Annotated in this window: 46 protein-coding genes and 6 pseudogenes; 38 read left to right on the forward strand and 14 right to left on the reverse strand. The window is 39.2% G+C overall.

All coding sequences use genetic code 11. The features are described from left to right. The first annotated feature begins 344 nt into the window (after window positions 1-344). The 4 genes from JCM21531_RS21195 to JCM21531_RS23625 all read left to right on the forward strand — a co-directional run bounded on the left by JCM21531_RS21195 (window position 345) and on the right by JCM21531_RS23625 (window position 14,206). Window positions 345-974: a hypothetical protein gene (locus tag JCM21531_RS21195; RefSeq protein WP_243467367.1), complete on the forward strand. Its 630-nt coding sequence runs from the start codon at window positions 345-347 to the stop codon at window positions 972-974. A 35-nt stretch (window positions 975-1,009) separates the two neighbouring features. Further along, the gene (locus JCM21531_RS21200) at window positions 1,010-7,006 is read left to right on the forward strand and encodes a hypothetical protein (protein WP_243467368.1); all 5,997 of its coding nucleotides are present in this window, start codon (window positions 1,010-1,012) and stop codon (window positions 7,004-7,006) included. A gap of 1,231 nt (window positions 7,007-8,237) precedes the next feature. Continuing rightward, the gene (locus JCM21531_RS21205) at window positions 8,238-11,873 is read left to right on the forward strand and encodes an Ig-like domain-containing protein (protein ID WP_243467369.1); all 3,636 of its coding nucleotides are present in this window, start codon (window positions 8,238-8,240) and stop codon (window positions 11,871-11,873) included. After that, the gene (locus tag JCM21531_RS23625) at window positions 11,792-14,206 is read left to right on the forward strand and encodes an Ig-like domain-containing protein (protein ID WP_279379001.1); all 2,415 of its coding nucleotides are present in this window, start codon (window positions 11,792-11,794) and stop codon (window positions 14,204-14,206) included. Before JCM21531_RS21205 ends, JCM21531_RS23625 begins: the two co-directional genes overlap by 82 nt. A 77-nt stretch (window positions 14,207-14,283) precedes the next feature. Here JCM21531_RS23625 and JCM21531_RS25065 read toward each other — a convergent pair. Further along, a pseudogene (locus JCM21531_RS25065) lies at window positions 14,284-14,915 on the reverse strand (DUF3298 and DUF4163 domain-containing protein). Between the two features lie 219 nt (window positions 14,916-15,134). Between JCM21531_RS25065 and sigI the strand changes: the two are divergent. The 4 genes from sigI to JCM21531_RS07240 all read left to right on the forward strand — a co-directional run bounded on the left by sigI (window position 15,135) and on the right by JCM21531_RS07240 (window position 18,293). After that, on the forward strand, window positions 15,135-15,893 hold the full coding sequence (sigI, locus tag JCM21531_RS07225) for an RNA polymerase sigma-I factor (protein ID WP_038288696.1): 759 nt from the start codon (window positions 15,135-15,137) through the stop codon (window positions 15,891-15,893). A gap of 6 nt (window positions 15,894-15,899) precedes the next feature. Beyond that, the gene (locus JCM21531_RS07230) at window positions 15,900-17,336 is read left to right on the forward strand and encodes a cellulose binding domain-containing protein (RefSeq protein WP_038288698.1); all 1,437 of its coding nucleotides are present in this window, start codon (window positions 15,900-15,902) and stop codon (window positions 17,334-17,336) included. A gap of 108 nt (window positions 17,337-17,444) precedes the next feature. Beyond that, the gene (locus JCM21531_RS07235; protein WP_094184756.1) at window positions 17,445-17,948 is read left to right on the forward strand and encodes an SEC-C metal-binding domain-containing protein; all 504 of its coding nucleotides are present in this window, start codon (window positions 17,445-17,447) and stop codon (window positions 17,946-17,948) included. A gap of 54 nt (window positions 17,949-18,002) precedes the next feature. Next, window positions 18,003-18,293 (forward strand): hypothetical protein, encoded by a 291-nt coding sequence (locus tag JCM21531_RS07240; RefSeq protein WP_038288702.1) that lies wholly within the window; start codon window positions 18,003-18,005, stop codon window positions 18,291-18,293. A 1-nt stretch (window position 18,294) separates the two neighbouring features. Here the strand turns inward: JCM21531_RS07240 and JCM21531_RS07245 are convergent, their stop codons facing one another. The 4 genes from JCM21531_RS07245 to JCM21531_RS21240 form a co-directional block, all read right to left on the reverse strand. Beyond that, the gene (locus tag JCM21531_RS07245; RefSeq protein WP_038288704.1) at window positions 18,295-18,858 is read right to left on the reverse strand and encodes a biotin transporter BioY; all 564 of its coding nucleotides are present in this window, start codon (window positions 18,856-18,858) and stop codon (window positions 18,295-18,297) included. Window positions 18,859-19,027: 169 nt separating this feature from the next. After that, the gene (locus JCM21531_RS21230; RefSeq protein WP_243467371.1) at window positions 19,028-19,981 is read right to left on the reverse strand and encodes an LTA synthase family protein; all 954 of its coding nucleotides are present in this window, start codon (window positions 19,979-19,981) and stop codon (window positions 19,028-19,030) included. Further along, window positions 19,978-20,127 carry a hypothetical protein gene (locus JCM21531_RS21235; RefSeq protein ID WP_243467372.1) on the reverse strand — a complete coding sequence of 50 codons (150 nt, stop codon included), beginning with the start codon at window positions 20,125-20,127 and terminating at the stop codon, window positions 19,978-19,980. The genes JCM21531_RS21230 and JCM21531_RS21235 overlap by 4 nt, the downstream gene beginning before the upstream one ends. Before the next feature lie 149 nt (window positions 20,128-20,276). Further along, window positions 20,277-20,915, reverse strand: coding sequence for an LTA synthase family protein (locus tag JCM21531_RS21240; RefSeq protein WP_243467373.1), 639 nt, complete (start codon window positions 20,913-20,915; stop codon window positions 20,277-20,279). A 277-nt stretch (window positions 20,916-21,192) separates the two neighbouring features. On the opposite strand from JCM21531_RS21240, the gene JCM21531_RS07255 reads away from it, so the two are divergent. After that, complete coding sequence (locus JCM21531_RS07255; RefSeq protein ID WP_038288707.1) at window positions 21,193-21,528, forward strand: rubredoxin-like domain-containing protein; 336 nt, start codon at window positions 21,193-21,195, stop codon at window positions 21,526-21,528. 20 nt (window positions 21,529-21,548) lie between these two features. Here the strand turns inward: JCM21531_RS07255 and JCM21531_RS07260 are convergent, their stop codons facing one another. Then, the gene (locus JCM21531_RS07260; protein ID WP_038288710.1) at window positions 21,549-22,505 is read right to left on the reverse strand and encodes a Na/Pi cotransporter family protein; all 957 of its coding nucleotides are present in this window, start codon (window positions 22,503-22,505) and stop codon (window positions 21,549-21,551) included. Window positions 22,506-22,695: 190 nt separating this feature from the next. On the opposite strand from JCM21531_RS07260, the gene JCM21531_RS07265 reads away from it, so the two are divergent. Genes JCM21531_RS07265 through JCM21531_RS07275 form a run of 3 tightly spaced genes read left to right on the forward strand, consistent with a single transcriptional unit; the run spans window position 22,696 to window position 24,289 of the window. Further along, window positions 22,696-23,034, forward strand: coding sequence for a YtrH family sporulation protein (locus tag JCM21531_RS07265; RefSeq protein WP_038288711.1), 339 nt, complete (start codon window positions 22,696-22,698; stop codon window positions 23,032-23,034). Then, window positions 23,031-23,507 (forward strand): sporulation membrane protein YtrI, encoded by a 477-nt coding sequence (locus JCM21531_RS07270; protein WP_038288714.1) that lies wholly within the window; start codon window positions 23,031-23,033, stop codon window positions 23,505-23,507. The genes JCM21531_RS07265 and JCM21531_RS07270 overlap by 4 nt, the downstream gene beginning before the upstream one ends. 56 nt (window positions 23,508-23,563) lie before the next feature. Beyond that, complete coding sequence (locus JCM21531_RS07275; protein WP_038288716.1) at window positions 23,564-24,289, forward strand: NAD-dependent protein deacylase; 726 nt, start codon at window positions 23,564-23,566, stop codon at window positions 24,287-24,289. 69 nt (window positions 24,290-24,358) lie between these two features. Here JCM21531_RS07275 and JCM21531_RS07280 read toward each other — a convergent pair whose 3' ends face one another. Then, window positions 24,359-24,970: a peptidylprolyl isomerase gene (locus tag JCM21531_RS07280; protein WP_038288719.1), complete on the reverse strand. Its 612-nt coding sequence runs from the start codon at window positions 24,968-24,970 to the stop codon at window positions 24,359-24,361. 193 nt (window positions 24,971-25,163) lie between these two features. Between JCM21531_RS07280 and asnA the strand changes: the two genes are divergently transcribed. Continuing rightward, window positions 25,164-26,186, forward strand: a complete 1,023-nt coding sequence (gene asnA, locus JCM21531_RS07285; protein WP_038288722.1) for an aspartate--ammonia ligase — start codon at window positions 25,164-25,166, stop codon at window positions 26,184-26,186. A gap of 56 nt (window positions 26,187-26,242) precedes the next feature. Continuing rightward, window positions 26,243-27,636, forward strand: a pseudogene (gene asnS, locus JCM21531_RS07290) (asparagine--tRNA ligase). Between the two features lie 112 nt (window positions 27,637-27,748). Here asnS and JCM21531_RS07295 read toward each other — a convergent pair. Further along, window positions 27,749-30,540, reverse strand: a pseudogene (locus tag JCM21531_RS07295) (glycoside hydrolase family 48 protein). Window positions 30,541-30,786: 246 nt separating this feature from the next. On the opposite strand from JCM21531_RS07295, the gene JCM21531_RS07300 reads away from it, so the two are divergent. The 7 genes from JCM21531_RS07300 (at window position 30,787) to JCM21531_RS07325 (ending at window position 34,989) form a co-directional block, all read left to right on the forward strand. Continuing rightward, a complete protein-coding gene (locus JCM21531_RS07300) occupies window positions 30,787-31,260 on the forward strand; it encodes a PspC domain-containing protein (RefSeq protein ID WP_038288723.1) in 474 nt (157 codons plus the stop codon). After that, on the forward strand, window positions 31,247-31,909 hold the full coding sequence (locus JCM21531_RS07305; protein WP_243467375.1) for a toast rack family protein: 663 nt from the start codon (window positions 31,247-31,249) through the stop codon (window positions 31,907-31,909). The genes JCM21531_RS07300 and JCM21531_RS07305 overlap by 14 nt, the downstream gene beginning before the upstream one ends. 16 nt (window positions 31,910-31,925) lie before the next feature. Then, window positions 31,926-32,207 (forward strand): LiaF domain-containing protein, encoded by a 282-nt coding sequence (locus JCM21531_RS21250; protein WP_243467376.1) that lies wholly within the window; start codon window positions 31,926-31,928, stop codon window positions 32,205-32,207. Window positions 32,208-32,354: 147 nt separating this feature from the next. Further along, window positions 32,355-32,882, forward strand: coding sequence for an RNA polymerase sigma factor (locus JCM21531_RS07310; protein WP_038288726.1), 528 nt, complete (start codon window positions 32,355-32,357; stop codon window positions 32,880-32,882). Continuing rightward, a complete protein-coding gene (locus tag JCM21531_RS18640; RefSeq protein WP_243467377.1) occupies window positions 32,879-33,739 on the forward strand; it encodes a zf-HC2 domain-containing protein in 861 nt (286 codons plus the stop codon). Before JCM21531_RS07310 ends, JCM21531_RS18640 begins: the two co-directional genes overlap by 4 nt. Window positions 33,740-33,933: 194 nt before the next feature. Continuing rightward, window positions 33,934-34,338: a YtxH domain-containing protein gene (locus JCM21531_RS07320; RefSeq protein ID WP_038288729.1), complete on the forward strand. Its 405-nt coding sequence runs from the start codon at window positions 33,934-33,936 to the stop codon at window positions 34,336-34,338. 267 nt (window positions 34,339-34,605) lie between these two features. Then, window positions 34,606-34,989, forward strand: a complete 384-nt coding sequence (locus JCM21531_RS07325) for a DUF948 domain-containing protein (protein ID WP_038288731.1) — start codon at window positions 34,606-34,608, stop codon at window positions 34,987-34,989. Between the two features lie 66 nt (window positions 34,990-35,055). Here the strand turns inward: JCM21531_RS07325 and JCM21531_RS07330 are convergent, their stop codons facing one another. Continuing rightward, window positions 35,056-35,262, reverse strand: a complete 207-nt coding sequence (locus JCM21531_RS07330; RefSeq protein ID WP_038288733.1) for a zinc-ribbon domain-containing protein — start codon at window positions 35,260-35,262, stop codon at window positions 35,056-35,058. A 274-nt stretch (window positions 35,263-35,536) separates the two neighbouring features. On the opposite strand from JCM21531_RS07330, the pseudogene JCM21531_RS07335 reads away from it, so the two are divergent. Then, window positions 35,537-36,045 (forward strand): annotated as a pseudogene (locus JCM21531_RS07335) (amidase domain-containing protein). Window positions 36,046-36,071: 26 nt separating this feature from the next. Here JCM21531_RS07335 and JCM21531_RS07340 read toward each other — a convergent pair. Together JCM21531_RS07340 and argJ are read right to left on the reverse strand one after the other, a co-directional pair. Then, on the reverse strand, window positions 36,072-36,503 hold the full coding sequence (locus tag JCM21531_RS07340) for a chemotaxis protein CheW (protein WP_038288735.1): 432 nt from the start codon (window positions 36,501-36,503) through the stop codon (window positions 36,072-36,074). Between the two features lie 269 nt (window positions 36,504-36,772). Next, window positions 36,773-37,978 carry a bifunctional glutamate N-acetyltransferase/amino-acid acetyltransferase ArgJ gene (argJ, locus tag JCM21531_RS07345; protein WP_038288738.1) on the reverse strand — a complete coding sequence of 402 codons (1,206 nt, stop codon included), beginning with the start codon at window positions 37,976-37,978 and terminating at the stop codon, window positions 36,773-36,775. A 629-nt stretch (window positions 37,979-38,607) separates the two neighbouring features. Here argJ and lon point away from each other — a divergent pair. Beyond that, window positions 38,608-41,054, forward strand: a pseudogene (gene lon / locus JCM21531_RS07350) (endopeptidase La). Window positions 41,055-41,285: 231 nt separating this feature from the next. Continuing rightward, window positions 41,286-42,881: an MASE3 domain-containing protein gene (locus JCM21531_RS07355; protein ID WP_243467378.1), complete on the forward strand. Its 1,596-nt coding sequence runs from the start codon at window positions 41,286-41,288 to the stop codon at window positions 42,879-42,881. A 97-nt stretch (window positions 42,882-42,978) separates the two neighbouring features. Here JCM21531_RS07355 and JCM21531_RS07360 read toward each other — a convergent pair whose 3' ends face one another. After that, window positions 42,979-43,524 (reverse strand): DUF6648 family protein, encoded by a 546-nt coding sequence (locus JCM21531_RS07360; RefSeq protein ID WP_038288741.1) that lies wholly within the window; start codon window positions 43,522-43,524, stop codon window positions 42,979-42,981. 197 nt (window positions 43,525-43,721) lie between these two features. Further along, window positions 43,722-44,351 carry an adaptor protein MecA gene (locus tag JCM21531_RS07365; protein WP_038288744.1) on the reverse strand — a complete coding sequence of 210 codons (630 nt, stop codon included), beginning with the start codon at window positions 44,349-44,351 and terminating at the stop codon, window positions 43,722-43,724. A 346-nt stretch (window positions 44,352-44,697) separates the two neighbouring features. On the opposite strand from JCM21531_RS07365, the gene JCM21531_RS07370 reads away from it, so the two are divergent. The 14 genes and pseudogenes from JCM21531_RS07370 to JCM21531_RS07415 all read left to right on the forward strand — a co-directional run bounded on the left by JCM21531_RS07370 (window position 44,698) and on the right by JCM21531_RS07415 (window position 53,648). After that, window positions 44,698-45,588: a hypothetical protein gene (locus tag JCM21531_RS07370; RefSeq protein WP_038288748.1), complete on the forward strand. Its 891-nt coding sequence runs from the start codon at window positions 44,698-44,700 to the stop codon at window positions 45,586-45,588. 256 nt (window positions 45,589-45,844) lie between these two features. Continuing rightward, on the forward strand, window positions 45,845-46,438 hold the full coding sequence (locus JCM21531_RS07375; RefSeq protein ID WP_038288750.1) for a Maf family protein: 594 nt from the start codon (window positions 45,845-45,847) through the stop codon (window positions 46,436-46,438). A gap of 71 nt (window positions 46,439-46,509) precedes the next feature. Continuing rightward, the gene (locus JCM21531_RS07380) at window positions 46,510-47,532 is read left to right on the forward strand and encodes a rod shape-determining protein (RefSeq protein ID WP_038288752.1); all 1,023 of its coding nucleotides are present in this window, start codon (window positions 46,510-46,512) and stop codon (window positions 47,530-47,532) included. 16 nt (window positions 47,533-47,548) lie between these two features. Beyond that, the gene (gene mreC, locus JCM21531_RS07385) at window positions 47,549-48,403 is read left to right on the forward strand and encodes a rod shape-determining protein MreC (RefSeq protein ID WP_038288754.1); all 855 of its coding nucleotides are present in this window, start codon (window positions 47,549-47,551) and stop codon (window positions 48,401-48,403) included. Next, window positions 48,400-48,735, forward strand: coding sequence for a rod shape-determining protein MreD (mreD, locus tag JCM21531_RS21255; protein ID WP_243467379.1), 336 nt, complete (start codon window positions 48,400-48,402; stop codon window positions 48,733-48,735). Before mreC ends, mreD begins: the two co-directional genes overlap by 4 nt. Before the next feature lie 22 nt (window positions 48,736-48,757). Further along, window positions 48,758-48,916, forward strand: coding sequence for a hypothetical protein (locus JCM21531_RS21260; protein WP_243467380.1), 159 nt, complete (start codon window positions 48,758-48,760; stop codon window positions 48,914-48,916). A gap of 157 nt (window positions 48,917-49,073) precedes the next feature. Continuing rightward, window positions 49,074-49,754, forward strand: a complete 681-nt coding sequence (locus JCM21531_RS24385; protein WP_369347593.1) for a hypothetical protein — start codon at window positions 49,074-49,076, stop codon at window positions 49,752-49,754. Continuing rightward, the gene (locus JCM21531_RS24390; RefSeq protein WP_369347594.1) at window positions 49,739-50,188 is read left to right on the forward strand and encodes a hypothetical protein; all 450 of its coding nucleotides are present in this window, start codon (window positions 49,739-49,741) and stop codon (window positions 50,186-50,188) included. Before JCM21531_RS24385 ends, JCM21531_RS24390 begins: the two co-directional genes overlap by 16 nt. Next, on the forward strand, window positions 50,149-50,898 hold the full coding sequence (locus JCM21531_RS21270) for a penicillin-binding transpeptidase domain-containing protein (protein ID WP_279379002.1): 750 nt from the start codon (window positions 50,149-50,151) through the stop codon (window positions 50,896-50,898). Before JCM21531_RS24390 ends, JCM21531_RS21270 begins: the two co-directional genes overlap by 40 nt. A gap of 37 nt (window positions 50,899-50,935) precedes the next feature. Further along, complete coding sequence (locus JCM21531_RS23630) at window positions 50,936-51,142, forward strand: penicillin-binding transpeptidase domain-containing protein (RefSeq protein WP_279379003.1); 207 nt, start codon at window positions 50,936-50,938, stop codon at window positions 51,140-51,142. A gap of 66 nt (window positions 51,143-51,208) precedes the next feature. Next, window positions 51,209-51,888: pseudogene (gene minC / locus JCM21531_RS07400) on the forward strand (septum site-determining protein MinC). Window positions 51,889-52,135: 247 nt separating this feature from the next. Beyond that, a complete protein-coding gene (minD, locus tag JCM21531_RS07405) occupies window positions 52,136-52,936 on the forward strand; it encodes a septum site-determining protein MinD (protein ID WP_038288757.1) in 801 nt (266 codons plus the stop codon). A gap of 13 nt (window positions 52,937-52,949) precedes the next feature. Further along, window positions 52,950-53,234, forward strand: coding sequence for a cell division topological specificity factor MinE (minE, locus tag JCM21531_RS07410; protein WP_038288760.1), 285 nt, complete (start codon window positions 52,950-52,952; stop codon window positions 53,232-53,234). An 18-nt stretch (window positions 53,235-53,252) separates the two neighbouring features. After that, complete coding sequence (locus JCM21531_RS07415; protein ID WP_038288763.1) at window positions 53,253-53,648, forward strand: methylglyoxal synthase; 396 nt, start codon at window positions 53,253-53,255, stop codon at window positions 53,646-53,648. 57 nt (window positions 53,649-53,705) lie between these two features. On the opposite strand, the gene JCM21531_RS07420 is transcribed toward JCM21531_RS07415, so the two are convergent. Beyond that, entirely contained in the window at window positions 53,706-53,969 is a 264-nt protein-coding gene (locus JCM21531_RS07420; protein ID WP_038288766.1) for a YkuS family protein, read from the reverse strand. Between the last annotated feature and the right edge of the window lie 116 nt (window positions 53,970-54,085).

Raw genomic sequence — 54,085 nt, forward strand, 5'->3', positions numbered from 1 at the left:
GTATAATATTGCTAGTTCAAAAAATGCATAATAAATGCAAATATTCTAAGATATTGACTTATTTATTTCTTTTGGGGGGCATGAGAAAAGAAAGGTATTTTTCTGTACTTTTATTCATTTTGAACAAGTAAATATTTCCGACATGTCTTAGTAATCCTCTATAAAATATTATTAATTATAATATTGACACCGGCTGCATCAGCTGTATTTTTTAATTTATGGATTAACTTATTGCAGGGTTGATATTTGTATGATTCTATAGCGAAAGGAAGTGTTGCAAGTTGGCAGGACCTGTTTAAAACCTGTGATACAAATAGAGAAAAATAATAATATGGGGGGTAAATATGAGAAAAAACTTTAAGGCATTTATTTCAATTCTACTGTGTTTTTTGATGCTTTTTGGGGAGATAGTACCTGCCGGATTAGCGTCTGCGGAAGTTCCGGCAGAAAATTATAGCATTCTTGAAGTTCAGAATTTATCTGACAGTCAAGAAGTCGATAATTTTTCACCCGAAAAGACTGTAACTGAAGACGTTTATGCCGGTCAAGAAGAATTGCTTCAAAGCCCGGATAATGAAATACCTGGGATAAAAGCTGTTTCTTACACCATGAGCGCGTCAAATGTATTTACCATATCCGGTAAAGTTCTATTGCCGGAGGGTAAGGTTGCTCCATCCGGAGGATTGACTGTAAGGGTATATGCTAAAAGCAGCTCAAAAACTACCAGTGTAACTGTTGTTGTTCCGGATGGAAAAAGCAGCGCCGATTACACAGCCATTGTTCCCGATGCAGCTATATATACCGTATATTACCAGACGTCAGATTCCGATTATGTGAACACCGGTTACTATAGTGAGGGTACTACTGTCAGAAGTTCTTCTGCAGCTGAGCAGATAAGTTTAACGGCAGATGAACCTGTGCAATCGGATATAAATCTTATTCTTATAGCCAAAAAACTATTTCAGGAACTATAACTCTTCCTGATAGCGGGATTGCCCCTGCTGGTGGAGTGTCCTTAACCGTAACGGCAGCAAGCGGATCCGACAAGGCTACAGCTAATGTAATCATTCCGGAAGGACTGAGTTCTGCAGATTATATACTGAAGGTTCCGCCCAGTACGTCCGGAAAGGGATACCTTGTCAGCTATCAAACTTCAAATAAGATTTATTTACAGACTGCATATTATAGTACAAGCGGTTCTGTAAGATATGACACTCTTGCGACTCTTGTAGATGTCAGCACCCAAGACAAAGAAGATATTAATTTGAACCTTATTGCAAAGAAAAGGATAACCGGTATCGTAGCTTTGCCTGAAGGCACAGCACCAAAAGATGGTGTTAAAGTTACTGTATGGGCAACCTATGGTTCGGATAAAGATTCTCAAACCGTGACAATACCTGAGGGAGCATCATCGGTTGAATATGTTTTGTATGTTCCCGATGGCTCGGGCTATACATTATACTATGAGACAAACGATATAGCATACCTTAGTAAAGGTTATTACAACGAAAACGGAACCGTAAAGGATAGTAAAGCGGCTACGCCGATTGACACTGTTTCGGGAGATGCAGAAGACAAAAATATAACTCTTATTGCCAAACGTATAATATCGGGAAAAGTGTCCTTGCCAAAAGGTGTTGCACCGGAAGGCGGCATAAAAGTAGATGTAATTGTGGCTTTGAATAACACAAAAATTGAAAGCAAATCAATTACTATACCGAACGGAGAGTCGGAAGCCACCTACTCCATGTATGTTCCGACAGGTTCAGGCTATAATGTTTCCTATAAGACATCCAATAACTTGTATGTCGAACAGGGATACTACAAAAAAGGTTCAACAGTCAGATATTTAAGTTCTGCAACTTTAATTACCGTTGAAAATGAGGACTTAAACAATATAGACTTGGAACTTATTGAAAAGAGAACCATTAGCGGAATTTTATCCATGCCGTCCGGTACGGCGCCAGTAGGAGGAATAAGCTTTGAAATTACAGCTTATAACAACTCTGAAGAAGCAAAAGTCACCGTTACAATCCCAGAAGGTGAAAGCTCGGTTCCATATTCAATAAATGTTCCGGCAGATGAAGGATACATAATTAAATGTAAATTATTATCGCTTCAGGCTATATATATGAATGAACAGTATTACAGCAGCGGCGGTACTGTATACAATGTTGCTTCAGCGTCAAAAATCAGCACCATAGGCGGTAATCAGCCGAATATAAACATAATGCTTCTTGAAAAAAGAACTGCAAGCGGAACATTATCTCTTCCTGAAGGATATTATGCACCTCCGGGCGGGATGATTTTTACCCATGAGACCGATGGAAGAATAACACTTATTGTTATTCCGGGCGGAGCAAGGTCAGGGTCATTTACAATTTACTACAACCCCGGAGTGTACAAACTTTATTATGAATGTGATGAAGACGATATATTTGTTTCGCCGGGATACTACAGCAAAGGCGGTACTGTTGTAGACAAAAACAGTGCCGACGATATTGACGTAAGGGAAGGAAATCAGGTAGGTATAAACCTGGTTCTGCTTCTTAAGAAAACCATATCGGGAAAAGTAGTTCTTTCTAATGGAGTAGCACCGAAAGGAGGCTATACGGTAAAAGTAAAGGCCTCAGGAAGCAAGGGAAGCGCAGAACAGACCGTTACGATTCCGGAAGGTGAAAAGTCTGCGGAGTATATCCTGTTTGTAAATCCCGGTGACAAATACAGGGTATGGTATGAATCCTCAAAAGAATATAATTTTGTAAGTCCGATGTATTATAATTTGGACGGAATGGTAAGAGACAGCAGCAATGCATCCCTTTTGGATTTAAGCAAGGAAAACAGGACCAATATAGACTTAACTCTTACCGAGATGCGTGCTGTCAGCGGTAATGTTGTTCTTCCTTCAGGTGTTGCACCGTCGGGAGGCATTCCGGTGGATGTTGTAGTCTCCAATGGAAAGGACAGCGGAAAAGTAACTGTCACTATTCCGGCAGGAGCGGGATTTGCAAGCTATACTGCATATGTACCTGCAGGCAAGGACTATAAGGTTAAATATACGGTTGATGCAAAGAGTGATTATGCTACCGACGGCTACTACGGGGTAAGCGGTACCACTCTAAACGCAAGTTCTGCTGCTTTGCTCGACCTTACTTCGGAAAACAAGACAGAAGTAAATATGACTTTGATACCGAAAAGGTTGATAAGCGGTACGGTATCCCTGCCTTCGGGAATGACTCTTAGCAGTGATACGAAAGTAACTGTTTATGCAGGAGACAGCTACAGCACAACTGTTACAATACCTAAAAACGGGTCTTCGATAGAATATGCTATCAAGGTTCCGCCAAATAGTGCGGGTTCAGGTTATAAGTTATATTACAAGCTCAGTTCCAGCACAATGTTTATTTCGCCCGGATACTATAGCAGCAACGGAATGACTGCTTCGGAGATTGGGGCAGAGCTTATAGATGTAAGCAGTACAGACTGCAGGGCAGACATTGTCTTGATACCGAAAAGCAGTATAAACGGTAAAGTAACGCTTCCGGAAGGAGTTGCTCCAAAAGACGGTTTGAAAGTAACCGTTACAGCTTCAAATAATAAAAACAAAGGGTCTGTTACTGTTACAATACCGGAGGGAAAGAGCTCGGCAGAATATTCTGTTTATGTTCCGTCAGGAACCGGATATCTTGTGGAGTACTCAGTGACTTCCGAAGAATACATTAAAAAAGGTTATTACAGCACAGCAAGGACAGTTAAAGATTCAACTGCTGCAACTTTAATCGATCTGGACGGAGAGAGCAAACAGAATATAGACTTAAAACTGCTTAAAAACAATAGAATAACAGGTCGTGTTGCCCTTCCGAAGGGAGTGGCTCCTTCAGGGGGATTGAAGGTTACAATCGCTGCTTCCAACTCAACGGATACTGTAAAAACTACAGTAACGATACCCCAGGGTTACAATACCATAAACTATACTCTTTTTGTTCCGGAAGGAAAGAACTATACCGTATGGTATGAAGCTACGGACAGAAGAGTTATGCCGACAGGGTATTACAGCGACGGAGGCACAGCAGTTGATAAATCTAAAGCAAAGCCAATTGATGCAACTATCAATGTTTCATCAATTAATATTGATTTAATTGCGAAGATGGAAGTAAGCGGAAGTGTAAAACTTCTGTCAGCACCTGCGCCTGCAGGGGGAATCAGTGTGAAGCTTACCATAGACAACAAGATTTCCAGTGATTCCGTAGACGTAGTAATTCCTGAAGGATTTATGTCGACTCCTTATATGCTTTATGTTCCGGCAGGAGAGAAATATGTCCTTAAGTACACCACTTCAAGTGCCGGCTTTGTAAGCCCCGGATTTTATTCAGAATCCGGCTCGAAAGAGACTGAAATCGAAGCTTCATTGCTGAATATATTGGGTGACAGGACAGGTATCGATCTACCGCTTATCACAAAGAGAACCATTCGCGGTACGATACTGCTTCCGGAAGGATATGCCCCGGCGGGTGGTGTTAGTGTAAAAGTAACTGCAGAAAGTTCATCCGATAAAATAACAGCAAACTTTATCATTCCTGAAGGAGAAAATTCAGTACCTTACGCATTGTATGTTTCCTCCGGCAAGGAATATATTGTAAAGTATGAGACAACTGATCCAAAATATGTAGGTATCGGTTATTACAGTATTTCGAAAACCACACGGCTGGATTCGGAAGCAGATAAATTGGACACAACCGAAAGAGACCAGGTTGGTATCAACCTCAAGCTCATAAGCAATAGATATATAACCGGAACTATCTCTATTCCGACAGGAATAGCACCTTTTGGAGGCATAAAAGTAAGGCTCAAAGCTACAAACGGAAAAGATACAAAAACTGTTGACGTTGTTATACCTGAAGTCAGCAGCTCTACAACCTACAAAATTTATGTTCCGGAAGGTAAAGATTATGAGCTCAGTTATTCAATAACTAATCCCGACGGAAAATATTACCCTTCCGGCTATTACAATGGAGTTGCGGCAACCAGGGAAAAAGGAGAATGTGTGCTTCTTGACCTTTCGAGCGAAAGCAAGGAAGGAGTAAATATGACATTGATACCGAACAGACTTGTTACTGGAAGCCTTGTTTTGCCTTCGGGAGTAGCACCCGCAGGAGGTTTGAGGATTACCGTCACAGCTTTAAACAACAGAGATTCGGTAGAAACTCAAGTCAATATGCCTCAGGGCAGCAGCTCGATAGTGTACAGAATGTACTTGCCTGAAGGCAATGATTATACGATTGGATATTCTATAAGCAATGAGGACTATTTGAACGGTTACTACAACATTAACGAAACGGTTCTCAGCAAGTCTGAGGCTACGACTTTTAATGTCGGAAAGAATGACATATTGGGATTAAATATTGTTCTTATAGCGAAGAGAACTATAACCGGTATTGTAAGCCTGCCTAACGGTAAGACTGCACCGGCAGGAGGAATTGATGTTACGGTATCTGCCGGAAGTTACAGCACTAAAGTGACAATTCCTCAGAACAGAAGCTCGGTGTCGTACACATTGAAGGTGCCGCCAAATGCAATCGGTTCGGGATATGCTGTAAAATACACAATTACTTCGGCTACAGATTTTGTCCAAACCGGCTTCTTTGGTGTGGGTAAAACCGTGGCAAGGTTACAGGAAGCAGCTTTGGTTGATGTAAGCCTGGAAAGCAAAACCGGTATCAACCTGACTGTATTGGAAAAACGCACTATTGGCGGTGTGTTCAAGCTTGATTCCGGGGTTGCGCCCTCAGGAGGAATGAATGTCACAATATCTGCGACAGGAAGGACTGCAGAAGGTAAGAACGTGACATATCAACAGGTAATTAACCTGCCCTTTGGTCAGAGTCAGGCAGAGTTTGAGCTGAAGGTGGACCCAAGCTATTATGGTTCGGGTTACAAGCTTAAATATACCATGGATTCTGAGTATGGCTATGCTGAAAACGGCTACTATAATATAGAGGGAACGGTTCAAAACGAAAAAGAAGCTACATTAATTCATGTGGATACAGAAGACCAGTTTGGAAAAGAAATAACCGCCATCAGCAAAAATTATATAAGCGGTAGCGTTTCTCTTCCCGGAGGAGCAAAAGCTCCAAAAGGCGGAGTAAAGTTAAGTGTTAATGCTGAGGGCCCAAGCGGCAGCGGTTCTATAAATGTTACTATTGCCGAAGGCCAGTCTAGTGCAAGATATGTACTGATTGTTCCTCCGGGAACACAATACAAGCTGTATTACAGCATGGCACCAAACAACATGTATGTAACAAGCGGATACCTAAGTTCCGAAGGAACTGTGGCAGACTCTAAGAAAGCAGAACTTTTTGATGTAAAAGGAGATATAGAAGATAAGAATATTGTCCTAATATCAAAAAGAAAAGTGTCCGGTGTAGTGACGCTGCCAACAGGAGTATTTGCACCAAAAGGCGGTCTCAAAGTGGAAGTGACTGTTCAAAACACTCAATACAGCGATTCATTGACGGTTACCATACCGGAGAACGGTCAGACGCAAAGTTTTGAGTTGTACTTGCCGCCATATAACGGATATAAATTGTACTACACTTTATCATCCGGAACCGAGTATGTAAGTAAGGGATATTACGCGCAAAGCGGTACTGTCATAGATGAGAAGCTGGCATCGGAGATAGATTTGAGAGAAAAGGATATGACCGGTGCGAAACTTTCACTTGTTGAAAACAGTATCGTTAAAGGAAGTGTAGTTCTGCCTTATGGCATTGCTCCTGAAGGAGGCATTCAAGTAAGAATTACGGCCGACAACGGTAAATTCAAAAATTCAACGGATGTAACAATCCCTGAAAACGGCAGCAGGTTGATTATGTGTTGCCTGTTCCTCCGGCATCGGGTTATTCGGTGTCTTATCAAGTCTCAACAGGGCTTGATTTCATACCTAAGGGCTACTATAGCAATGAGGGAACGGTTACTTCCGTCACCGAAGCATCAAAACTTGATTTGACTTCGGGAGGAAAAGAAGGAATCAATCTTTCTCTTGTTTACTACAACTCTATAAGCGGAACAGTATCCTTGCCCGAAGGAATTGCACCAAAAGAAGGAGTGACATTTACAGTAATTGCAGCAAACTCCAAAAACAAGAGAGAGACAATTGTTACAATTCCGAGCGGAAAGAGTTCTGCAAGCTATAATATTTACATTCCTGACGGCTACGGATATAAAGTATATTATGTCATGGACCCGGATATAAAATATGTTGACAAGGGATTCTATGCAGGAACCGAGACGGCTGTGGATGAAAAAGAAGCTGCTACCGTGGATGTTAACGGAGGTTCGGTGACTGATATAAATCTTACCATTATTGCAAAGAGAGCAATAAGCGGAACCATATCGCTAAAAGGTGGCGAGAAAGCACCGCAGGAGGGTCTTGCTGTAAGGGTAACGGCTCTTGGAGGAGATGAACAGATAGTTGTAATTCCTTACGGTAAAAGTTCGGTTACATATACATTGAATGTAATTCCTAATGCTGCGGCAGAAGGCTACAAGGTTAAATTTGAAACCACGAAAAATTACGGTTATGTAGGCTACGGATATTTTACCAAGGACGGTTCGGTAAGAAGTGAAGCAAAGGCTGAATTTGTGGATGTAAGCAGAGGGGACAAAGACAATATAAACTTTGAATTGACACGTCTGCGCACTATAAAGGGTACAGTTAGGCTTCCGGAAGGTGCTTCTGCAAGCAGGGATGTAACTGTAACCATTATAGCATCCAACAGCATTGACAGTGCAGACACAGTTGCTTATATACCGAAAGGAGCAAAAGAGGCTTCTTATACTCTTTCTGTTCCGCCAAATGATGATAACGATGAATACAAGGTAAGATATGAAAACTGGTATGACAATAGTTTTGCCGATATTGGATATTACGGTTCGTCGGAAACTGTGAGAAGTGCTGATTTGGCAAAAGGAGTAAATGTAAGAAAAGAGAATGCCGGGGGTATTAATCTCACTCTTATTGCTAAAAAGACTGTTTCAGGAAAGATTTCACTTCCTTATGGAACAGCACCAAAGGGTGGACTTACTGTGACGGTTTACGCTGAGAATAATACCGATAAGCAGGTTTCTTACGTAACCATACCGGAAGGCAAGAGCAGCATGGATTATTCATTAAGTGTTCCTGTGGGCAAAGGATACAGAGTAGGCTATGAAATGTCCATTAAGAACGACTTTGTTCCATGGGGATATTACGGACCTACGGTACGGTCTTTATGCCCGATAACGCATATCTAATGGATGTGAGCACCGATATTGACGGCGTTGACTTGTCGCTGATAGTGAAGAAGACCATTAGCGGTAAAGTATATCTTCCTGAAGGAACAGCTCCTAAGGGAGGAATTAAAGTAGAAATCTATGCAGAAGATGCGGGGGACACTTGGGTTACAATTCCTGAGGGAGAAAGCTCGGCTGAGTATACAATGAAGGTTCTTCCGAATCTTCAGGGTGGCGGCTACAAAATTAAATACGTAGTTTCAGCAAATTATGACCTTGTAGGATACGGCTATTACAACAAAAACGGTACGGTCAGAAACAGCAAGCTGGCTCAACCGGTTGATGCAAACTATAAGGATGTTGAGAATATAGACATAGAATTAATGAGGCCCAGAAGGATAACCGGAAAGGTTTCATTGCCGGAGGGTGTTGCACCTTCAGGAGGTATTTTGATAAATATTGCCGTATTTAATGAAACAGACGGAAACTCCCAGATTATTATGATACCGGGAGGAAGTTCATCGGCAAGTTATTCCATAAGTCTGCCTCCGAATGACCCTGGCTATGAGTATATAGTCAGGTATGAAAACTGGTCGAATAATGTATATACAACATATGGATACTACAACAGCAAAGAAACGACTAATAATATGTCCCAGGCACAGCCTGTGGATGTAAATGAAAAGGATGCTTCAAACATCAACATGGTGCTTCTCAGAAAGGCAATGGTCAGCGGAATAATTGAAGTACCGGAAAATGGCATTATTCCGGAAGCAGGGCTTAATGTAAGGATATATGTATCCAATGATGTCGAGACCTATTCGACAAATGTAAGGATACCTTACGGAGCAGCATCAGTGCCGTATTCGGTGCATGTGGAAGCGGGCTCCGGCTACAGGCTCTTCTATGTACTGGACAGCAATGACAGCTTTATGGAGTACGGGTATTATGGTGACAGCGGAGTATATACAGACAAAATGAGAGCAAAAGTATTCAGCATAAATGATGAAAATATTAGCGGATTTAAGCTTAAGCTCCTGGAAAAGAGAAGAATTTCAGGTAAATTAATTCTTCCGGCTGGTGCTTTCGGAAATGAAAATTATTTTGAAGTCAGCATTAGCGCCGAAAACGGATTTGACACCGGTGCAGCCAAGATCTTTGTTCCTTATGGTAAAACAGAAGTAAATTATATTCTGAGTTTACCGTCGGGTGAAGGATATATACTTAAGTACGAAATTCTTCAGAAGACGAAAGGTCTTGCAGCTGTCGGATACTACAACACGGAAGGTACCGTAAGAAACAAGAACGAAGCAGAAGTCCTGGATCTAAGAGAAATGGATATGGCAAACGTAGATATTCCTCTGATTCAGGATATGACGATAAGCGGTACAATCAAGATTCCTCAAGGAGCTGCTCCGGCAGGAGGCATCCGGGTTGTTGTAACAGCGACCGATGAATCCGGAAACTCATCATCAGACATTGTAACCGTTCCTGAAGGTGAAAGTTCGGCGGATTATTATTTGAATGTGCCGCCAAACGCTTATAATTCAGGATACAAGGTAAGGTACGGTGTGACATCCGATGAATATGCAACCCTTGGCTATTACAGCGAAAACGGTACTAAAGTATTGTCGGATGAGGCAACGTTGGTGGATGTAAGCAGCACAAATGCAGAGAACATAAACCTTATGCTTATTGAAAAGAAGATAGTAAGCGGTATCGTATCCATTCCGGAAGGGGTTGCCGGAAAAGGCGGATTGTCCGTAACAATAATCGCGACAAGCAAGCTGTTTGGTGTGGATAATACGGTGATAGCATTCATACCTGAAGGAGAAAGCATGGCTCCGTATACCTTAAGGGTATCTCCGAATGTCGAGGGAGCGGACTATATACTTTCCTATCAGGTGGATAATAACGCTTACATAAACAACGGATATTATAATGAAGCAGGTACGGTAGTAGATATTAATATGGCGACTCCTGTGGACGTAAGCAACGGAGATTATACCAACGCCAATATTTCGCTGATAAGAAGCAGGAAGATCTCAGGAAAGGTAACACTTCCCGAAGGAGAAACTGCTCCTAAAGGCGGCCTTTTGGTGACTGTTTTTGCAGAGAAAACAGACTATACCGGATACAGGGTAACAAAGAGCGTAACAATACCTGAAAAGCAGAGTTCCGTAAACTACATCCTGTATGTTCCTGAAAGTACATCAAAAGTAGTAGGACTTAACCTTCAGGCTTCAACCGGAAACGGAACCGAAGACAAAGCCGATGATAATGTTCTGAATACGCAAGTCTTTGTTCCGGTAATTGACGGCAGCGGAAATTCCCAATACAAAGTGGGTTATTCCTATACGCAGGATGAACAGTACTTTAGAAGCGGATTCTATTCTAAAAACGGAACAGTGCCTGCAATAGATATGGCCGGTACAGTAGATGTAGCGAAAAATGATGTTCAGAATGTAGATTTCGTTCTGCTCAAAAAGAATAGAACAATAAAGGGAACTGTTAAGCTTCCGGACGGTAAGACAGCTTCCGGAAATATTGAGGTGGAAATAACGGCTGAAAACGATGCATTGGATTTTGCTCCTCAAAAAACAGTAACAATAAGCAAGGGCAAAGCATCTGTTGAATACGAGATTGCAGTTCCTTCGCTTGACAACTACCGCATAAAATATACAATCAAATCTACAAGTGACGGCTGTGTAACCAGCGGATATTACGCTAAAGCGGGAACTGTAGGAAAACGTGAACTTTCAACACCTATAAACACATCATCCGGAGATGTGAAAGAAATTAACTTGAACCTGATACCGGGCATGGAAATAAGAGGAAGGGTTTCTCTTCCGGCAGGCCGGCAGGTAGACCGCAATGACTTCTGGCTTTGGGTATCTGCATCGAATGAGAATTATGAATCTTCGGTATATGTCAGAATATCCAAGGGAAGCTCTTCGGCAAGCTATTCCTTGTATGTGCCCGAGGGTTCCGATTATATTGTGAGCTACTCGATTCTGCCTCTGTTTGGAGAGTATGTGGAAAAGGGTTATCACAATACAAGTGTAACTACAGCCAATAAGGACAGTGCGACGAAGTACAATGTAACAAAGAATATAAGCGGTATAAATCTTACACTTTTGCCTTTGGAGAGAGCTATATCGGGTACTGTATCTCTTCCTGACGGTACAGCTTCTGTGGGATACACAATCAATGTACCTGCCAATAACAGAGGTAATGGTTATCAGTTGGAGTATTCGGTTGTTTCGGGTAATACCGGCGGTATATACAATGACAAAGGATATTTTAGTATTTCGGGAACTTCGGCTGATAAAGAACAGGCATCAATTATTGATGTAAGTTCTAGAAATAGTACAGGAAATAGTTTGACCTTGCTGACTTACGCTATGGTACCTGTAAATGCAATTATGCTGGATAAATATCAGGTAACTGTGCAGAGCGGCAAAACAGTAAATCTCAAGGTGAAATATTTGCCGGAAAATGCGACAAACAAAACAGTTAAATGGACTACCAGCAACTCAAATGTTGCAGAGGTTTCGTCCGAGGGAGTTGTAAAGGCAAAAGCAACGGAACTGCAGTTATAACTGCCAGAACCCACAACTCGGTAATAACCGCATGTACCGTTAAGGTTGTTCCGGCTGATGGGGCAGACTTGAGTATTGATAAACTGTCTGTCAGCATAAACCCCGGGGAGAAAGAACAGCTTGTAGCAATATTCACTCCTCAGAGTGAAGACGACAAAGTAATATGGAAGTCCGACAACACCGAGGTGGCAGTAGTATCGGAGAATGGTCTCGTAACAGCCAAGAAATCCGGTACGGCAGTAATTACCGCTGTGAGTTCCAAAGATCCTTCGGTATATGCAAGTTGTGATGTTATTGTTATAACTCCTGTTACCGCTGTGGAAATTGACAAGAGCAAGCTGGAAATAAAAGCAGGATATACAGATAAACTTATAGCTAAAGTTCTGCCCGAAACTGCAAGTTATAAGGGAATTACATGGACATCAAGCGATGAGAGTGTTGTCAGGGTGTCTCAATCGGGAGAAGTTACTGCTGTAAATATTGGAACAGCGGTTATAACTGCAAGCAGCATATATAATCCTTCAATTAAGGCTGTATGCAGCGTGAAAGTAATACCGGTTCCGGTAGAGGGAATAAGCCTTGACAAGCAAACCGTTACATTGTATCCGGATGATTATGTTCTGATAAATGCGGAGGTTCTTCCTTCGAATGCTTCAGACAAGAGGGTTGCATGGAAATCGGAAAACACAAATATTGCAACTGTGACAGCGGAAGGTCTTGTAAAGGCAGTGAATATCGGAGAAACAAAAATAGTTGCAACCAGCCTGTACGATTCATCCAAAACGGCTGTGTGTGTTATAAAGGTAGTTGAAAGACCGGTTACAAAGGTGACATTTAAGAATTTACCTGAGTCCATACTGGTTGGCCAAAGCAAAGCATTGGAAGTGACTGTGACTCCGGCTAATGCCACAAACAAGACACTGGTTTGGACATCCAGCAACAAGAATGTTGCGACAGTAAGTGAAAATGGTATAGTGACAGGAGTGGGAGTCGGAACAGTTACAATTACTGCAGCATGGAAGAATGACCCGAGTGTAAAAGCAGTATGTACATTGAAAATTGAACCGGTAAAAGTTACAGCAATCAAATTGAAGCAGACCAACATATCTCTAGGAATAGGAAACGAAGTAAAACTTGCTGTCGAAGTGATACCGGAGAATGCTACCAATAAAGACATCGTATGGTCAACAAGCGACAGAAATATTGTAACGGTATCTTCCGATGGAGTGGTTAAAGCTGTTTCCATGGGAAGGGCGACAATAACTGCTACCAGCAAAGAATCTTCAAGTATTAAAGCTACATGCACAGTAACGGTAACAGGAATTGAAGTAAGCCAGGTAAGAATCAATAACAAACCGTCTACTTTGGCTGTGGGAAGTACTCACAAATTTTCGGTTACTATAAACCCTGCAAATGCTACAGATAAAACAGTGGAATGGAAATCCAGCGACACATCTATAGCAACAGTGAGCTCTGCAGGAGTTGTAACGGCAAAGAAGGCCGGTACTGTAACAATTACAGTAAATAGTAAATCAAAACCGTCCTGCAAGGATTCATGTACAATAAAAATTGTAGAGGCGGTAACACCATCACCGACACCTACGGAGATTGTCGATGAACCCATAGTATTTCCGGGCGGAGGCGGTGGAGGAGCTCCTATTGTGTCCATCGATGGAACACCTACACCATCACCGACAGCGACAGCAACACCATCGCCAACAGCAGGTAAGACTCCATCGGTGACCCCAAACCCAACACCAACGCAGACTGTTATCGATTCCGATAGTTTGGACTTCTTTACAGATATAAAGGGACATTGGGCTGCAGAGTTCTTTGCTGATTTGCTTAAGAAAAAAATTGTCAGCGGATATCCGGATAGAACCTTACGGCCAAACGCTCAGATAACCAGAGCCGAGGCAACGGTAATGGTAATGAAGGCAGCAGGATTTGAAATATCCGACAGCATTGAGCTGACATGTTCCGACAAAGATACAGTGCCGGCATGGGCAAAGGCATACATTGCGACGGCAATGCATAAAGGGGTAATTAAGGGATATGAAGACGGTTCCTTCCGGCCTTCGAACCGACTGACCCGTCAGGAGACAGTGGTTCTGGTACTGAGAGCCTTCGGAATAGAAGAAGCGCAGGATAATACCCTTACCTTTGCTGACGCAGATAAGATACCGGCATGGTCGAAAGGTTATGTAAAGAAAGCAGTAGAATTGGGAATAATCAAGGGTTACAACGATAATACTTTTGGACCGCAAAGAGAAATTACCCGCGCGGAAGTTGCTACGATAATATCAAAGTGTATGAAGCTTAAGGGTAAGTAACAAACCGGAAAAGCTTAAAGGCTGAAAATTAAAAACGGAGTTGGGATGAAATCTAATCCCACTCCGTTTTTTGTGTGTCAAAGCATAGCTGACAGGGGACTTCCTTCTCTTATGATGTCTTGTATCTCATACACCGATATTGGAAACATGGGAAAACCAAAAGCATAAGGAGTTATTTCATATAGCTGGAAATATATTACCAATGCCTTGTCGGCTATGTAGTAGTCCTGATTCCGCCTTATTCCCTTGAATTCACCGAGGATTGGAATCTCACGTTCCTTTATTTGCTTTTCAATTATTTTTGACAGTATGCCAACGTAATCGCTTCCCGGCTTAAAAAGTTCCTCCAGATTATATTCTTTGCCTGTGTCTATATCAAAGGTTAGTGATTTAATTATAGTCAATCCATGGGCTGCAGGATATGCAATGGTATAATTTCCAATGGAAAGGCTAAGTACCCCTTTTTCATTTGTCTTTATTTCATACCAGCCTGGATGGTCATTTGAGGGGCTTTATACCCTTGATCCAATAGCTTACCCGTCTGTTCGTATATAAGTTCGTTTACTGTGTTTATTATTCTGGAATTTATTGAATTCTGAACAGCAAGAGTCTTAAAACCTGTTACAAAGGGATAATCAATTATAAGGTCCTGGTGGGGAGAGACAATCCTTCTCGTAAATATATAAACGGGATTTTGAATATTATTCATTTTTTACTCACTTCTTTTAGATTTTACTGCTATAATTATATTCATGAGGTTTAAATTTGTTACTCGCTAAAGTAAAAACAAAGGTATATTTATTAATGTTAAAATTGGTGGCGGACGGAAGATATTTCATAGGATGAAGCAAGAGTAAATATTATTCGATAATATACATAAAAAAAGCAGGCTTGAACGAAGTAATCTACTGAAGGGAGAATGATCTAGTTGGAGGTCCGGAAAATCAATAATGTTATCAAAGAAAAAAAACTGGATGAGACAGTCTATGATGACTTTATTTCTACCCTTAAACAAATAAAAGAAGGTAACAAACAGCTCAGAGACGAGTTCATATCCGAATATAGACCATTCATTTTGAAAGTTACGTCAAATGCGACGGGAAAATATATTGATACCCGCAACAGTGACGAGTTTAGCATTGCTATGTCTGCATTCAATGAGGCAATCGATAAATTCGATATCAGCAAAGGTTATAACTTCTTTCTTTTTTCTGAACAGGTAATTAAAAGACGGCTGATTGATTATTCAAGAAGCAATAAGGATAATAAGGAGTATCCTTTTTCGTTTTTTGATGATGAATACTTTTATAATGATGAGAAACTTTTATCGAGATCTTATACTGGGTTTGAAGATATAGAGGCACGGGAGGATATCGAAGAATTAAAAAGCAAGCTAAAAGAATTTGGCATAACTTTCCTTGATTTAGTTCTAAATGTCCCAAAACACCGGGACTCAAGGCAGTTATGTATAAAGCTGGCCAAGATGCTGGCGGAGGATGAGCAAATGTATAGGGCGTTAATGAAGAATAAAAGCATACCCAGAAATGAGCTAAAGAAGAAAGCCAAAGTCCACGGAAGGACTATAGGAAATAATCGAAAGTATATTATAGCTCTTTGCTTAATTTTAAAAAGCAATCTATATCTCTCAAAGAGGTATCTGGAATATACTATGGAGGGGGGAAAGTGACATAATATGAATAAGATGGGGATAGTTTATGAAATTCAGGGTAAAAAGGCAATAGTATTCACAACCGATAGTGAATTTGTAATCATTCACAGACGCAAGGATATGTGCGTTGGGCAGCAAGTAAGCTTTGAAAATGAAGATATATATAATGTTAATAGAAGAAGATTCATATATACTGCCGCTGCTTTTTCGAGCGTTGCAGCAGTTTTTGTTGTAATGTTTTTATATTTTCAGTCTTCCTTTTTGAGAAGTACCGACAATATTTACGGATATATAGATATTGATATAAATCCGAGTGTTGAATTGGTAATTGATGAAAATTATAGGGTTTTAGAAGTTAAGCCGCTAAATAAAGATGGAGTCCGATTGACCGAAGGATTGAATTTGGAGAGCAAGAAAGTTGAAAGTGTTGTTGCCGAGCTTGTTAGAAAATCCATGGACATTGGTTTTATCAAAGCTGAGGATGACAGAAAAATTATTCTTATCAGCGGGGCTCTTAATGATAAGCGAAGCCAGTACAAATCGGGCAGAGAAGATGAGGAGGATAAGTTAAGCAGATTGCTTGACAATATAAAAAGCGAAGTAGACATGATGGATAATGTTGAAGGGCATATTATTATGGCAACTCCCGAGGAAAGAAAAGATGCATCGGAGTACGGACTTTCCATGGGAAGATACTGCTTGTATCTTGAAACACAAGAATTGGACAATAGCGTCACTGTTGATGAAATATATGAAATGAGCGTTACCGATATGATAGAGAAATTGGAGCAGATAAAGACGGCACCTGGAGATATGTCAAGTCCAAAGCCTCAGGTTGCTAAGACACCTGCCGAAGAAACCGTGCAAATGCCATCGGAACCTGTGCAACAGCCAACTATGTCTGAGCTGCCGGAAGTATCCCCGTATCCGTCGGAAACTCCAACCACGATTGATGAAAAGACCCCGCAGCCATCGAACGCGGTGGAAAGTCCAAAACACAGTGAAGGTGGATCAAAAGGACTTAAGATACAGCACTACAGCAATAAACCTTATGATTCTCAAGGTGTTGAATTCAGTTTCAGAATGTATAACACAGGAAATGAAGCTATCGACCTTAAAGATGTTAAAGTAAGGTATTATTTCAAGGAAGAGCTTTCGGTTGATGAAATGAACTGGGCAGTATACTTTTACAGTTTGGGTAGCGAGAAGGATGTTCAATGCAGATTTTATGATTTGCCGGGAAAAACAGAAGCAAACAAGTATCTAGAAATTACATTTAAGGCAGGGACTCTTCTTCCGAATGATGTAATGTATATTACGGGGGAATTCTATCAGAATGACTGGGGCAGATTTGAGCAACGGGACGATTATTCCTACAATCCGTCGAATTCCTATACGGATTGGAAAAAGATGACTGCATACATTTCGAATAGACTGGTATGGGGCTCTGAACCGAATTGATTATTATAAGTCAAATTCGTAAAATATATTGGTGTAGAGGTTATACTCCGACGCAGTATTGTGTTATAATATGAAAGAGTTATTAGTCATAATAAGCAAAGGAGAGATATGATACATATGAGTCTTTATAATGAATGGCAGGAGCTTTGTGAAAAAGAGAGGACAGAAGAAGAGTACAATAAATTCTGGAATACCTACCTTGAGAAAGAGATGAAAATATACGAGTTCATTCTTGATAACCATGAGGAAGTTGTGGAGGGAAAACTCGCTGAGCTTGCAGAGAAGTTTGATATGGAGCCTGTTGTATTTACCGGCTTTATGGACGGTATTAACACCAGCCTAAAGGAGTCTGTTAAACTTGAGGAACTCAGTGAAGAGTCAAACATCTGTCTAAAAGTTGATTTTGAAAAACTGTATTATAATATGCTGGATGCAAAAGCGTATTGGCTTTACAATCTTCCCCAGTGGGACAACATATTGAGCCAGGAAAGAAGAAACGAAATAACGAAAGAATATAATAGGGCTCATATTGCTGTAAGCAATAAGATTGGAAGAAATGAACCGTGTATTTGCGGCAGCGGCAAAAAATATAAAAAGTGCTGCGGTGCTTAAAATTGTACCCAACGAATTTTTTGAATTGATCATAGCCGGATGGAGGAAACAGGCATGGTAGAGTGTATCTGCAGCGGATGCAGAAATCTAAAAAGATTGATTGACGACGACGGGAAAGAGACATATGAATGCAGCTTTGGCTTTCCCTCTGACAAATGTGAAGATTGTCAGGAAGAAGAATGTGATATAGTCTGCAATAATTACGAAGAAGACAGCGTTGAAGCAGACTATATACTGGTAAGTTGCAAAAACTGCGGCAAGGAACTGAAAAAAATGTATAATGATAGCGATGACCCGGAAGGGGAAATATTTTGTGTTGAGTGCTATCTAAAAAGGCAGCTTTAGGTCAAACTATAAGTTTAGGCCGCCATCTGATATTCAAGCTTTTGCTTACCCGTACACCAATCATAGAGGCAATACATACTTTTATGATGTCTCCGGGAATAAAAGCCAGGGTTGATACTGCCTGAGGTAAAGAAAACAGACTTCCGGTCATTTCAAAGCAGAGCCACGGAATTCCTATGGCATATACCGCAAGTATGCCGCCGACAATACATGCAAGACCTGTTCTTAAGGGATTTTTTCCGTTTCCTTTGAGTAGGGAAATCACTATGGCACCTACGAGAAAACCGATAATAAATCCACCGGTAGGGCCTGTCAAATATGCTATTCCTGCTCCACCTTTTTGAAATACCGGAAGACCTGCGGCACCCAAGGCAATATAGGTTGCCATGCTAAGTCCGGCCTGCTTTGGGGTAAGAATGGCACCTGCCAGCATTACTCCCAAGGTCTGTCCTGTAATAGGCGCAGGCAGGATGGGAAGTGTGATGCTTATCCAGCCAAGGACTGCCATCAAACCTGTAAAGATAGCCGCATACATCATGTCTCTAAGATACTTGTTTCCAGTCATAATACTCCTCCAATGATTTAACATATAATTTATATCAATGAAGATATTATTACATTATTATGGGATTGTCAACACTTTTTCGATTTGAAGTTAACAATTAATCTAAAATTATTGCCCAGATCATGCCTAATATAAAATCAGGAGGCTCATATGGCCTCCTTTAAAAGTGTTATTTTTCAAAACCGTGTTTGAAAGCATCTTTGGTTATGATAATATCCGACACATTGAGTTCATTGATATATGAAGTAATCTTATCCTTATATAGATTTAAGTCCAACGGTTTTCCGTCAGTATAGCTGTATACTTCTCTTAAATCATTAAAGTATATAAAATCCTTTGTTATTACCGAACCGTCTCTTAGGATGGCATAACCTTTATCGGCATTATTGTTCAAAAGGTCTTTTCCTAAAGCATACCGTGCATCAAATCCCATCAGATTTGCAACGGTTGGGAGTATGTCTATTTGACCGCCTATGGTGCTTATAACTTCCGGTTTTGACTGATTGGGATAATGTATTATAAGGGGCACTTTTTGGAGCTTCATCCATTCGTGCTCGCTGTATTCCATGTCAAGAAGCTTCATAAGTCCATCGGCTTCGATTTTTTTCACGGCAGCGTGGTCACCGTAGAATACCAGAAGACTGTTGTCATATAGCCCTCGTTTTTTAAGCTCATCTACAAATTCACCTATACACTTATCAAGATAGTTGGCGGCCTTGAGGTAATTACCTATGTATGTCCCTTGAAACTCACCCACATCAAAATCAAAATTTTCAAAATAAGTGAATGGGTGATGGCTTGACAGCGTTATATAAAAGCTGTAAAAGGGCTTTGATGTATCAATTTTATCAAGGGATTGTCTGAAGAAGGATGAATCACTGAGAGCCTGACCTTCCCAGCCGGCGAAGTCGTCCAATGCAAAGTCTTCCTCGTTAAAGAATTTGTCAAAGCCAAGAGTCATATGCATTTTATCCCTGTTCCAGAAAGTTTTTTCAAATCCATGCAGTGAGTAAGTATTATACCCTTCTTTTTTCAGAATGTTGGCCAGAGAATGATAAGTATTCTCGGGATATAAGTGGTAAACTGCCCCCTCTTTTGCGGGATACAATGAATTATTGGTCAAAAATTCCGCATCGGAAGTATTGCCCCCTGAAACCTGATAGAATACATTATCAAAATAAAGCTGTCGGAGATAAGCTTGTTTAAGTTCGGTGTCACTTCTTTACCGTTGATTTTCATATTTATTACAAATTGCTGAAGGGCCTCCATCTGTACGACAATCAGGTTTTTATCCTTTGCAATTCCCTTTAGCCTGCTGCCAAAGTTGTCTTTTTCCCTTTCCTTGTTTTCATAGAATGCTATAATCGAGTTTTTATCCTCCTTAGTAAAGCTGTCGTCTTCCAGGAGGTTTTCTTCAATTAACAGCTTTGTATTGTAGTAATGGGAAAAATTACCCCAAGGCTTTTGGCCGAGTAATTGTTGCTATATGCAAAGGAATTCAGGTTTGAAGTATGGAAAACCGATAAAAAGGTAACCATACCGACTACCAAAAGTGCCGCACAGCGGTATGCTCTTCGGGAAATGTGTATCTTACGAACATTTTTACTAAGCAGAAAAACTCCCATCAGCATAAACGGCAAATCAATCAGATATATCAAGTCCTTAATCATAAATTGGCTCAGTATGCTCTCATTGACGGAGCTCATAAGTTTGATATCCAGTTGAAAAAGTACAGGTATGGTAATTAAATTGTAGTAATATCTAAAAAAGTTGGTATCTGCAATCAACAAAATCGTTAAAAGAAGATTTATTGTAAAAAGGGCAACAAATCTCAACTTATTAAAAGCAAGAGATATAAGGGCTGCTATAATCAATAGAATGGAAAAAGACGAAAGAAACATGGTTAAATTTACTGTAGATAAATAAGGGTCCGTATTCAGTTTTGTTGTAAATTGAAAATAAAGGCATTTTAGCATAAGAAACATAATAAACAGTACCCAGTAAAGGGTTTCTGCAAGATTAAAGCGTTGATTTATAATGCTTTTAAGTCGCTCCATTGCTATTTTACCTCTCTTTTTACTATCTAGAATTTGACTTACACTTTGCAATAATTTTTACAATTAAAGTATATAAATAACTGTTTAAAAATTTACCATTATATTATACACGATTTTATTTTATAATAAAAACGTTAAAAATAAATTAAACTATTTCTAAATTAATTATAAACAATTATTTTGATTATATATTGCTAATTTTGTTATGTTTAAAATAATTATCAAGTGGTATTAATAAATATATCATTAGTAAATATATGAATTGGAGGAATGGTAAATGAAAAAGCTTTGGAAATGTTCAGTGTGCGGGTATGTTCATGAAGGGGAAGAGGCACCGGAAAAGTGCCCTAAATGTGATGCCCCAAAGGATAAATTTGTCCAGCTTAGCGATGAAGATGCCAACAAGGTATATATTTCTGACAGGACAAACGATATTCATATGGAGCTTGTTAACCTTGCAGGCAGAATAATAGCACTCTGCGAAGAAGGTATAAATATAAATCTGGATCCACCTTGCGTAGAAGCATTTAAAAGATCTAAAGATGCAGCATGGGTTATAAAGCAAAGAGCAAAAGCCGAAATGGAAGGACATATGAAAAAGGGAAAATGGTAAGACGGTAGAAAAGGATCTATCTATTTGTTTTCCCTTATAAGCCACTCCAGAAATTTCACATAATATTTTGTTAACGGCAGGAAAATAACGGCGCTTAGAATATTAAAAATTGTGTGGGCATTGGCAATCAGGCGGGTTTTATCCTGGCCGATACCGTAAGTAATGGCTTGAACCATTGATGCAAAAGGCGCAAGCAAAATAAAGGCTATTATAACTCCAATGACATTATAGAGGGTATGTGCCCATGCAGTCCGCTTGGCCCAAATAGAGGCGCCGATACTTGAAAGTTGTGCAGTAATGCATGTTCCGATATTATCTCCCAGGGTAAGGCCCAGGGCAGACTCAAAGCCAATAAGGCCTGCATTGAAGAGAACAATGGTAAGGCCCACTGTTGCACTGCTGCTTTGAACAAGCATAGTTGTTACCATACCGATAAGAAGGCCGATTATGGGATTTTGTCCGTAAATCCTGAAAAGTTCATAGATATTTTGGTTTTCTTTTATGTATGGTACTCCCGAGTTTAGAATGTTTAACCCTGCAAACATGATGCCAAGGCCGGTTAGTGCCCAGCCCATGTTTGCAAGGGATTTTCTTTTGGAGAAAAAAGCAATCAAAATGCCCAGCACGATTATTACGAATGCGCCGTTGGTGAGTTTAAAAGACATAAGTTGGGCTGTTATTGTGGTACCAATGTTTGCTCCGTATATGATGCCTACCGCCTGAGTCAGTTTCAGCATTCCGGAGTTTACCAGTCCAACGGTTATAACAGTTATGGCTGTACTGCTTTGAACCAGTGCTGTGAGGACAGTTCCGGTAAGAGTGGCCAGCGGTACTTTGGCTGTGAAGAGGGAGAGGTATTTTTTCATCCTGCGGATGTTTGCCTTCTCAAGACTTGTGCTCATCAGTTTTACACCATATACAATGCAGATTGTGCCGATTATTATATTTACAATAAGTATAACAAGTCTATAATTCATTCTTTTCTAATTCCGTTCCTTAAAAATTTATAAGCCCCGTTCCTATAATTAAAGATAAGCTTGATAAAGCAAAATTAGAACAAAAACTTTGGACAATAAAAAAGTTTGATTAAACTTTGAAACTTCAGTATAAAGTAAAAAAAAGAAACATAGTTTATAGGAGAAAAACTAACAGGAAAAGGGTGGTTTCTTGTCTACTTTTCCAAGTAATATAATATATAATTTCTTAATAGCCTTCGGGGTAATTGTAGGTGCAAGCCTTTTTGCAGGATTGGGAGCATTGATAAACGATCATCCTCCCTTAAAAAGCATGTTTCAAATAGCAAGCTCCATTAAAATTTGGGCGGTAGCCGTTGCCCTGGGAGGTACGTTTTCTACTTTCGAAATACTGGAGAAAGGCATATTCAAAGGGGAAATAAGATCAATAATCAAACAGGCGGTTTACGTTGTAGTAGCTGTGATTGGAGCAAATGTCGGATATGGGTTTATAAGGCTTATCCAAAGGTGCGGGGAGTTAATGTTCAAATGAGAAGAATTGCTTACAGGTTTCTTATCTGCCTTGCAACGGGGCTCATAGGAGGAATTCTGATAGGATGCACTTTAATGAGTACATTGGTAAGTTACAGGATAGACAAATACCATGAGGAAATAATGCTCTTAAAAACCCGTATCGAGGAAAGTGAAGCAAAATACAACAAGCTTAAGGAATCCTTTGACAGTATGAACAAGAAAAAGTTTCTGGTCTCCGATATAGAAGTATTCCTGATTTTTAAAGACAAAGAAGAAGACGATTTTGATAAAATGCAGCTTGAAAAGTATATAAAAGACAGGTATCAAGACCTTTTGTGGAAGGAAGTAAAGAATATAGATATGGATTTGGTGGTAAAGCTTGTGGATGAGGATATTTACAGAATTGAGAATAAAAATTACAAGCTGGGGGTAAATAAGGTTTTAATTTCTGATGTATTTAAAATATGGGTAACAGTTAAGAAAATTGACTAGAATTTATGGTATAATTATATAAACCAATAATTTTGCTATAAGATAGAGGCGATAATATGGAAATTGATACTCTCAAAGAAATGATCGAAAAAAGCAGTAGTATTGTGTTCTTTGGCGGTGCAGGAGTATCTACGGAAAGCGGCATTCCCGATTTTAGAACCGATACCGGAATCTATAATCAAAAAAGCAAGTATTCCTATCCGCCGGAGGTTATGCTCAGCCATAGCTTTTTTATGGAGCATACCGCGGAGTTCTTCGAATTTTACAAAGATAAAATGATATACAAGCATTCAAAGCCGAATGCTGCCCATTTTGCGCTGGCAGAATTGGAGAAACGGGGAAAACTGAAAGCAGTTATAACCCAGAATATTGACGGACTGCATCAGGCGGCCGGATCTAAAAATGTTATTGAGCTACACGGAAGCGTTCATAGGAATAATTGCATGAACTGCAGCGAAAGCTATGATTTGGAGTATGTATTAAATAGTCCTAAGATTGTGCCGCAGTGCAGAAAATGCAATGGAATTGTAAAGCCCTGTGTGGTTTTGTATGAGGAGCCTTTAGATACCGATAGTATAAATAAGGCGGTGGATTGCATAGAGACGGCAGATATGTTGATTGTAGGAGGAACTTCCCTTGCGGTATATCCTGCGGCAGGGCTTATACGGTATTACCGTGGGGACAGGCTTGTTCTTATCAACAAGTCGGAGACGCCGTATGACGGCAAGGCGGACCTTATTATAAGGGATAGCATAGGTAAAGTGCTAAGCAGCGTGATTTAGGATGTTTTAAGGTGAAATAAACGGATTGGCTCATTTGAAAATGAGGCAATCCGTTTAAAATATGATTATTTACTTTTCAAGCACTGTTATTGTTTTGATCTTAACTTCTTCCAGAGGAACGGATTTTTCACTAGGCATGGATGGATTTTGAGCAACAGGGGTATCTGCGATTTTATCCAGTACATCCTCACCCTCTATAAGCTTTCCAAAGGCTGCATAGTCTCCGTCAAGGCCAGGTGCATCTGCATGCATGATAAAGAATTGGGAGGTTGCAGAGTTTGGATCATTGGACTTACGAGCCATGGATATTACTCCTCTGGTGTGGGATAGTGTGTTTTTCTCAAAACCGTTGTTGACAAACTCACCTTTTATGGTTTTTCCTGAGCCGCCGGTACCGTCACCGTTTGGGTCACCACCCTGTATCATAAAGCCTTTTATTATCCTGTGGAAAGTGAGGCCGTCATAGAAGCCTTCTTCCGCAAGGTTTATAAAATTCTCCACAGTTTCGGGTGCGTATTCCGGATACAGTTCTAAGACCATTTTGCCCCCGTCTTCCATTTCAATCTGCACTTTCGGGTGTTTGACATTGGTGTTTGAATCCTTGCAGCCAACGGTGAAGACCGCGGTCATTAAGCAAACCAAAACAATGGCAAGGAATTTGACATTAATTCTTCCAAGCATTTTAAAACCTCCATATCCTAAAAGTTCTAAACAAATGATACAACATTTTTTTGGCATGTCTACATAATAATATAAAGCTTTTTTTGACGGATTGATAAACTGTATCAAATATAACTATTGGATTTGAGACTATTAAATGGTATAATGTGAGTTGACTCTATTGTGTTGTTGTGATTATAGGAGGGAAAATATTGTGATTGAGAAAATAGATAGGCTTATAATTCCGCCGGATTATAATCCGGCTTTATCGGTTAGAGAAACAGAAACTGCAATAAAAAAGATAAAGGACTTTTTTGAGGCGGCTTTGGCGGCAGAATTGAATTTGAGTAGGGTTTCGGCGCCTCTTTTTGTAAGACCCGAGACGGGAATGAACGATAATTTGAACGGTGTGGAAAGACCTGTATCTTTTGATGTGAAGGCTATTGACGGAAATACTGTTGAGATTGTGCATTCCCTTGCAAAGTGGAAGCGTATGGCTTTGGCAAAGTACGGATTTAATGTTGGAGAAGGGCTTTACACGGATATGAATGCCATAAGAAGAGACGAGGATTTGGACAACCTTCATTCCATATATGTGGATCAATGGGACTGGGAATTGGTAATCAATAAACAGGATAGAAATGAAGAAACTTTGAAAGCAATAGTGAAAAAAATATTCCATGCATTGAAGAAGACCGAAGACTATGTTGCTGAGCAGTATCCTCAAATACCGAGAATATTGCCGGAGGAGATATTCTTTATTACAACGCAGGAACTGGAGGACATGTATCCTACGCTTTCTCCAAAGGAGAGGGAGGATGCTATTGCAAAGGAGAAAAAAGCAGTATTTGTTATGCAAATCGGTGGTGTCTTAAAATCAGGAAAGAAGCATGACGGAAGAGCACCGGATTACGATGACTGGGCATTAAACGGGGACATCATTTTATGGTATCCGTTACTGGAAAGAGCCTTTGAAATATCCTCCATGGGAATAAGGGTGGATGAGGATTCACTGATAAGCCAGCTTAAAGAAGCAGGCTGCGAAGAAAGAAAAGAAATGAAATTCCACAAAGATTTATTGGAAGGAAAGCTTCCTTATACCGTAGGAGGAGGCATCGGTCAATCGAGAATCTGCATGTATTTTCTGAAAAAGGCTCATATAGGAGAGGTTCAATCTTCAGTATGGCCGGATTCAATGATTGAAATTTGTGAAAATGCAAATATTTATTTATTATAGATTATATTCATTCTGGAAAAACTAAAACATCACTTTACAAGAAGGGGTTAGTGGAAATGAAAACTACATTGGTAAAAAGTCTTTATAGAGAGACAAAAGATTATGTAGGAAAAGAAATAGTTGTTGCGGGATGGGTTCGCACCATAAGGGATTCAAAGTCTTTCGGGTTTATTGAATTAAATGACGGTTCGTTTTTCAAAAATCTTCAAATTGTGTTTGAAGAGGCTAATATTCAGAATTTTAAAGAGATAGCAAAGCTTCCGGTGGGCTCTGCAATTATTGTGCATGGAGATTTGATTGAGACTCCCAATGCGAAGCAGCCTTTTGAGTTAAAGGCATCTAAAATTGAGATAGAGGGGGCATCGATTCCCGAGTATCCTCTGCAAAAGAAGAAGCACTCTTTTGAGTTTTTAAGGACAATTGCACACTTAAGGCCCAGGACAAATACATTTTCGGCAGTATTCAGAGTAAGGTCCCTTGTAGCATATGCTATACACAAATTTTTCCAGGAGAGAGGCTTTGTATATGTTCACACTCCAATTATCACAGGAAGTGATGCAGAAGGTGCTGGCCAGATGTTCAGAGTTACAACCCTTGATATGAACAACCTGCCGAAGAATGAAGAGGGAAAAGTGGACTTTACAAAGGACTTTTTCGACAGGGAAACAAACCTCACCGTCAGCGGGCAGCTTGAGGGTGAGACATACAGTATGGCCTTCAGAAACATATACACCTTTGGGCCGACTTTTAGGGCCGAAAATTCCAATACGGCAAGACATGCGGCAGAATTTTGGATGGTGGAGCCGGAGATAGCTTTTGCCGACCTTAAGGATGATATGGAGCTTGCAGAGGACATGCTCAAATATATCATAAATTACTGCCTGGAAAATGCTCCTGAGGAAATGGAATTCTTTAATAAGTTTATTGACAATACACTGCTTGAGAGGTTGAACAATATTGTAAATTCCGAGTTTGCTCATGTTACATATACCGAAGCTATTGATATTTTGTTAAAATCCGATCAAAAATTTGAATATCCCGTAAAGTGGGGAAATGACCTGCAGACCGAACATGAGAGATATCTTACGGAGCAAGTATTTAAAAAGCCTGTATTTGTTACTGACTATCCGAAGGAAATAAAAGCTTTTTACATGAGGATGAATGACGATAATAAAACTGTTGCGGCAATGGACCTTCTTGTACCGGGGTTGGTGAGATAATCGGCGGAAGTCAGAGAGAGGAAAGATTGGACCTTTTAGAAAAGAGAATGCAGGAGCTTGGACTTAATATGGAGGACTACTGGTGGTATCTGGATCTTCGCAGATATGGCACCACCAGGCATGCAGGCTTTGGATTGGGATTTGAGAGAGCAATAATGTATATTACAGGTATGACAAACATTAGAGACGTAATACCTTTCCCGAGGACTGTACATTCAGCGGAATTCTAATAGAAATGCCAATACGAAAAAGAAAGGGACGGTTTTTAAGGCATGGCCTGTTAAAAACTGTCCCTTGTTTTAATATTTTTTATTTACTATTCTATAGAATCTGTATTATCTATCATGGTTCGCTTCCCGACACGAGTCTTCCGCCTACATAGAGAGTTATGCGGTTTGAATTTCCGTAGTCGTTTGCGGATGAAGAGAAAGAATAATCGTTTGATTGGCTGTAATTTGACCAATCGTCTTTTGAAAATCTTGCCTGAACTTCTATACTCATACCTGGCTCAATACTTCCTGCTCCTTCGGTAAAGCCTATTTCCAGGTAATGGTCGGCATTGTTTTTCGATGAATTAAGTTTTGTAAATTTTCCGGTTACATTCGAATTTCCGGCAGAGCTCCAGTCACACCAGAATTGCTGACCCTTTTCACCGTCAATTGTGTAATAGTACCTTATCTTAACATCCGATAGCTTAACTGCCGAATTGGAGTTGTTAATAAGCTTAAACCTCGGATTTATGGTGTTTGTGGTGTCTGAACCGTTGCCGTTGGCATATTGCAATGATATGCTGCTTCCGCTGCTATTGCCTGTAGACGGTCCGGATGACGTTTTGGTCGGATTAGGTGCTGTGTTGGGCGAATTATGCGGTGTGTTGGTAGGACTAAACGGTGCGTTGGTTGGTGTTGAAGTATTCCGCGGTGATAAATCTTCATTTGGACCAACTGTGTTTGTAGGACTTTCTGTTGCTGCGCCGGGAGACGATAAGCTATCCGGGGTTGAACCCGGCTTGGCTGTTTCTTGAGGTTTCGGTGAAGAACCGTTATTTCCGGAGTCTATGCCCGGCACCAATCCGTTTTTCTTTTGCTCAAAGTAAAGGTGGTACATAGCGTTTGCCATTGCCACTTCGGCCTGTGCCCAATAGCGGTGATAGGTCATTACCGGATCCTTGCCGTTTTTTATGGCTTCTTCCACCATTTTATAGTCTTTGTCCTCTTTGTATTTCGGACGAAGATCTATAAAGGTTATTCCGTTCTTTATCTCGGCACCTTGGCATTTATTCCGGAATAATCGTGGGGAATATAAACTTCGTCAAAGAAACGTTTGTAATCTGCTCTTGGTTCCTTTGCTACCACGCCCTTTTTATCTCTATAGTTGTGCCACATTCTGTCAAGCAGCTGTTTGGCTGTTTCTCGGGCCTTGTCGTCAACTTTCTTTTCATGTTTTTCGGTGGCGGCAGCATAGTAAATGAGTGCTTTTGCATATGAAGCGGTTACCCCTACGTCAACAGTCCAGTCTTTAACAGTACAGTGGAGGTTTTTATTTTCACTGGGTTTTCCTGTCCATGGGTCAGGTTGGCCGGACCATTCCAAAGTAGAGGGAATTTCATAGGTTCCATCGTTTTTCAAACGGGTATTCTTTATTGCCCATGATGCCCATTTCTTGCAAAGATCTTTAATTTGACTATCTCCTGTCAAATAGTAGTATTCCATAATTCTTTCCATTGACCATGCCTGAAATCCAAACCAGTTGTTGCTTGGCGGGTCATGGTAAACGGGCTGCCAGTCATAGGCCATATCGTAGAATGTACTTGTGCCTTCGGGATATTTGCCGTACGAGCCTTCCCAACTGTTGGTTACTCCGCCCGCTATGGCGCCTTCGGCACTTTGAAGATATTGAAAGAGCTCCAGCTGGCGCTGAAGGCTTTTTTCCCAGTCTTTCTTTGCGTTTTTTGATTTGGGTGTTAATACGGATTCTTTTGCCAGTGCGTAGGCAGCCACCGGATTTTGATAACCCTGATGACAGTGGGAACTGCCGATTCTCCAGCTCCAGGCTCCGTTGATATCCCCTCCCCATGAGGTATACCAGGATAAAAGATAATGGCAGCTGTCGTATCCCGTACCGGCCTTTGCGGTATCCTGGACCCCTATTGGCCTGAAATATTTGTCAAAGAGAGTATACCTTAGATAATCACCCATTTTTGATGCTTTTTCAAAATACGGTTCAAGTTCCTTTTCTTTGCCCTGTTCTTTTGCCCAAAGATATGCCCAATAGGTTGCCTGAACCTGTCTTGCATCGGCATCGGAGGCAGAGGTGTAGCGCCATTGCTTTACAGGTTCGCCAAAGTTTCCAAAAAGTTTAAGAAATCCGCCGTTATTGACTTGTCCCCATCTAAAGTCTTCCCAAGAAGGATGAGGTATTGTTTCCCATACGGATTCTCCTGCGCCCCTTTGATAGGTGTTTATGTAGGAGCAGCGGCTTGTGCCATCCCCATGATTGCCGTACCCATACCAGTTGTCGATGTCTAAAAGCCAGTGCATCTGATATATGGCTTTTGAACCGTAGCTAGAAGCCAGTTCATCTGCAATTGGGTCAATACCTGTGGGCGCGTTGGTATCGCCAGGAGCGGGATATTTCTCGGGCGAATCGGCCTCCGGTGCATATTGGGCAGGCTGTGCGGGAATGTATGCATTGGCACCGGGTTGGTCTCTTTCTGGAGAAGGTATTATGTACTGCTCTGTCTTGTCCCAGGCATCTTTAAAGTATGACCAGTCGCCGGTAAGTCTCCCATAGGTTGCTCCAAGCCAAACCATATAGCTCATGGCTTCGCTGGTGGTGAGATGTCCGTAATCGGGAGCTTCTACCAAAAGCGTTTCTATGGAGTGATACGGAATCCCCTCTTCACTGAGGTAGCCTTCTTTTTGGATATTTTCAAAAAGTGCCATAAACCTGTCGGAATAAACTGTTCGGACATATTCTTCAGAGTATGTATCGTTTGGACCTGATATTTGCCGGGAAGGTTTAAATCTGCCTTTGATTCCGATTATTAGTATTGAAACGGCGATAACGGCAGCAATTATGCTGCAGGATTTAATTATCTTTCTTCTTCGCCTTATATTATATCTTAATTTCATGACTCCCCCTTAACAAACCTCCTTCTTAAAAAATGTTTCTTTTGTAACTATTATACTAAGGAATTTGGGCTATTACAAATTATTTGTCTTGTTAAAATGGCTAAAAATATTTTATAATTTTTTTAAGACTTTTTTAGTGCTGTCCGTATTATATGATATGAAGCGGAAAACAGAATCAAAAAATTATCAAAGAACATAATACCGGTAAAATAACATCTATGTGAAGTATAGAGGAGGAGAATTATTATGAGAAAAGGTCTGGTTCGTTCAAGCCATAACAAAGTTATATCGGGGGTGTGCGGAGGAATAGGAGAGTACTTTAATGTTGACCCTACCATTGTGAGACTTGGTTTTGTAATAGCAACTGTTTTATCCGGAGGAGCAGGGTTATTTGCATATATTGTGGCGATTTTTATAATACCTGAAGGAGACGGCAGTAGCACCCAAAACTTTACCGATTTTGCTCAAAGCGGGTTTAATAATCATTACGACCCGGACAGAGATTTTAGCAGCACACTGGGAGATGATGAGGAATATATAAGAAAAGATTATCAGGGCAACAAAACCTTTATTGGCATTTGCCTCATCGTGCTTGGGCTTGTTTTCTTAGTTAAGCCCTATATTAGAATTGATTTTAGAATTTTAGGTCCCATACTGCTGATAGGTATTGGTGCACTGATTGTATTTAGAGGCGGGAGGCGTTTGCATGAAAAGAAATAATGGCGGTATAGTTTTTGGAATTTTTATGATTTTCATAGGCATAATAGTTATATTGGCTCAGTTTGGGATGCTGAACTTTGATAAAATATTAAGCTTTGTTTTAAATAATATACCGGTGATAGCCTCATTACTGCTTATTGTGGCAGGAATAAACCTTATTTTTGATAGATATTCTATAATTAAGATTTTTACTTGGACGGCATTTTTTGCAGTTCTATTGATATCCGGCAGCTTCTATAGCGGTGCGACGGAAAATAAATCCCGAAGAAACGTCGAAGAGAGCTATAGCAGATCCTTTGCAGAGGAGAAAATGCCCAAAACCGAAGAAGGGCAGTTAAAGATGAACCTAAGCGGTCAAAAGTTAAAGATTGGTTCCACCGACTCCAATCTAATTGAAGGAGTCATTACGGATTCCGGTATCAAATATGAAGTGGATTACAAAAAAAATAATAAAACTGCTGTTATTGATTTTAAAGTGAAATCAGGGTTTTCATTGGATGATATCAGAAACTTTGCTTTCTCAAATGATTTTTTTGCAAAGAATTTGGCAACGGGAGAGCCGTTGGAAGTTTTGCTAAATTCGGATATGGTTTGGGATATTGACTTAAATGTCGGAGGTATTGACGCAGAGATAGACCTATCGTCTTAGAGTCGAAGATTTTGAATTGGACGGGGGAGCGGGAAATATCAAGCTGGTATTGGGAGACAGGCATCCTTCCACAAAGGTTGATATTGACGCAGGTGCAGCCAAATTTAATATATTTGTACCTAAAGATTCAGGTATCAAAATTGATGTCGATGGATTGTTGAGCTCCATTGAATTTAACGGTCTAGTCCTTGAAAAAAAGAACAAATCTTATATTTCACCGGGATATGACAAAGCAAAAAACAAGATAGAAATTGAAATAGATATTGGAGCAGGAGCTCTTGAGATTAATGGAATTTAATATTTCTTTCGTTAAAGAGAATGTAATAGGCGCCGAAGTAGGTATTTGAACCGGACTTTGGCGTTTTTTATTTTTTTATTAAATTTATTGAACCGAACCATGTAGTTGAGCGTCATTATTATGTAAATAAGAAAATGGAGGTGTGGGGTGGAAATCGATATGCTTGTTGAGTCTGCGAAAAGAGGGGACAAAAAAGCTTTTGAGAGAATAGTTCAAAGGTATCATAATGAGCTTTACTATACTGCGCTAGGGATAGTAAAATCAGGATGGGATGCCCTTGATATATGTCAAGAAACCTTTTTAAAGGCGTTTTCCTCTCTGGATACGCTTAAAGATGTATCAAAGTTTAGATCTTGGATAAACCGAATCCTCATAAACAAATGCAACGATAATTTCAGAAAGAATAAAGGAGTTACGGTTGTGGATTTTATCGAGAATGAGGGGTTCTTGGAGGATTCTAAGGAAGAAAACATTGATCTTCTCAACGCTTTGTCTTTGCTAAAGGAAGATACTAGAATTATACTTACATTAAGGTATTTTCAGGACCTGCCTATAAAGGAGATTGCCTCAATAATGGATATTCCTGAAGGTACTGTTAAGTCCCGACTGAGTAATGGGCTAAAAGAATTAAGGAAAATGATGAAAGTTGGCAGGAGAGGGGATGAGAATACATGAACTGTGACAGATTTTTAGAGTTAATGGAAGAGCATATAATGGGAGAGCTTGACGCAAATTTAAGCAAAATGATGGAAAAGCATTTTTTCGAGTGTGAAAAATGCCAAGCAGAGTACAGGGAAACAAAGGAGATTATTAGCAATTTTAAGGATATAAAGCAATCAGTGATAATTAAGGAGGATGTTTTGAATATGAGTAAAAAAAATATTGTTAAAAAAGCTGGCAGTAGAAAGGGAAAAAAGCCTCTTATGAGCTTTGTTTCCGGAGCTGCTGCGGTCGTATTTTTTGGTATGTTTCTTTTGACAGGCTCAATTGTAGCTTTTCCAAGCTTTGCATCAACATATTTGCCGGAGGTTCCGGTCGTAAAGCAGTTAAAAGATATTCAGAATGAGTATAATGCCATTAAACAGCAGAATGAAGAGATGGCAAAACTGAACGAGAGTTTAATAAGAGAAAATGAAGAGCTTAAGATGAGAATAAAGGAAATCGGAGGCGTTTCTATTCCGGAATACCAGACCAGTAAAGGCATAAATGAGGAAGATAATCAAAAGATTCAGGAGATCGTAATAGAATTCATCCGAGCCATATACAGAGGAGACATTGAAGCTGCAAAGAAAATTTCTACAGAAGAATTTAAACAGGAATTAGCACAAAATGCCAAGCATTATATTATGATAAATAAAGGGAATATTTTATTTACCCAGATAACAAATGTTGCAAAAGAAGGGGATTTGTATATGGTGTTTGTAAGGCTTAATGACAGTGTTGATGCTGAGCTTGGTGATTATCAGTGGAATTTCGAGCTTGTAAAGAGGGGAAGTGAATTTCTTATTTCCTTTGCAGGAAAGGATGCATAAAATTACTACCATTGCTTTAAATAGCACCGGAAAAGCTGAAATTACTTAAGTGTACCTTGCTGCAAGGCTAATTGTACCCATAAAAAGTGTATTTATGGTAAAATGTTACTAGTTTTTTCCTCTAAAGTATAGTATAATATTATTTGTGGATACAGTTTCAAATAAAACTATTATGGTCTAGGAGGTGCTTTTACATGGGAATAAAGGATTATCTTAAGAAGAGAAAAATCGAAAAGAAAAGAGCCGCAAGAAAGAAAGCTGTAAAAAACACAGCAATAGGCGCAGGAGTTGGAGCTGCTGTTGGTATTACAGCAGGTATATTGTTAGCACCTAAATCAGGAAAAGAAACTAGAGAGGATATTGCGAAAAATGCCAGAAAAACAGCTGAAGTAGTATCCGAAAATACCAGGAAAGCTGTTGACAAGGTATCCGAGACTTCAAAGAAAGCTGTGGAAACACTTAGAGTGACTATAAATGATGCTAAAGTAAAATTGGCAGAAAGAAAAGCTGCTAAAGCCAAGGAGGAAGTGGCAGCATCTGAGGAAGCCGGTGAAGACACTGATGAAAAAGAAGAACAAAATGAGGAAGTAGTTTTTTGAAAATAGTTTTTTGAAATATACAAAAGAACAAATTGATGTCAATTTGTTTTCTTTGTATTTGTTTAACCTCTTGGAATGAAATGAAAGAGGTAAAAGCGAAGGGACTCGATGTCCCGAGCTTTTATTTAACCTCTTGGAATGAAATGAAAGAGGTAAAAGTGAAGGGACTCGATGTCCCGAGCTTTTATTGTAAATTGATTTACCAATGAGAAAACATATAAGCCGGGAAGGGCAATGCCCTCGGGCTTATCAGGAGGGGGGACGTACGTGTCGGTAACAATTTCTTATGATTTGGCCAATTTTATCATGTATACTTTGGGTGCTGTCTTAATAATAGTTGCTATTGTTACTCTCCTTAATGTCAATAAATTAATTAAAAGATTGGACAAGATTATGGAGAAAAATGAGGATAACATTAACAAGACAGTAGACACTATCCCTGAAATCGCTAAAAATGTAAATGAAGTTACGATGGGAGTCAAGCAGGGCGTAGATAAGGTTGGGGAAGCAATTGATGCAGTGGAGACATCTGTTTGCGACAGTATACTGTCCGTGGTTGAAGGAGCGGAAGGTTTATTTGATTTTGTAAGTATAGCAGGAGAGGTAATAAAGGCATTGTTAAAAAGGTTTCCTGTTGGAAAAAGAAAATAAAGATGACAAATAATAAAGGAGAGCGTAATGCTCTCCCTTAAATTTTTTCGTAAAGTCAGAAGAATCTTACCATCTATCACTGAAGTTCCTTCCGTATCCTCTGTTTCCTCCGCCAAAACCGTTGTTTCTTCTCTGCTGTTTTCTGGCCTGTCTGCAGGTAGGACACCTTTGAGGTTCGTTCTGGAACCCTTTTTCTTGGTAAAAAGCCTGTTCACCTTCAGAAAACACAAATTCAGCGTTGCAATCTTTGCAAATTAAAGTTTTATCTGCCACTTTGCAGCCCTCCTTAATAATTTGGATTTAACTTATTCGAGACTAGACATATTCATCCAAACTAACTAAGGAGAACATGGGTCAGGAACTTAATTAAATCACTTGATAAAAATATTATAACACAAATTTTTTCCACAATCAATAATTATTATTCAAAGGAAAAAAAAGGTAAAGATAATAAATCTTATATTGATTATAAAACACTAATAATTACAATGAGACTGTCATAACAATGATATAGGAAAGATTTACAGTTAAAGTAAGGATAGTAAAAATGGATGGCACAAGAAGAGTAATTCAACCTTATAACAGGGCAAAAGCAGTAGAGTATGCGCATAGGTGGGCTTTTGGACGCAATCCCAAATATTTTAATTTTGACAAACTTGGCGGTGATTGCACAAATTTTGCATCGCAGGTTTTATTTGCAGGAAGCAATGTAATGAATTTTACTCCTACATACGGCTGGTACTATATAGACGCAAACAGAAGAACTCCTTCGTGGACGGGAGTAAACTATTTGTACAACTTTCTGGTAAACAACAAGGGGGCAGGACCCTATGCAGTGCAGTCAGATGTCAAGGATATACAGCCCGGGATATAATCCAACTGTCGTTTGGCGGGGCGCCTAATTTTGATCATTCTCCGGTTGTGGTTAAGGTAGGATCCTGTGAGCTTCATAACATACTTGTGGCGGCCCATACATACGACAGGGACTATTATCCCATAACAAACTATGACTGGGCGGACATCAGATTTATACACATATTGGGAGTAAGAACATAATAATATTTTGGCATGGATGTCATTGGCTATTTATGGGTTTCATTTAATATGATTTCAAAGTCAATAAGCAGTATGAAACGGTCCTGAATTTTGGCAGCTCCTTTGAGATACTTTTTATAATAGCTTGAAACAGACTCGGAGACAGGCTCTATTTCCTCATCCTCAATGGATATAATTTCCTCCACAACATCAACCATGAAAGCAAGGGTTTTGGAATTTATCATTATTATAAGCATTTTTGTTTCTTCATCGATTATTTGATTATCGGGAAGATTGAGTTTATTCTTTAGGTTCAGCAGAGCATAAACCTTGCCACGAACGTTTATAAGTCCTTCCACGTGAGAAGGAGTATCCGGTACCTTAAAAACCTTCTGAGGCCAAATAATTTCCATTACATGTGCTATATTGACGCCGAAATATTCATCGTTTAGCTTAAATATAACGTATTGCTGCGACATAGTTATATCCTTCCCTTCGCAATGGTTTTATTTTTTATGGAATTTCATCAAACGAACAAAATAAGTTGGACGTGAATAAAATGACTCATAATAATATTATATCAACTTTTATGAAGATAATCAAATACAAGCTTATGTGATTTTGACGGCATTTTATAAAAAACCATGCCCTAAGTTTAAAGGACATGGTTTTTTCTTTAGCCTCTTAGAGTGGAATGTAAGAGAAAAAAGTAAAGGAATTCGATATCCCGGGCTTATATCGGGGCGTACTAGGATCTGTAACTTCCGTTTATTTTTACATAATCATATGAGAAGTCGCAAGTCCAGATTCTATCCGATGAAGTTCCCGCTTTAAGATTAATTTTTATTTTAACTTCCGCTTCCTTAAGTATTTCTTTTGCCTTTTCTTCATCAAAGTCTAACCCGGTACCGTTGCGGCATACCATAAGTTCTCCAATATATATGTCCACGAGGTTCGGATCAAAGTCGGCACCGGAATAACCCGCCGCTGTTATAATTCTGCCCCAGTTTGCATCTTCACCGAAGATGGCTGTCTTAACAAGAGGTGATTTTGCAATTGCACTTACTATTTTATAAGCATCTTCATTATTTTTAGCACCTTCGGCAACAACTTCGATAAGCTTGGTTGCACCCTCTCCGTCTTTGGCTATCATTTTGGAAAGATAGGTGCAAACGTATTCAAGAGCGGATTTGAAAGTCGAATATTCTATATCCTCTTTGACAATGCCCTCATTATTTGCTTTTCCGTTGGCAAGAATGACAACCATGTCGCAAACACTGGTGTCTCCGTCAACCGATACCCGGTTGAAAGAATGGTTTATTACATCTTTGAGAGCCTTGTCCAGAAGCTTTTTGGAAATGTTTATATCTGTCGTTACAACTCCTATCATTGTTGCCATATTGGGGTGTATCATCCCGGAACCTTTTGCCATTGCACCGATTCTTACTTTTTCTCCTTGAATTTCAAATTCCACGGCAATTTCCTTTGATACAATGTCTGTGGTCATAATAGCCTCAGCCGCATCGTGACCGCCTTCTTCGGAAAGGCTTGAAATTGCGGACTTTATACCGGAACGAACCTTTGAAAGATCGAGGGGCATTCCGATTACTCCGGTAGAACCCACAAGAACGTTTTTTGAATTACAGTTTAAGAGCTGGGCAGCGAGGGAGGCCATTTCTTCTGCATCTTTATAGCCCTGTTCTCCAAGACAGGCGTTGGCATTGCCGCTGTTTATGACCAATGCCTGAGCGTATCCGCTTTTTATATGCTCCATGGTAAGCTGAAGGGAGTGTCCTTTTACAACATTTTTTGTAAAAACTCCCGATGCAACCGCTAAGTCATCGGAGCAAACAACAGCAAGGTCCTTTTTTTGGTTATTCTTAAGCCCGCAGGCAACTCCCGAAGCTTTAAATCCTTTTGGGGCTGTAACTCCTCCATCTATTATGTTTATCATTTCTTTCACTCCATTTTATATTAGATTTGCATTGAAAATTTTTGTGCCTTATTTGGTATAATTGGTATCCATATAACAGAAAGATTATATAATTTTATTTAATAGTATTCAATAGTACTGGTGTTTTTATTTGAGATTTTTTTAATATATTGTGAAGCAAAAAAGGGTATATAGACCTATTTTTGTACAGGGCAAAGAGTAGTATAATTAAAATATAGAACTATAAATCTGAAATCTGTTTTGCCGGTCAAATAATAATGAAGCTGTTCCCTTTAATTCCAGATAAAAATAATTGAAATAAAAATGAGTAAAGGTTATAATAATGAAGATTCACAACTATATAATGCATATGTCCGTTGCCTTTACTTCCCAACTGTTTTTATACGCTGTTAAAGATATATAATAAATGGGTATAAGAATATAAGAAGCAGATCAAGATTCAATAACTTATGTATCCGGAATTTTTGCAGTGCTTGTTGTGTATTGAGAGAAAAAGCACAAATTAAGTATCCTATTTAGTGTAACTTAAAATGCCAAACATTTTCGCCTACTTGTGAGTTCAAATGAGGTTTGGTAACAGATTTAAGGTTTCACTAAAAAACCTCAAATAATAGTAAGGGGATGGTCAAATGTCCGAAGAAAAGAAGGTTATAAAAAAACAGGTGTTACCGTTATTGCCCCTTAGAGGGTTAACAGTGTTTCCCTACATGATTTTGCATTTTGATGTTGGCAGAGTAAAGTCAATTAAAGCTTTAGAAGAAGCGATGATAAATAACCAGTTGATTTTTTTGGTCACTCAAAAGGATGCCAAAAATGATTCGCCGAATCCGGAGGATATTTATACAATTGGCACGATATCAAAAGTAAAACAGCTTTTAAAGCTTCCCGGTGACACAATAAGAGTATTGGTAGAAGGAATAAGCAGGGCGGAAATATGCGAGTTTACACAGATAGAGCCTTTTTTCATGGCTGAGGTTGAAGAAAAAATATATCTTGAAGAAGAGGAAAGCAGCAAGACAGAAATAGAAGCCCTGAAAAGAAGAGTATTGTCTACCTTTGAGGAGTATTCAAAACTCAATAACAAGGTTTCGCCTGAAACCGTTTTGTCCATCATGAGCATTGAAGACGCTGACCAGTTGGCGGATATCATAACTTCCAACTTGATGCTCAAGGTAGAGCAGAAACAGGAGATATTAAACGAGTTTCAAACCGCAATAAGGCTTAGAAAGCTTCTGGAAACTCTCATTAGAGAAATTGACATAATGCAGATTGAAAGAGAGATTAATATAAAGGTCAGAAAGCAGATTGACAAGACTCAAAAGGAATACTATTTAAGAGAGCAGTTAAAAGCCATACAGAACGAATTGGGAGATAAGGACGGTATAACCGGCGAAGTTGAGGAATATAAAAGAAAGCTTGCGGAAGGCAATTTTGGCGAGGAAGTTGAGAAAAAGGTATTAAAGGAACTGGATCGTCTTCTTAAAATGCCTTCAGGGTCTGCGGAAGGCTCGGTTATAAGAACATACCTTGACTGGATATTTGATTTGCCGTGGAATAAGAAAACAGAAGAAATCATAGATTTGGACCGGGCGCAGGAGATTCTTGACGAAGACCACTACGGCTTGGAAAAGGTAAAAGAAAGAATAATTGAGTATCTTGCCATAAGAAAGCTGAAAAAGGATCTCAAAGGTCCGATTCTCTGTCTGGCCGGACCTCCGGGGGTTGGTAAAACCTCAATTGCAAAGTCGATTGCCCGTGCCCTAAACAGAAACTATGTAAGAATGTCTTTGGGAGGAGTTCGGGATGAGGCCGAAATAAGAGGCCACCGCAGAACTTATGTGGGCGCAATGCCCGGAAGGATTGTTTCTGCATTGAAGCAAGCCGGCTCAAAGAATCCTCTTATTCTACTGGATGAAATTGACAAAATGAGCAGTGACTTTAGAGGCGACCCTGCATCGGCAATGCTTGAAGTTTTGGACAGTGAGCAGAATTATGCTTTCAGAGACCACTATCTGGAGCTTCCTTTTGACTTGTCCGATGTATTGTTTATCACTACGGCAAACAACCTTGATACAATACCAAGGCCGCTTTTGGACAGAATGGAAGTAATATCTTTGTCCAGCTACACTGAAGAGGAAAAAGTCCAGATAGCAATGAAGTATCTTTTCCCAAAACAGATTGAGGCCCATGGCTTTAAGAAAAGCAATCTTAAAATAGATGAATCGGCTGTAAGGGAAATAATAAACTGCTATACCAGAGAATCCGGAGTAAGAGCCTTGAAAGGCAAATAGCCAGTGTATGCAGGAAAGTGGCCAGAAAGCTGGTTTCTTCCAATCAAAAGACGGTTAAAATTACTGCAGGTACTGTTGAAAAGTATCTGGGAACGAAAAGATACAGATATGATATGGCAAATGAAAAGGATGAAGTGGGTATTGCTACTGGTCTTGCATGGACACCTGTAGGTGGAGATACCTTGTCCATTGAAGTGACTCTTATGGAAGGCAAAGGCAGCCTCGAGCTTACAGGACAGTTGGGTGACGTCATGAAGGAATCTGCCAGGGCTGCAATGAGCTATATACGTTCAAAAGCAGAGTTTTACGGAATAGACAAGGAGTTTTACAGTAAGTATGATATTCACATACATGTACCGGAGGGAGCTATTCCGAAGGATGGTCCTTCAGCCGGCATAACCCTTGCTACTGCGATGGTATCTGCATTAACCGGAAAGCCGGTAAGAAAAAATGTGGCTATGACCGGTGAGATAACCTTAAGGGGAAGAGTTCTTCCTATTGGAGGCGTTAAGGAAAAGGTGCTTGCTGCCCATAGAGCAGGAATAGACACAATTATAATTCCTGCAGAGAACAAAAAGGATCTCGACGAGATACCTGAAAATGTAAGAAAGGCAATAAAATTTGTTATTGCAGAAGATATGGAAACGGTGCTTAATACTGCACTGGCAAAAAACAAGGCCAAGAGCAGGCAGAAGAGTTTCTCCGGTGAAGAAAAGACTGCTGTACCGGAAGTTCCTCCTCAGATGGAAGAATTGGATCACGGAACGGCAACAATTGAACAGTAAATTTAATATTGTAAATATATAGGTAAATCAATATGCAAAAATATCAAGCAGCTGTTTTATTAACATAAGACGGCTGTTTTTTATGGTTTTTTATTGAAGGATTAGATTTAAAGCAGACTTTTCATATGGATTTTATTTAAGTTAAACAATTGCAGATTCAAATATCTAATGATAGAATTAGAAATGTAGTAAAAAATTGAAACAGGCTGTTAACAATAATGAGGGCAAGCGATGAGAAATGTAATAGACATCTTTTTAAAGTATAAGGAATATGCACTGCTTGTAATAATAGCTGTTTTTGCCAATTTAGTATTTGGAATTGCATATCTATTGAAAGAACAATTCAGTGCTGTAATGAGCGTTGACAGTTTTTTGGTATGGCATAATGTGCTTGAATTTACAAGTGTATTGATTTCCTTTACTGTTTTTGTAGTCTCTTATTATACCTATGAACAGACCGGGAATCTGCGCTCAGTTTTCTTAGGCAGCGTTTTTCTTGGAGTGGGCATGCTGGATGCTTTTCATACATTGAGCTATAAGGGTATGCCTGCGTTTTTGATTGAAAACATCTCTTCAAACAGGGCCACGACGCTCTGGATTATTGCAAGAATATTTACGGCTCTCGGTTTTTTTGTTGCAAGCCACATACCGGTTAATGTCAAGATTCGATTCAACCGAATAATATTCGTTGGTATTCCTTTGTTTATAAGCATTCTGATACTTTATTTGACTACTTATCATCCCGGATTGCTTCCTCCAATGTATATTGAGGGAATGGGGCTTACTCCCCATAAGATTCGGCTTGAATATCTGATTATCATATTGTTTGCCTTGTCTATTTTAATGTTTGTGCGTGAGTACAAAGCATCAAAAAACAAAATGGTGCTTCTTCTGTGTATTTCTCTTGAGATAGCTATTTTCAGCGAAGCTGCGTTTGTCCTATATTTTAATGTTTATGACATATACAATTATTTGGGCCATATATTCAAATTCATAGCATTCTTCATTATTTTCAGAGCTATCTTTATTAACGACATACAGGAGCCTTATAGAAAGCTTTCGAAGGCCAAACAGAAGCTTAGAGAGCATGCCGATAACCTTGATATGATAGTCCGGGAAAGGACCAAGGAGCTGGAGAATTTAAACCAGAAACTTATGGAGGATTTGAAATACGCCCGGGATATACAGAAGTCTGTTTTCACGCTGCGCAATCAGGATTGGGAAAAGGTGCGGTTTGAGGTGAAAAACTATTCCTCTGAAACGGTAAGCGGTGATTTTTGTAATGTCTTTAAGATTGACAATGACAATATAGGGTTTTATATTGGGGATGTATCTGGGCATGGTGTGCCTGCAGCAATGCTGACAATATTTTTGAATCAGACAATAAAGACGCTGATTGAGATGGAAATAAATGAACTTAACATAATCAGTCCGTCGGAAGTTCTGGAAAATATATACCGCTCCTTCAACACTACAAATTTCGATGAACATGTATATATTGTCATGCTATATGCGGTATACAACAAAAACACGCACATTCTGACTTATTCCTCAGCCGGTCTTAACGTCTTGCCAATTTTTATCAAATCCTCAGGAGAAATATCCGAAATAGAAATAAAGGGCTTTCCGATATGCAAATTTATTGAGTTTTATAATGGAGAATATCAGAATCACATGTTAAAGCTCAATAAAAATGACAAAATTTTGTTTTATACCGATGGACTTATTGAAGCCCAGAATACGGACAATAGCTTTTTTGGAGATATGAGATTGAAAAAATTTTGCAGGAAAATCACAATAAACCGGCATCGGAGCTGTCAAGCTTGATTTCAAACAACATTTTCGGGTTCACCGGCGGTAAAGAGATTAAGGACGACATAACATTCCTCTTGATGGAGGTAGTAGAGTGACAAGGAATGTTATGCTAATATTTTTGATTTATATAGCTGTCCACCAAGGAATTTCTTACTTCGTTGATGAATACCTTTTCCTTTATAAGCATGTTTAAAATAGCTTCGCTTTTAGAATGAAGAATGACGTTGTCGTAGTCCAAAAGAACAATCTCAAACAGCTTTCTTTTGAGGTTTTTAGACTTTACTTTTACAAAGTATGCTTCTATTCCTCTAAAGTCCAAAAGTTTAAGAAGCTTTGATGTAACATCATCCTTTTTTGAATAGAAATAGTTGGACTGTTCGAGAAAATCATTTCTGGCCTCATTGTTGCGATTCAAGTCATGGGCCTTTTTTTGATAGTATTTTGCAAGAACATTGTAATACTGATAATTGTATATTGCCTTTTTCACATTATCAATTTTTTGAAAGGGCTTTATATCCAGAGAATTAATGCATCTGTAGTTCGCTTCGATAAATTCCTCTTTTGTCAGGTCCCCTTTAGCATACTGCTCGATAAGGCTTTCCCTGTTTTTTAGAAATTGCTCAAATTTATTCGGTACAATCTTCTTTGATGGCATTTTTATCCAACCTGTCTATATTATAATGTGATAAATTTATTGCGTTGTCTATATATTTAAATATAAAAGCCAAAAAGTAAAGAACCGCTGTTTTTAACCTGGTGATAAGATATGCTCTAATGAACCTGGCTGGACAAAGGAGACAGACTCAAAAATATTATAGATAATCTCCCGAAATTACAGCATCTGGAGATTATCTAACAAAAGTAATCGTATATTGTTTCTACTGCATTATATTCTATTATTTTTTCTGCATGCTCATTTAGGTAGCCTTCGTAAAAGTTGCTGTTGTTTACCTTCTTTCCGAACTCATTCATAATAAGCTCAAATGACTTTAAATTCTCTACAGTCCATGAATTTTTGGTAAGAAGGAGATAATAAACCCCTTTAAGCTTGTACAGAGTGCTTTCACCGGAGTAAATTTGCCTCAATTTTTGGCATAAAAGGCATAAATCATCAAAATTATTAAAGAAATATATAACAATGGAAGATGAAACCCTGTAATTCTTCCTTTTAACCCGAAGATCGGATCTCTTGAATTTATTTTTTATATATTTCTGAATGGACTCAAATTCACCATCTTCATCCAGTTTTGTAATTATAATAACAAAACCTTCGTCAGAATCCGGAATAGCCTCAACACATATCTGAGAATCGGAAGCATCGAAACCGAATTGCATTTCTGCTTGTTCCATCATATCCCAGAATAATTCCTGTGCTGCCGGAGTATTATAATTTAGTGTATCCAAATCAATGTTTCTTTCAACCAAGTCGTCAATCGAGATGGTTACTTTGATTTTATTTTCGTTTATTCTCTCAATTTTCATAAGTATCACCATTAATTCTTTGTAAAATTATATACCCTTATATATATTATACTTCTAATAAATGAAAAAGAGAAGTATAAAAAATTAACAACATATAAAAACTTTAATTAGAAATCTATATAAATAATATTAACTTAAAATGGCATTATAAAAAAATACTGTATTTATCTGTAGATAAAAAATGCAAAGCGAAGAAATACTTCTTGTGAATGAAAAAATAAGCTGTTTTTCAAACGGTATTTATTCAAATAATAAATATAGTTTTACTTTATCCTTGAATTATATCCTGTGCCAAAAGTGATTAAAGAGCCAAAATTACGAACTATAATCGAGGAGATGAAAATATATGGGAAATGTTATAGATAAAACGCAAGCAAAGGAGATTACTGCCACCCTGCCGGAAATTGTATATAACCAAGAAAAAGACTTTTACAGGGCTATTGGTGGAGAATTACGGCTGAAAGCGGAAGGTTTGTTTAAAAAAGCTAAGGAAAAGGGAATATCGATTGAAGATGTTTCGATTAACATTTTAAAGGAAAATCGGGCAGAGTTTCCCGGCCTTGGAGAAGTGGAGCTTCCGACATTCATTGTAAAAATCCGGGGCAGGGATATGACCAGCGGACAAATTATAGTTGATGGAAAGCAAATTGATTATTACAACAGATACCAAAAATATGTGGCTCAAATAATAGAAGAAAAGAATATGGTAAAAGATGAAGAAGCAAAGCACGGCAAAAAGACTATTGTAAAAAGAAAATCCGGAATTTCCCTTACCGATTGGGAAAAATTTGAAATTGCAAGAGATATCATAAATGATAAAGAATTCGGGTTGGAAAAGACTATAACCGGAGCGTGTGACAGGATAATAAGGAAACTCATGGGAGAAAATGATTGGCTGGCTCCTGAAGAGGCAAGGCTTCTTGATGAGGAGTTTACTTCTGTCCAGAACGATATATACAAGGGACAGGAGAAAAAACAGGCAAGATTGGCTAACAACCTGAAAAAGAAAGCAACACCAAGGCAGATTAATTATTTTAAACAGAGAATAAAGAATATGGGTATGAATCCTGATGACCCCGGGGTATTGGCAAGGATTTTCGACGAAACCGGGATAAAACCGGCGGATATAAGTGAATTAAGTATCGGGGATATGAGCAGGATAATAGAAAGTTTAAATAGTGTTGCTCCCAAAATCAGGAACGAAAAAGAGAATATGACGGAAATCAAGGAGCAGTAAAAATTACTATTTAAATCCTGTGGTCAGTATAGTATAATTAGCGAAAATAAATATATAAAAAAGTATATAAGGTAAATGAATTTGTAACAAGAAATTAATCAAAAAAATTCATATTTTGTTGAAATAGGACAGTATGTATGATTATAATATAGTATATGCTTTAGTTTATATTGCAGTCAAATTGGGATGTTCTTTTTAATATCAAATTTGATTTCACTTTATAATCTTAAAAAAGGTTTGTTTGTATGAGGTGGATATGATAGGAATTGTTCTGGCATCTGCATCACCTAGGAGGTCGGAGCTTTTAAGACAGATAGGCCTTGAGTTTGAGGTTGTTCTGTCGGATATAGATGAAAGCAATAAAGAAAATCTTAGAGCTGATGAACTGGTACAGCATCTTGCGTATAACAAGGCTCTTGATGTTGCCAAAAAAGTAGCAGGTAGAGACAACGGAAAAAAAAGATACCTGGTTATTGGTGCAGATACTGTGGTTGTTAAAGACAAAATATTGGGAAAACCTAAAGACAGGGATGATGCCATAAAAATGTTGAAGCATCTTAGCGGCAGCTGGCATGAAGTAATGACAGGCATAGCGATAATTGACACAAATGACTTTAGAAGCATTAGAAGTGTTGAGGTTACTAGGGTAAAGATGAAGGAACTATCGGACGATACGGTTTTGGCATATGTTGATTCAAAAGAACCCATGGATAAGGCCGGAGCGTATGGTATTCAGGAAAAGGGAGCTATGCTTGTAGAACGAATTGAAGGCTGTTATTTCAATGTGGTGGGATTACCGTTGGCAAGACTTGCCGATTTGCTAAAAGGTTTTGGAGTTTCTGTGCTTTAGACAAATTTAGTCTATAACGGTATTAATGTACTACAAAAGATAAATTGGAATTGTTTGGGAGGAGAAAAGTAATGGGCTTTTTTACAAGAGATATAGGAATTGACTTAGGAACAGCAAATACATTGGTTCATGTGAAAGGCAAAGGAATTATAGTAAGAGAACCGTCCGTGGTGGCAATAAATACAAAGAATGGTGAAATACTTGCGGTAGGCGATGCCGCAAAAGATATGATAGGAAGAACGCCGGGAAACATAGTGGCAATAAGACCTATGAAGGATGGAGTTATTGCAGATTTTGAAGTTACCCAAAGCATGCTGAAGTATTTTATTAAAAAGGCTATGTCAAAAGGGGTATTTGGAAAGCCCAGGGTTGTCATCTGTGTTCCTTCGGGTGTTACTGAAGTTGAAAAGAGAGCAGTTGAAGAGGCTACCCTTCAGGCTGGGGCAAAGGAGGCTTACCTTATTGAAGAACCTATGGCAGCAGCTATAGGTGCCAATCTCCCTGTAGAAGAGCCTTCGGGGAGTATGGTTGTCGATATCGGAGGAGGTACTAGCGAGGTTGCGGTTATTTCCCTTGGAGGGATTGTTACCAGCAAGTCCTTAAGAATTGCCGGAGACGAACTGGATGATGCTATTGTACACTACATTAAAAAAGAATATAATTTAATGATAGGAGAGAGGACTGCTGAGGAAATCAAGGTGAGTATAGGTGCTGCCTACCACAGGGCAAAAGAAGATTCTATGGAGATAAGAGGAAGAGACCTTATTACAGGACTTCCTAAAAATATTATTATTACATCATCGGAGGTTATGGAAGCCATAAAGGAGCCGATAAACTCCATAGTAGAGGCAATTAAATATACTTTGGAAAAGACTCCTCCGGAGCTTGCAGCGGACATAATGGACCGGGGAATAATGCTCACCGGCGGAGGAGCTTTATTGAGCGGATTGGACAGACTTATCCGGGAGGAGACGGGTATGCCCGTAACCATAGCCGAAAATCCTTTGGACTGTGTGGCTATGGGTTCCGGAAAGGTGTTGGAAGACATAGAAACATTAAGAAAGGTGTTAATTTCTCCTAGAAAACCTAGATAGAAGGGAGATAATTTCATTGCGTCTTGTTAAAAACAAGTTGTTTATATTGCTGACAGTAACGGTAGCAATTTTGATTATAATTGGTTTGTCTGTTAGAAAAAACAGCAAAGTCAATTCTGTCAGCAATGTTCTTACTGTTGTGCTAAATCCCTTTCAGGAGTTTATAAACTATATCGGGGACAGGATTGAGGGGGCTGCCAAGTATTTGGAGGATATAGAGGCCTTAAATCAAGAAAATGAGGCACTGAAGGCTCGGATCAACGAATTGGAGAAAGAAGTAAAGGAGCTTTCCGATTATAGGGAAAAGAACAAAGAGCTCAAAGAGGCATTGAATATAAAAGATCAATTCAGCGATGTGGAGTTCCTTGGTGCAAATATTATTGCAAAGGATATGGGAAACTGGTTCAATATTTTTACCATAGATAGGGGAATAACTGACGGTATTACTGTCGATTCGGCGGTAATAACAAAGGACGGACTTGTGGGAAGAATAATAAGCGCCGATCTTGTTTCCTCAAAGGTAATTACGATTATAGATGAAGACAGTACGGTAAGTGCCAGAGTGTCCAAGACAAGGGATTTGGTCTTTGTTAAAGGCGATTTGCAGCTTAAAAATCAAGGACTGTGCAGGCTTGACAATATTTTTCCCGACATGGATATAGCGGTTGGAGATACGATAGAGACTTCGGGATTGGGAGGCATATATCCAAAGGGGATTATTATAGGCAAAGTCAAGGAAGTCAGACGTAAATCCAGTGATCTCAGCAGATATGCGATTATTGAGCCTGCCGTTGATTTTAAAAGGCTTGAAGAAGTGTTTGTACTTGAAAACAAGGATAAATTAAAAAAAGTAGGCGAAGGCAACCGATGAGGGTTAAAATAGTATCATATGCTGTTCTTATATTTATTATAGCATTAATTCAGTCAACTGTTTTAGGAAGCATAAGTGTATTTAACGTCAAGCCAAATTTGCTACTGATATTGATTGTTTCTGCAGCACTTTTGGGCAATAATGTTGAAGGTGCTGTAATTGGCTTTATATGTGGATTGACTCAGGATATGCTTTCCGGAAGGGTTATAGGTTTTTATGCCCTGTTGGGTCTATATCTGGGACTTGGAGTTTCTTTCATAAATAAAAGATTGTATAAAGAAAATGTTTTGGTGGCAATTATTACAACTTTTTTTTTCTTCGATAGTATATGAATTTGCTGTCTATTTTTTCAGTATGTTTTTTAAGGGCTCTTTAGAGCTGGTTTTTCCGTTTAAATATGTAATTTTGCCTGAGGCGGTTTACAATAGTATAGTATCAATCGCCATTTTTCTGATAGTTTTGAAGATAAACCGCTGGTCTGAAGAATTGGATAGGCTTTCGAGACGTTATTAGTGCTTTGAACGTAAATTGCTGTTAAAGTGTTGGGGAATAATGAGTAAAAGAAGTGCATGGGGGGTCCCCGGACGTCGGATAATTGAACGGAGGGTGCAAGTATGGGTGAGAAGAAGCCGGAAGATAGAATAGGTGAAAGATATAGAATTATGGTAATTTGCTTTACTCTCATTTTGCCGTAATCGTAGTTCAGTTGGCAAACCTTCAGATTATTAATGGAGAATACTATGATGAAAAATCCCAGACCAAGCTTTTGGCAGAGAGGGATATTATTGCTCCCAGAGGGAAAATTGTCGATAGGAACGGGATACCTATTGCCGTTAACAGGATGGGGTATGCTGTAAAAATTGCAAAAACCAGCATGACGGAAAATGAAAAAAGCGAAATGATACTTAAACTCATAAGTATATTTGAAAAAAACGGCGATTCCTATGAAAAGAATTTAAGCTATTACCTTACGTTCAATCCTATAGCTTTTGGTCCGAGAAACCAGTCTCAGGATGCTCTTCAAAGATGGAAAAAGGACATGGTTGTTAAACCGGATGATATGAAGCTTTTGGAAACTCCTGAGGATGTTTTTAGATATCTGAGAAAGAAATTTTCCGTTGATGAAAAATATACCGATGAGGAAGCATATAAGATAATGACTATAAAATACGATATGCTTATAAAGGGGTATACAGCCACAAATCCTCTGCTTGTTGCAAAGGATGTTAAAGTTGAAACCGTTGCCCAAATAGAGGAAAGGAGTCATGAGTTTCCGGGAGTTCTTATTGACATAATTCCTCAGAGAAAGTATCTCGATGCCGGCTCAGTGCTCATGTGCTGGGATATATAGGCATTATTAGCGAAGATGAGTATAAGAAATATAAAGAAAACGGTTACGGCATGAATGATATGATTGGCAAAGAGGGAATTGAGAAGACTCAGGAAAGTCAGCTTAGGGGCATAAACGGTAGGAAGAGGGTTGAGGTTGACACCAATGGGAGGCTTACGGCAGAGCTTAGCAGCGAACCGGCAATACCCGGCAACGATGTAGTTCTTACTATTGATATGAGACTTCAGAAAGCAGCAATGAAATCCTTGGAAAGCAATATCGAAAGAATAAAATCCAAGGCTGATTATAAGAAGAACTTCGGTGATGCTTTTGCAGGAGCGGCTGTTGCCATTGATGTAAACAGCGGAGAAGTATTGGCTATGGCAAGCTATCCGACTTATGACCATCTGTATTTTTGGCAGGACCGCAGGATAAGGAGGCACAGAAGACGATAAGCAATCTTTTCAGCGACGAAAAGAATAAGCCTTTGTTTAATAGAGCGATACAGGGAAGATATACTCCCGGGTCTACGTACAAACCGTTAAGTAGTATTGCAGGACTTGAAACGGGGGTGATAACCCCTCAAAACAGTTATATTACCGATAGGGGAACTCATGTAATAGGAGGATGGACGTTTAAGTGCATGGAGTATCCTACGTACGGTCATGGAAAAATCGACGTTATAAGGGCTTTGGCTACTTCTTGCAATATCTATTTTCATGAGCTTGGAGTAAAAGTGGGTATTGACAATATAGATGCATGGGCAAAAAACTTTGGACTTGGCGAGTATACGGGTATTGAGCTGCCCGGGGAGCAGAAAGGAATTAGAGCAAACAAGCAGACAAAAAAGGAGCTTAGGAACGATGACTGGAGACCTGCAGATACGGCTCAAAGTGCGATAGGACAGTTTGACAATGCATTTACTCCGATTCAATTGGCAAATTACGTTAGTACCTTGGCAAACGGAGGCAAAAGATACAAACCTCATGTAGTAAAGGAAATACGCAAATATGACGGTTCAACAGTACTAAAAGGAGAACCTGAATACGAGAAACTGTCTATTAAAGAGGAAACAATGAAAATTGTGCATGAGGGTATGTTGGCTGTTGCAAACGCAGAAGATGGAACGGTAAATCAACTTTTTCCGACTTTCCTTTTACAGTAGCGGGAAAACAGGTACTCCGGAGACAGGGCTTGAGCATCTGGGGCAATCGTCAAACGGTGTTTTCATTGCGTATGCTCCGGCCGACAATCCGCAGATTGCTGTGGCAGTTGTGATAGAACATGGTGTCTGGGGTTCGGAGGTTGCACCTGTGGCTAAAGATATTTTAAGGGAATATTTTGGTATGAACAGTGACAGTTTGCCTAAAGACAAGATTGTCATTGACAAGGCAAGTTTTACGCGCTAGTTTGTATATAGGCCGTAGGGAAGCTTAGTAAAAGAGATAAAATGACACATATTGGAGGGTACTTAAATGAATGAGGGTAGTGTTATTTTCAAGGGGTCATTAAACTGTCTTACTATTATAATGAAGGAAGAGGAAGATTATAATTCGATACTCAAGCAAATTGAGGAGAAAATAGCCTCATCGGGAAGATTTTTTAAAGGAGCGACTCTTTCTGTGAAATATAGAGGGAAAAAATTATCGAAAGAAGAGGAAAGAAAGCTTTTTGAATTATTGAGGGATAAAAGCGGAGCAAAGATTAAGAGCCTTGAAGAGGACACGGAAGAGCCTGTAAAAGTTCAACCCGAACAGCAGCCTAGACCCCACACCAAAATAAGAATGAGCAACTATTATTTCAAAGGACTTGAGGAAGGAATTACAAAATTTCATAGAGGAACTGTGCGTTCGGGACAGTTGGTAAGCTTTGACGGAAATCTTGTGATAATCGGAGATGTAAACCCCGGAGGAGAGGTTTGTGCAACCGGACATGTTGTAGTTATGGGTTCGCTTCGGGGCATAGTTCATGCAGGCGCAAACGGAAATAAGGAAGCACTGGTTGTTGCCCTGAATTTGCAGCTACCCAGCTTAGAATAGCTGATGTAATCACTCGTCCTCCCGATGAGAAGGAAACGGTTGGGCAATTTTTTCCCGAATTGGCATATATCAAGGATGATATAGTATATATTGAGAGGTATTTGCCGGCAAGATAAAGCTTTAATACAAAGCATAATATATTATATCTGTAAAAATGAAGAATTGACAAATTAAAAAAAGAAATATATAGTTTAATTAAGAGTCTAAGAGGTTTTTATTCGAAAAGGATTTTATCATTACAGATCATTGTTGGTCATTTGACGATTAGTATGAAAACGGTTTCTGATTATAAATACATACAAGGAGGAACTAGGTTCTTAAATTATTAACGTTCTAAATTGATTACGCGTAGGAGGAATATATATGAGTGAGGTCATTGTAATAACTTCCGGCAAAGGTGGAGTAGGAAAAACCACAACTACTGCAAATATCGGAACCGGATTGGCACTTCAGGGAAAAAAAGTGGTTTTGATTGATACAGATATAGGACTTAGAAATTTGGACGTAGTTATGGGCCTGGAGAACAGAATAGTTTACGACCTTGTGGATGTTATTGAAGGTACCTGCAGAATTAAGCAGGCTTTAATAAAGGACAAGCGTTTTGAAGGACTCTATCTTCTTCCGGCTGCTCAGACAAGGGACAAGTCTGCAGTAAATCCCGAGGGTATGATAAAATTATGCGATGAATTGAGAAATGACTTTGATTATATTCTGGTGGACTGTCCTGCCGGTATAGAGCAAGGATTTAAAAATGCAATAGCCGGAGCTGACAGGGCAATAGTTGTCACAACTCCCGAAGTTTCTGCCGTTAGGGATGCGGACAGAATAATTGGACTTTTGGAAGCAAATGAACTTAAAAATCCAAAGCTTCTTATAAACAGAGTAAGACATGATATGGTAAAGCGCGGCGATATGATGTCGATAGATGATATAATAGATATTCTTGCCATAGACCTTATCGGAGTTGTACCCGATGATGAAAAGATTATTGTTTCCACAAACAAAGGAGAACCGGCAGTTACAGATAATAAATCTATGGCTGGAGAGGCTTACAGGGCAATTACAAGAAGAATAATGGGCGAGGATGTTCCCTTGCTTAATTTAGGTCCGGAAGACGGATTTATGCTTAAGATCAAAAAGTTGTTTGGGTTAAAAGTAAATTGAGAGGATGAGACCTATGTTGCTAGATTTATCAAAATTGTTTAGCCGGTCTAAAAATTCAAAGGATCTTGCCAAGGAAAGGCTTAAGCTGGTACTGATTCACGACAGAGCTAATGTTTCTCCCCAGTTTTTAGAGATGGTTAAAGGAGAAATCATTAAAGTCATTTCGAATTACATGGATGTAGACGAGGATTCACTGGATATTCAGATGACACGGACAAAGAGCGAAGATGGAGATTCGGTTGTACCTGCGCTGGTTGCGAACATTCCGATAAGAAGTGTCAAAAACAGCGGCAAATAAAATATTGGATGGATTCGTATGAATATTGCGTTAATTGCTCACGACAATAAAAAAGAATTGATGGCTTCATTTTGCATTGCATACAGGAGTATATTGAAAAATCATACTCTTTTTGCAACGGGTACAACAGGAGCAATTATAGTTGAAGCTACCGGACTGAATGTCCATAAGTTTTTACCTGGACTTATGGGTGAACAGCAGATTAGTGCCAGAGCGGCCTACAATGAATTGGATCTGGTTATTTTCTTCCGGGATCCCATTAGTGCAAAATCCGATGAACCGGATATACATTCATTGTTAAGAGAGTGCGATATTAATAACATACCTTTTGCAACAAACTTGGGTACTGCTGAAATTCTTATAAAAGGTCTTGAAAGAGGAGATCTTGACTGGAGAGAACTCATTAAAAAGTAAAGCTGCATAAAAAAAGGACTCCGGCATAAAAAGCCGGGTCCTTGTGAAGTTTGACTTTTATTCAAGTCTTGCTTCCAGTTCATCATACACCTGCTCCGGTGTCATTCCGGCAGCATCTATAATAATTGCATCTGTTTCAATATTGTCTATGCCAAGCATGTTTGAATCCAAGCCGGTTACCACAAAAGCGTCGAACTCATCTATAAGATTCGATATTTCTTCTGCGTCTGTTAGGTCGATGTTTTCAACTTCATATCCTTTTTCGGAAAGAAATTCTTCTATAGGTGTAAGATTTTCTTCTACTGCAATTCTTGGTTTCACAATTCCACCTCCCAGTATTTGAAAAATAGCTTGTTTTAGTTTCCAATAATGCTGGAAAGCAGCATCATTTAATATTATCTCTTTCGAAATTATTAATTATAATCGGAAATAAATTC

The organism is Acetivibrio straminisolvens JCM 21531, assembly GCF_000521465.1.
Lineage (GTDB): Bacteria > Bacillota > Clostridia > Acetivibrionales > Acetivibrionaceae > Hungateiclostridium > Hungateiclostridium straminisolvens.

Coding starts and splice junctions, on each gene's coding strand:
- JCM21531_RS21195 (WP_243467367.1), top strand. CDS start 345: ATGAGAAAAAACTTTAAGGCATTTATTTCAATTCTACTGTGTTTTTTG.
- JCM21531_RS21205 (WP_243467369.1), top strand. CDS start 8,238: ATGGGGATATTACGGACCTACGGTACGGTCTTTATGCCCGATAACGCA.
- JCM21531_RS23625 (WP_279379001.1), top strand. CDS start 11,792: ATGGACTACCAGCAACTCAAATGTTGCAGAGGTTTCGTCCGAGGGAGT.
- JCM21531_RS07230 (WP_038288698.1), top strand. CDS start 15,900: ATGAATAAGATGGGGATAGTTTATGAAATTCAGGGTAAAAAGGCAATA.
- JCM21531_RS07235 (WP_094184756.1), top strand. CDS start 17,445: ATGATACATATGAGTCTTTATAATGAATGGCAGGAGCTTTGTGAAAAA.
- JCM21531_RS07240 (WP_038288702.1), top strand. CDS start 18,003: ATGGTAGAGTGTATCTGCAGCGGATGCAGAAATCTAAAAAGATTGATT.
- JCM21531_RS07245 (WP_038288704.1), bottom strand. CDS start 18,858: ATGACTGGAAACAAGTATCTTAGAGACATGATGTATGCGGCTATCTTT.
- JCM21531_RS21235 (WP_243467372.1), bottom strand. CDS start 20,127: ATGGAGGCCCTTCAGCAATTTGTAATAAATATGAAAATCAACGGTAAA.
- JCM21531_RS21240 (WP_243467373.1), bottom strand. CDS start 20,915: ATGGAGCGACTTAAAAGCATTATAAATCAACGCTTTAATCTTGCAGAA.
- JCM21531_RS07255 (WP_038288707.1), top strand. CDS start 21,193: ATGAAAAAGCTTTGGAAATGTTCAGTGTGCGGGTATGTTCATGAAGGG.
- JCM21531_RS07260 (WP_038288710.1), bottom strand. CDS start 22,505: ATGAATTATAGACTTGTTATACTTATTGTAAATATAATAATCGGCACA.
- JCM21531_RS07270 (WP_038288714.1), top strand. CDS start 23,031: ATGAGAAGAATTGCTTACAGGTTTCTTATCTGCCTTGCAACGGGGCTC.
- JCM21531_RS07275 (WP_038288716.1), top strand. CDS start 23,564: ATGGAAATTGATACTCTCAAAGAAATGATCGAAAAAAGCAGTAGTATT.
- JCM21531_RS07280 (WP_038288719.1), bottom strand. CDS start 24,970: ATGCTTGGAAGAATTAATGTCAAATTCCTTGCCATTGTTTTGGTTTGC.
- JCM21531_RS07300 (WP_038288723.1), top strand. CDS start 30,787: ATGAGAAAAGGTCTGGTTCGTTCAAGCCATAACAAAGTTATATCGGGG.
- JCM21531_RS07305 (WP_243467375.1), top strand. CDS start 31,247: ATGAAAAGAAATAATGGCGGTATAGTTTTTGGAATTTTTATGATTTTC.
- JCM21531_RS18640 (WP_243467377.1), top strand. CDS start 32,879: ATGAACTGTGACAGATTTTTAGAGTTAATGGAAGAGCATATAATGGGA.
- JCM21531_RS07320 (WP_038288729.1), top strand. CDS start 33,934: ATGGGAATAAAGGATTATCTTAAGAAGAGAAAAATCGAAAAGAAAAGA.
- JCM21531_RS07340 (WP_038288735.1), bottom strand. CDS start 36,503: ATGTCGCAGCAATACGTTATATTTAAGCTAAACGATGAATATTTCGGC.
- argJ (WP_038288738.1), bottom strand. CDS start 37,978: ATGATAAACATAATAGATGGAGGAGTTACAGCCCCAAAAGGATTTAAA.
- JCM21531_RS07355 (WP_243467378.1), top strand. CDS start 41,286: ATGAGAAATGTAATAGACATCTTTTTAAAGTATAAGGAATATGCACTG.
- JCM21531_RS07360 (WP_038288741.1), bottom strand. CDS start 43,524: ATGCCATCAAAGAAGATTGTACCGAATAAATTTGAGCAATTTCTAAAA.
- JCM21531_RS07365 (WP_038288744.1), bottom strand. CDS start 44,351: ATGAAAATTGAGAGAATAAACGAAAATAAAATCAAAGTAACCATCTCG.
- JCM21531_RS07370 (WP_038288748.1), top strand. CDS start 44,698: ATGGGAAATGTTATAGATAAAACGCAAGCAAAGGAGATTACTGCCACC.
- JCM21531_RS07375 (WP_038288750.1), top strand. CDS start 45,845: ATGATAGGAATTGTTCTGGCATCTGCATCACCTAGGAGGTCGGAGCTT.
- JCM21531_RS07380 (WP_038288752.1), top strand. CDS start 46,510: ATGGGCTTTTTTACAAGAGATATAGGAATTGACTTAGGAACAGCAAAT.
- mreD (WP_243467379.1), top strand. CDS start 48,400: ATGAGGGTTAAAATAGTATCATATGCTGTTCTTATATTTATTATAGCA.
- JCM21531_RS21260 (WP_243467380.1), top strand. CDS start 48,758: ATGTTTTTTAAGGGCTCTTTAGAGCTGGTTTTTCCGTTTAAATATGTA.
- minD (WP_038288757.1), top strand. CDS start 52,136: ATGAGTGAGGTCATTGTAATAACTTCCGGCAAAGGTGGAGTAGGAAAA.
- minE (WP_038288760.1), top strand. CDS start 52,950: ATGTTGCTAGATTTATCAAAATTGTTTAGCCGGTCTAAAAATTCAAAG.
- JCM21531_RS07415 (WP_038288763.1), top strand. CDS start 53,253: ATGAATATTGCGTTAATTGCTCACGACAATAAAAAAGAATTGATGGCT.